At 36.5% G+C, this 57,671-nt stretch carries 58 protein-coding genes and 3 pseudogenes (2 of these 61 only partly in view); 32 read left to right on the top strand and 29 right to left on the bottom strand.

The features are described 5' to 3' along the window. The 4 genes in view from sirB1 to hemA are tightly spaced (at most 28 nt apart) and all read right to left on the bottom strand, a layout consistent with a single transcriptional unit that may run on beyond the window. On the bottom strand, positions 1 to 213 hold the beginning of the coding sequence (sirB1, locus tag CUB63_RS02585) for an invasion regulator SirB1 (protein WP_167426104.1). 597 nt of this gene lie to the left of the window's left edge; only the first 213 of its 810 coding nucleotides appear in the window; it begins with the start codon at positions 211 to 213; its stop codon lies off the left edge, out of view. After that, on the bottom strand, positions 197 to 1,045 hold the full coding sequence (gene prmC / locus CUB63_RS02580) for a peptide chain release factor N(5)-glutamine methyltransferase (protein WP_006536563.1): 849 nt from the start codon (positions 1,043 to 1,045) through the stop codon (positions 197 to 199). The genes sirB1 and prmC overlap by 17 nt, the downstream gene beginning before the upstream one ends. Continuing rightward, positions 1,045 to 2,127, bottom strand: coding sequence for a peptide chain release factor 1 (gene prfA / locus CUB63_RS02575; RefSeq protein WP_072064034.1), 1,083 nt, complete (start codon positions 2,125 to 2,127; stop codon positions 1,045 to 1,047). The genes prmC and prfA overlap by 1 nt, the downstream gene beginning before the upstream one ends. Before the next feature lie 28 nt (positions 2,128 to 2,155). Further along, positions 2,156 to 3,418: a glutamyl-tRNA reductase gene (gene hemA / locus CUB63_RS02570; protein ID WP_109847385.1), complete on the bottom strand. Its 1,263-nt coding sequence runs from the start codon at positions 3,416 to 3,418 to the stop codon at positions 2,156 to 2,158. A gap of 240 nt (positions 3,419 to 3,658) precedes the next feature. Between hemA and lolB the strand changes: the two genes are divergently transcribed. From lolB to prs, 3 genes are all read left to right on the top strand, one after another. After that, positions 3,659 to 4,297 carry a lipoprotein insertase outer membrane protein LolB gene (lolB, locus tag CUB63_RS02565; protein ID WP_006536558.1) on the top strand — a complete coding sequence of 213 codons (639 nt, stop codon included), beginning with the start codon at positions 3,659 to 3,661 and terminating at the stop codon, positions 4,295 to 4,297. Beyond that, entirely contained in the window at positions 4,294 to 5,169 is an 876-nt protein-coding gene (gene ispE, locus CUB63_RS02560) for a 4-(cytidine 5'-diphospho)-2-C-methyl-D-erythritol kinase (RefSeq protein ID WP_006536557.1), read from the top strand. Before lolB ends, ispE begins: the two co-directional genes overlap by 4 nt. Before the next feature lie 87 nt (positions 5,170 to 5,256). Further along, positions 5,257 to 6,204, top strand: coding sequence for a ribose-phosphate diphosphokinase (prs, locus tag CUB63_RS02555; RefSeq protein ID WP_036912921.1), 948 nt, complete (start codon positions 5,257 to 5,259; stop codon positions 6,202 to 6,204). A 237-nt stretch (positions 6,205 to 6,441) separates the two neighbouring features. Here prs and ychH read toward each other — a convergent pair whose 3' ends face one another. Beyond that, on the bottom strand, positions 6,442 to 6,720 hold the full coding sequence (gene ychH, locus CUB63_RS02550) for a stress-induced protein YchH (protein ID WP_006536555.1): 279 nt from the start codon (positions 6,718 to 6,720) through the stop codon (positions 6,442 to 6,444). Positions 6,721 to 7,064: 344 nt separating this feature from the next. Between ychH and pth the strand changes: the two genes are divergently transcribed. The 3 genes from pth to CUB63_RS02535 all read left to right on the top strand — a co-directional run bounded on the left by pth (position 7,065) and on the right by CUB63_RS02535 (position 9,957). After that, complete coding sequence (gene pth, locus CUB63_RS02545; RefSeq protein ID WP_109847384.1) at positions 7,065 to 7,649, top strand: aminoacyl-tRNA hydrolase; 585 nt, start codon at positions 7,065 to 7,067, stop codon at positions 7,647 to 7,649. Between the two features lie 183 nt (positions 7,650 to 7,832). Beyond that, positions 7,833 to 8,924, top strand: a complete 1,092-nt coding sequence (gene ychF / locus CUB63_RS02540; RefSeq protein WP_072064039.1) for a redox-regulated ATPase YchF — start codon at positions 7,833 to 7,835, stop codon at positions 8,922 to 8,924. Between the two features lie 415 nt (positions 8,925 to 9,339). Continuing rightward, positions 9,340 to 9,957 carry a Fic/DOC family protein gene (locus CUB63_RS02535; protein WP_006536549.1) on the top strand — a complete coding sequence of 206 codons (618 nt, stop codon included), beginning with the start codon at positions 9,340 to 9,342 and terminating at the stop codon, positions 9,955 to 9,957. Here the strand turns inward: CUB63_RS02535 and CUB63_RS17540 are convergent. The 3 genes from CUB63_RS17540 to CUB63_RS02520 all read right to left on the bottom strand — a co-directional run bounded on the left by CUB63_RS17540 (position 9,954) and on the right by CUB63_RS02520 (position 11,762). Continuing rightward, the gene (locus CUB63_RS17540; protein WP_006536548.1) at positions 9,954 to 10,118 is read right to left on the bottom strand and encodes a hypothetical protein; all 165 of its coding nucleotides are present in this window, start codon (positions 10,116 to 10,118) and stop codon (positions 9,954 to 9,956) included. The genes CUB63_RS02535 and CUB63_RS17540 overlap by 4 nt on opposite strands. 267 nt (positions 10,119 to 10,385) lie before the next feature. Then, positions 10,386 to 10,877 carry a hypothetical protein gene (locus CUB63_RS02530; RefSeq protein ID WP_109847383.1) on the bottom strand — a complete coding sequence of 164 codons (492 nt, stop codon included), beginning with the start codon at positions 10,875 to 10,877 and terminating at the stop codon, positions 10,386 to 10,388. Positions 10,878 to 11,243: 366 nt separating this feature from the next. Continuing rightward, a complete protein-coding gene (locus tag CUB63_RS02520) occupies positions 11,244 to 11,762 on the bottom strand; it encodes a hypothetical protein (RefSeq protein ID WP_109847381.1) in 519 nt (172 codons plus the stop codon). A 251-nt stretch (positions 11,763 to 12,013) separates the two neighbouring features. On the opposite strand from CUB63_RS02520, the gene CUB63_RS02515 reads away from it, so the two are divergent. Next, positions 12,014 to 12,187 carry a hypothetical protein gene (locus CUB63_RS02515; protein ID WP_006536543.1) on the top strand — a complete coding sequence of 58 codons (174 nt, stop codon included), beginning with the start codon at positions 12,014 to 12,016 and terminating at the stop codon, positions 12,185 to 12,187. A gap of 90 nt (positions 12,188 to 12,277) precedes the next feature. On the opposite strand, the gene CUB63_RS02510 is transcribed toward CUB63_RS02515, so the two are convergent. The 3 genes and pseudogenes from CUB63_RS02510 to CUB63_RS17930 all read right to left on the bottom strand — a co-directional run. Further along, the gene (locus tag CUB63_RS02510) at positions 12,278 to 13,981 is read right to left on the bottom strand and encodes a hypothetical protein (protein ID WP_109847380.1); all 1,704 of its coding nucleotides are present in this window, start codon (positions 13,979 to 13,981) and stop codon (positions 12,278 to 12,280) included. Next, on the bottom strand, positions 13,965 to 15,695 hold the full coding sequence (locus CUB63_RS02505; RefSeq protein WP_109847379.1) for a hypothetical protein: 1,731 nt from the start codon (positions 15,693 to 15,695) through the stop codon (positions 13,965 to 13,967). The genes CUB63_RS02510 and CUB63_RS02505 overlap by 17 nt, the downstream gene beginning before the upstream one ends. Positions 15,696 to 16,047: 352 nt before the next feature. Further along, a pseudogene (locus tag CUB63_RS17930) lies at positions 16,048 to 16,242 on the bottom strand (IS3 family transposase); the annotation flags it as partial. An 851-nt stretch (positions 16,243 to 17,093) separates the two neighbouring features. Here CUB63_RS17930 and budA point away from each other — a divergent pair. Together budA and alsS are read left to right on the top strand one after the other, a co-directional pair. Then, positions 17,094 to 17,921, top strand: coding sequence for an acetolactate decarboxylase (gene budA, locus CUB63_RS02500; protein ID WP_109847378.1), 828 nt, complete (start codon positions 17,094 to 17,096; stop codon positions 17,919 to 17,921). 67 nt (positions 17,922 to 17,988) lie between these two features. Continuing rightward, entirely contained in the window at positions 17,989 to 19,668 is a 1,680-nt protein-coding gene (gene alsS / locus CUB63_RS02495; RefSeq protein WP_109847377.1) for an acetolactate synthase AlsS, read from the top strand. Positions 19,669 to 19,900: 232 nt separating this feature from the next. Here alsS and CUB63_RS02490 read toward each other — a convergent pair whose 3' ends face one another. Continuing rightward, positions 19,901 to 20,974, bottom strand: coding sequence for a hypothetical protein (locus CUB63_RS02490; protein ID WP_109847376.1), 1,074 nt, complete (start codon positions 20,972 to 20,974; stop codon positions 19,901 to 19,903). Positions 20,975 to 21,430: 456 nt separating this feature from the next. Between CUB63_RS02490 and CUB63_RS02485 the strand changes: the two genes are divergently transcribed. The 10 genes and pseudogenes from CUB63_RS02485 (at position 21,431) to lhgO (ending at position 30,783) form a co-directional block, all read left to right on the top strand. Next, on the top strand, positions 21,431 to 21,856 hold the full coding sequence (locus CUB63_RS02485) for a PPC domain-containing DNA-binding protein (protein ID WP_109847375.1): 426 nt from the start codon (positions 21,431 to 21,433) through the stop codon (positions 21,854 to 21,856). A gap of 80 nt (positions 21,857 to 21,936) precedes the next feature. After that, positions 21,937 to 22,518: a hypothetical protein gene (locus CUB63_RS02480; protein ID WP_006536533.1), complete on the top strand. Its 582-nt coding sequence runs from the start codon at positions 21,937 to 21,939 to the stop codon at positions 22,516 to 22,518. Positions 22,519 to 22,520: 2 nt separating this feature from the next. Next, on the top strand, positions 22,521 to 23,225 hold the full coding sequence (locus CUB63_RS02475) for an energy-coupling factor transporter transmembrane component T (protein WP_109847374.1): 705 nt from the start codon (positions 22,521 to 22,523) through the stop codon (positions 23,223 to 23,225). Continuing rightward, complete coding sequence (locus CUB63_RS02470) at positions 23,216 to 24,058, top strand: energy-coupling factor ABC transporter ATP-binding protein (protein ID WP_109847373.1); 843 nt, start codon at positions 23,216 to 23,218, stop codon at positions 24,056 to 24,058. Before CUB63_RS02475 ends, CUB63_RS02470 begins: the two co-directional genes overlap by 10 nt. Further along, a pseudogene (locus tag CUB63_RS02465) lies at positions 24,045 to 24,686 on the top strand (energy-coupling factor ABC transporter ATP-binding protein); the annotation flags it as partial. The gene CUB63_RS02470 and the pseudogene CUB63_RS02465, both read left to right, overlap by 14 nt. A 248-nt stretch (positions 24,687 to 24,934) precedes the next feature. After that, a complete protein-coding gene (locus CUB63_RS02460; RefSeq protein ID WP_006536526.1) occupies positions 24,935 to 25,447 on the top strand; it encodes a DedA family protein in 513 nt (170 codons plus the stop codon). A gap of 389 nt (positions 25,448 to 25,836) precedes the next feature. After that, the gene (locus CUB63_RS02455) at positions 25,837 to 26,871 is read left to right on the top strand and encodes a TAXI family TRAP transporter solute-binding subunit (RefSeq protein WP_109847371.1); all 1,035 of its coding nucleotides are present in this window, start codon (positions 25,837 to 25,839) and stop codon (positions 26,869 to 26,871) included. Between the two features lie 12 nt (positions 26,872 to 26,883). Next, positions 26,884 to 28,851 (top strand): TRAP transporter permease, encoded by a 1,968-nt coding sequence (locus tag CUB63_RS02450; RefSeq protein WP_072064049.1) that lies wholly within the window; start codon positions 26,884 to 26,886, stop codon positions 28,849 to 28,851. After that, positions 28,852 to 29,565 (top strand): FadR/GntR family transcriptional regulator, encoded by a 714-nt coding sequence (locus CUB63_RS02445; RefSeq protein WP_109400536.1) that lies wholly within the window; start codon positions 28,852 to 28,854, stop codon positions 29,563 to 29,565. A 15-nt stretch (positions 29,566 to 29,580) separates the two neighbouring features. After that, complete coding sequence (lhgO, locus tag CUB63_RS02440; protein WP_109847370.1) at positions 29,581 to 30,783, top strand: L-2-hydroxyglutarate oxidase; 1,203 nt, start codon at positions 29,581 to 29,583, stop codon at positions 30,781 to 30,783. A 63-nt stretch (positions 30,784 to 30,846) separates the two neighbouring features. Here the strand turns inward: lhgO and CUB63_RS02435 are convergent, their stop codons facing one another. After that, positions 30,847 to 31,725 carry a LysR substrate-binding domain-containing protein gene (locus tag CUB63_RS02435; RefSeq protein ID WP_109847426.1) on the bottom strand — a complete coding sequence of 293 codons (879 nt, stop codon included), beginning with the start codon at positions 31,723 to 31,725 and terminating at the stop codon, positions 30,847 to 30,849. A 171-nt stretch (positions 31,726 to 31,896) separates the two neighbouring features. Between CUB63_RS02435 and bla the strand changes: the two genes are divergently transcribed. Further along, the gene (gene bla / locus CUB63_RS02430) at positions 31,897 to 32,787 is read left to right on the top strand and encodes a class A beta-lactamase (protein WP_109847369.1); all 891 of its coding nucleotides are present in this window, start codon (positions 31,897 to 31,899) and stop codon (positions 32,785 to 32,787) included. 205 nt (positions 32,788 to 32,992) lie between these two features. On the opposite strand, the gene CUB63_RS02425 is transcribed toward bla, so the two are convergent. Then, positions 32,993 to 33,457 carry an Lrp/AsnC family transcriptional regulator gene (locus CUB63_RS02425; protein ID WP_023582027.1) on the bottom strand — a complete coding sequence of 155 codons (465 nt, stop codon included), beginning with the start codon at positions 33,455 to 33,457 and terminating at the stop codon, positions 32,993 to 32,995. A gap of 161 nt (positions 33,458 to 33,618) precedes the next feature. Here CUB63_RS02425 and CUB63_RS02420 point away from each other — a divergent pair, with 161 nt between their 5' ends. Continuing rightward, on the top strand, positions 33,619 to 34,230 hold the full coding sequence (locus tag CUB63_RS02420; protein ID WP_072064053.1) for a LysE family translocator: 612 nt from the start codon (positions 33,619 to 33,621) through the stop codon (positions 34,228 to 34,230). 56 nt (positions 34,231 to 34,286) lie between these two features. On the opposite strand, the gene CUB63_RS02415 is transcribed toward CUB63_RS02420, so the two are convergent. Further along, positions 34,287 to 34,856 (bottom strand): HutD/Ves family protein, encoded by a 570-nt coding sequence (locus tag CUB63_RS02415; RefSeq protein WP_006536514.1) that lies wholly within the window; start codon positions 34,854 to 34,856, stop codon positions 34,287 to 34,289. Between the two features lie 114 nt (positions 34,857 to 34,970). Next, entirely contained in the window at positions 34,971 to 36,386 is a 1,416-nt protein-coding gene (locus CUB63_RS02410; protein WP_006536513.1) for an aminotransferase-like domain-containing protein, read from the bottom strand. 136 nt (positions 36,387 to 36,522) lie between these two features. Between CUB63_RS02410 and CUB63_RS02405 the strand changes: the two are divergent. The 5 genes and pseudogenes from CUB63_RS02405 to CUB63_RS02380 all read left to right on the top strand — a co-directional run bounded on the left by CUB63_RS02405 (position 36,523) and on the right by CUB63_RS02380 (position 41,275). After that, positions 36,523 to 37,857: pseudogene (locus CUB63_RS02405) on the top strand (cytochrome ubiquinol oxidase subunit I). After that, positions 37,847 to 38,854: a cytochrome d ubiquinol oxidase subunit II gene (gene cydB, locus CUB63_RS02400; RefSeq protein WP_006536509.1), complete on the top strand. Its 1,008-nt coding sequence runs from the start codon at positions 37,847 to 37,849 to the stop codon at positions 38,852 to 38,854. Before CUB63_RS02405 ends, cydB begins: the two are co-directional and overlap by 11 nt. After that, positions 38,835 to 38,996 (top strand): DUF2474 domain-containing protein, encoded by a 162-nt coding sequence (locus CUB63_RS02395; protein WP_006536508.1) that lies wholly within the window; start codon positions 38,835 to 38,837, stop codon positions 38,994 to 38,996. The genes cydB and CUB63_RS02395 overlap by 20 nt, the downstream gene beginning before the upstream one ends. A gap of 664 nt (positions 38,997 to 39,660) precedes the next feature. Continuing rightward, a complete protein-coding gene (locus CUB63_RS02385) occupies positions 39,661 to 40,044 on the top strand; it encodes a DUF805 domain-containing protein (RefSeq protein WP_006536506.1) in 384 nt (127 codons plus the stop codon). Between the two features lie 367 nt (positions 40,045 to 40,411). Beyond that, positions 40,412 to 41,275 (top strand): siderophore-interacting protein, encoded by an 864-nt coding sequence (locus tag CUB63_RS02380; protein WP_006536505.1) that lies wholly within the window; start codon positions 40,412 to 40,414, stop codon positions 41,273 to 41,275. 86 nt (positions 41,276 to 41,361) lie between these two features. On the opposite strand, the gene CUB63_RS02375 is transcribed toward CUB63_RS02380, so the two are convergent. The 6 genes from CUB63_RS02375 to phoH form a co-directional block, all read right to left on the bottom strand. Next, positions 41,362 to 42,069 (bottom strand): fimbrial biogenesis chaperone, encoded by a 708-nt coding sequence (locus CUB63_RS02375; protein ID WP_109847368.1) that lies wholly within the window; start codon positions 42,067 to 42,069, stop codon positions 41,362 to 41,364. A 12-nt stretch (positions 42,070 to 42,081) separates the two neighbouring features. Next, entirely contained in the window at positions 42,082 to 43,161 is a 1,080-nt protein-coding gene (locus CUB63_RS02370) for a fimbrial protein (protein WP_109400545.1), read from the bottom strand. Positions 43,162 to 43,172: 11 nt separating this feature from the next. After that, complete coding sequence (locus CUB63_RS02365; RefSeq protein ID WP_232240037.1) at positions 43,173 to 45,686, bottom strand: fimbria/pilus outer membrane usher protein; 2,514 nt, start codon at positions 45,684 to 45,686, stop codon at positions 43,173 to 43,175. A gap of 13 nt (positions 45,687 to 45,699) precedes the next feature. Continuing rightward, positions 45,700 to 46,392, bottom strand: a complete 693-nt coding sequence (locus CUB63_RS02360; RefSeq protein ID WP_109400546.1) for a fimbrial biogenesis chaperone — start codon at positions 46,390 to 46,392, stop codon at positions 45,700 to 45,702. Positions 46,393 to 46,438: 46 nt separating this feature from the next. Further along, on the bottom strand, positions 46,439 to 47,029 hold the full coding sequence (locus CUB63_RS02355) for a fimbrial protein (RefSeq protein WP_072064062.1): 591 nt from the start codon (positions 47,027 to 47,029) through the stop codon (positions 46,439 to 46,441). A gap of 456 nt (positions 47,030 to 47,485) precedes the next feature. Beyond that, on the bottom strand, positions 47,486 to 48,271 hold the full coding sequence (phoH, locus tag CUB63_RS02350; protein WP_006536497.1) for a phosphate starvation-inducible protein PhoH: 786 nt from the start codon (positions 48,269 to 48,271) through the stop codon (positions 47,486 to 47,488). Positions 48,272 to 48,622: 351 nt separating this feature from the next. Here phoH and CUB63_RS02345 point away from each other — a divergent pair, with 351 nt between their 5' ends. Next, entirely contained in the window at positions 48,623 to 49,066 is a 444-nt protein-coding gene (locus CUB63_RS02345; RefSeq protein ID WP_088495402.1) for a methyltransferase family protein, read from the top strand. A gap of 5 nt (positions 49,067 to 49,071) precedes the next feature. On the opposite strand, the gene CUB63_RS02340 is transcribed toward CUB63_RS02345, so the two are convergent. Then, on the bottom strand, positions 49,072 to 50,049 hold the full coding sequence (locus tag CUB63_RS02340) for an endonuclease (RefSeq protein ID WP_109847366.1): 978 nt from the start codon (positions 50,047 to 50,049) through the stop codon (positions 49,072 to 49,074). A 253-nt stretch (positions 50,050 to 50,302) separates the two neighbouring features. On the opposite strand from CUB63_RS02340, the gene CUB63_RS02335 reads away from it, so the two are divergent. Next, positions 50,303 to 50,485, top strand: a complete 183-nt coding sequence (locus CUB63_RS02335; protein WP_069369016.1) for a hypothetical protein — start codon at positions 50,303 to 50,305, stop codon at positions 50,483 to 50,485. A gap of 4 nt (positions 50,486 to 50,489) precedes the next feature. On the opposite strand, the gene CUB63_RS02330 is transcribed toward CUB63_RS02335, so the two are convergent. The 6 genes from CUB63_RS02330 to CUB63_RS02305 all read right to left on the bottom strand — a co-directional run bounded on the left by CUB63_RS02330 (position 50,490) and on the right by CUB63_RS02305 (position 54,560). Next, positions 50,490 to 50,963, bottom strand: coding sequence for a threonine/serine exporter (locus CUB63_RS02330; RefSeq protein ID WP_161669346.1), 474 nt, complete (start codon positions 50,961 to 50,963; stop codon positions 50,490 to 50,492). Next, positions 50,954 to 51,757, bottom strand: coding sequence for a threonine/serine exporter family protein (locus CUB63_RS02325; protein WP_006536489.1), 804 nt, complete (start codon positions 51,755 to 51,757; stop codon positions 50,954 to 50,956). The genes CUB63_RS02330 and CUB63_RS02325 overlap by 10 nt, the downstream gene beginning before the upstream one ends. Before the next feature lie 386 nt (positions 51,758 to 52,143). Further along, positions 52,144 to 52,581 (bottom strand): universal stress protein, encoded by a 438-nt coding sequence (locus tag CUB63_RS02320; protein ID WP_006536488.1) that lies wholly within the window; start codon positions 52,579 to 52,581, stop codon positions 52,144 to 52,146. Positions 52,582 to 52,647: 66 nt separating this feature from the next. Then, on the bottom strand, positions 52,648 to 52,986 hold the full coding sequence (locus CUB63_RS02315) for a hypothetical protein (protein WP_072064066.1): 339 nt from the start codon (positions 52,984 to 52,986) through the stop codon (positions 52,648 to 52,650). Between the two features lie 118 nt (positions 52,987 to 53,104). Next, positions 53,105 to 53,533: a universal stress protein gene (locus CUB63_RS02310; protein WP_006536486.1), complete on the bottom strand. Its 429-nt coding sequence runs from the start codon at positions 53,531 to 53,533 to the stop codon at positions 53,105 to 53,107. 142 nt (positions 53,534 to 53,675) lie between these two features. Next, complete coding sequence (locus CUB63_RS02305; protein ID WP_109847364.1) at positions 53,676 to 54,560, bottom strand: NAD(P)H-hydrate dehydratase; 885 nt, start codon at positions 54,558 to 54,560, stop codon at positions 53,676 to 53,678. A 274-nt stretch (positions 54,561 to 54,834) separates the two neighbouring features. On the opposite strand from CUB63_RS02305, the gene CUB63_RS02300 reads away from it, so the two are divergent. The 4 genes from CUB63_RS02300 to CUB63_RS02285 all read left to right on the top strand — a co-directional run. Further along, positions 54,835 to 55,056: a DUF2594 family protein gene (locus tag CUB63_RS02300; protein ID WP_006536484.1), complete on the top strand. Its 222-nt coding sequence runs from the start codon at positions 54,835 to 54,837 to the stop codon at positions 55,054 to 55,056. A 717-nt stretch (positions 55,057 to 55,773) separates the two neighbouring features. Beyond that, complete coding sequence (locus tag CUB63_RS02295; protein WP_006536483.1) at positions 55,774 to 56,136, top strand: hypothetical protein; 363 nt, start codon at positions 55,774 to 55,776, stop codon at positions 56,134 to 56,136. Between the two features lie 306 nt (positions 56,137 to 56,442). Then, positions 56,443 to 57,420, top strand: coding sequence for a porphobilinogen synthase (gene hemB / locus CUB63_RS02290; RefSeq protein ID WP_072064069.1), 978 nt, complete (start codon positions 56,443 to 56,445; stop codon positions 57,418 to 57,420). A gap of 212 nt (positions 57,421 to 57,632) precedes the next feature. Then, positions 57,633 to 57,671: the 5' portion of an HIT family protein gene (locus tag CUB63_RS02285; RefSeq protein ID WP_109847363.1), read on the top strand. 426 nt of this gene lie beyond the right edge of the window; only the first 39 of its 465 coding nucleotides appear in the window; the start codon lies at positions 57,633 to 57,635; its stop codon lies off the right edge, out of view.

Raw genomic sequence — 57,671 nt, 5'->3', positions numbered from 1 at the left:
GTGCCACTGCTTATAAAACAGTTTTAGTAATGCTTCTATTTGCTCTTTGATGTTTCCTTGCTTAGGAATTTCAGCTTCTGCTTGTTCAACAAGTTGTGCTAGTTGATAACCAACAGAAGTAGTCGGAAAATCAGGTCGAATAGCCTGAGAGATAAGGATCATGCCCTTAACTAAAGGGGCTTTATTAAATTCGTAATCAGCTATGGTTTCTATCATAATTCCAACGACCTACTGTCACTCGCTCATTACCGCCATAATCACGGAAAGTTTCCACACAGCAGTAACCCTTATCAGTAAAAATTTTGCGAACACCTTCACCTTGCTGCCAACCGTGCTCCAGTAATACCCAGCCTTTATCAGTTAAAAACTGACGGGCGGTTTCAATGATAATCTCGATATCAGCAAAACCGTTATTACCAGCAACTAATGCGGTTAAAGGTTCAAAACGAACATCCCCCTGATGAATATGCTCATCATTTTCATCTATGTAAGGAGGATTACTAATTATCATACCAAATTGATACCCAGAGAGTGAACTAAACCAGCAACTTTCCATAAATTCTGTGTTGTTTAATGCTAAGCGGGTCGCATTCTCTTGCGCTAACGCTACGGCTTCGGCTTGAAAATCCACACCAATAATATGGCAGTCAGGGCGCTCTGATGCCATAGCAAGCGCAATAGCCCCAGTTCCCGTTCCTAAATCAAGAATAGTTATTGGCTCTGTTGGTAGTTTTTCTAACGCTTGTTCAACAAGACATTCAGTATCAGGTCGAGGAATTAATGTTGCAGGTGAGACTTTTAAAGGCAGTGACCAAAATTCTCTTTCACCCACTAGATAAGCGATAGGTTCACCTTTAATGCGTCGAGTAAGTAGTTGCGATAATTGTGTTAATTCGTCTTGTGAAAGCAACGTTTCATTAAAAGCCATTAAGTACGTTCGAGCACGCTGTGTTACGTGCCCAAGTAAAATTTCAGCATCACGTTTAGGGCTGTCACTTTCAATTAATTGCAAGGCTGCTTGACGCAGCCATTGTTCATAATTCATTAATTTAACTCAGAAAGTGCAGAAAGCTGGTCCGCTTGATATTCAGTGACAATAGGCTGAATTAGAGGATCTAATTTCCCTTCCATCACTTCATCTAAACGATAAAATGTGAGGTTGATACGATGATCTGTCACTCGCCCTTGTGGGAAGTTATACGTTCTAATACGATCAGAACGATCGCCAGAACCTAATAAGTTACGACGTTCAGACGCTTCGGCTTCTTGACGTTTTTGCATTTCAGCAGCACGAATACGTGCGCCTAATACAGACATCGCTTTGGCTTTGTTTTTGTGCTGTGAACGCTCATCCTGACATTCCACTACAATCCCCGTTGGAATATGCGTAATACGGATAGCAGAGTCGGTGGTATTAACGTGCTGACCACCCGCACCTGACGAACGGAATGTATCAATACGTAAATCGCTTGGACTAATATCAGGTAATTCAGCTTCTGGCACTTCAGCTAATACTGCAACCGTACAAGCCGAGGTATGAATACGACCTTGAGATTCTGTTTCTGGTACACGTTGAACACGGTGACCGCCTGATTCAAATTTCAATACCCCATAAGCGCCATCACCCACTACTTTTGCAATGACTTCTTTATAGCCACCATGCTCACCTTCGTTAGCATTCATGACTTCAATACGCCAGCGACGTGATTCTGCATAGCGGCTATACATACGGAATAAATCACCAGCAAATAATGCAGCTTCATCCCCACCTGTTCCTGCCCGAATTTCAAGGAAACAGTTAAATTCATCATCAGGATCTTTAGGCAATAACAGCACTTGTAATTGTTGCTCTAAATCATCGTTTAGTGCTTGCGCTTCTTTCAGCTCTTCTTGCGCCATCTCTTTCATTTCAGGATCATCAAGCATCATTTCTGCTGCTTCGATGTCGTCTTGCACTTTCCGCCATTGACTAAAACAAGCCGTGACGTCGGTTAATTGAGAGTATTCTTTTGAAAGCGCACGAAAACGCTCCTGAGAGGCAATCACATCGGCTTCTGACAGAAGAGCCTGAATTTCTTCATAACGCTCTTGTAGAGCTTCCAACTTAGCGACAATAGAAGGCTTCATTCGTAGATTAAGATCCTGTTAGACAAAGTTAATTATGGGTAATACCCAAACTTTCGCGTAATAAATTCAGGCGTTCAATATCACCATCACTGGCAGCCTGTTGAAGAGATTTCGTAGGTGTGTGAATTAGACGATTCATCAATTGATGTGAGAGTTGCTGAATAACTTTTTCTGCATCTGCGCCATTTTGTATCAATGTGATGGCTTTTTCTGTCATTTCTGCACGTAGCATTTCAGCACTGTCCCGATATTCTCTAATCGCACCCACAGCACCTTGCGCTCGTAGCCAATCCATAAATTGTCCACTTTCTTGTTGAACAATATGTTCGGCTTGAATAGCAGCCGCTTGGCGTTGTTCGCGGTTATGTTGAATAATCGCTTCTAAATCATCGACACTATAAAGGTAGACATTATTGAGTTTTTCAACATCTTGTTCAATATCTCGCGGAACCGCAATATCCACCAGCAACATAGGTTGATTGCGACGCTTTTTAAGCGCCCTTTCAACCATCCCTTTGCCAATAATAGGCAAAGGACTTGCGGTAGAACTAATAACAATATCAGCTTGCGATAAACATTCATCAATCTCTGATAATGTAATAACATCCGCATCGACTTCATTAGCTAAACGCTGAGCACGCTCTTTAGTTCGGTTAGCAATAATGATTTTTTTAACTTGATGTTCACGAAGATGACGAGCAACTAATTCTATCGTCTCGCCTGCGCCCACTAATAAAATAGTCAAAGAGGATAACGATTCGAAGATTTGACGCGCTAATGTACAAGCAGCAAAAGCAACAGAAACGGCATTAGCACCGATCTGTGTCTCTGTTCTCACTCTTTTCGCAACTGAAAAAGACTTCTGAAACAAACGTTCCAGCTCTGAAGAGAGCGAGTCATAATTTTGGGAATCGGCAAAGGCTTTTTTAACTTGCCCTAAAATTTGAGGTTCACCTAATACGAGAGAATCTAAACCACTTGCCACTCGCATTAAATGGCTGACAGCTTGATTATCTTGATGCCAATAAACACTGTTTTTCAGCTCATTTGGCTCTATTTGGTGATATTGACATAACCAGCGAATAAGCTGTTCATGACTATTTTCTTTGTCTTCCATACTAAGATAAAGCTCAGTACGGTTACAAGTAGACAGCACAACACCACCTCTGACAGCAGGTTGCTGTAAAAGGTTATTTAAGGCATCACCCATGGTATCAGGAGAAAAAGAGACTTTCTCACGTAAAGCAACGGGGGCTGTTTTATGATTAATACCTAATGCTAATAACGTCATATCAACTATATCGAGTTATGAATAAATACCGCCTCGCGACTTGACTTAGTGTAAACCTAAAACAGCGCATTTAGTATGGACTCTTCATTCCCGCCATTCTACTTGATGAACAGATTCAATAAAAGAGCTTACTTGAGTGATAAGAGATTTCTATACACAATTTAACGAAATATCGTTATATCATGAGGTTTATGATACTCTTTTTTTCAACTAATAACGAATTAAAGGAATGTCTCAGCTATGCGTTCACGCTTTTTTTCAACCAAACAACTCCTGCGCCTTATCCCGCTAACGGCGTTGTTGCTGAGTGCCTGTAATCTAAATCAGATAAAGACACAAGGTTCAGCATCTGATAACGATATGCAATGGCAAGCTCGCCAACAAGCATTAAAGAAAATTTCACAATATGAAACTCGAGGCGCTTTTGCTTATATCGAAGATACAAACAAAACCTATGCCCGATTCTATTGGCAAGACAAAGCAGATGAGCGTTATCGTTTATTATTGACGAATCCGCTAGGTACCACTGAGCTTGATTTAAATGTTATGCCAGGTGTCATTGAAGTCACTGACAATAAAGGTAAAAAGTATTATAGCGATAACCCAGCAGAGATGATCTACCAACTTACTGGCATGGTTATTCCACTCAAAAATCTACGTGCTTGGCTTGTTGGTTTACCGGGTGATGCAACTCATTTTGAGTTAGATGCTAATCACTTATTAAAATCTGTCACATTACCAGCACCTGAAGGTGATTGGATCGTGACTTACCAAGCTTATGATTCAAGTACCACCCCCAACCTGCCACAGCGTCTTGAGTTAAAACAAGGCGAACGCATCATCAAATTAAAAATGGATAACTGGGATATACAGCAATGACTCTAAGTTGGCCTTCGCCTGCCAAATTAAATCTTTTTCTCTATATCACAGGGAAACGCTCGGATGGTTATCATAATCTACAAACATTATTCCAATTTTTAGATTATGGTGACACATTAACGATTACTCCTCGTGATGATACTCAGTTAACTATCTTAACGCCGATTGAAGGCGTAGAAGATAAAGATAATTTAATTATTAAAGCAGCTAAATTACTGCGTGATTATTGCCAACAACATCATATTCCTTTGAGGTATCAAGGCGCAGATATTAGTGTTGATAAAAAGCTACCAATGGGTGGTGGCTTAGGCGGAGGCTCTTCTAACGCCGCAACCACATTAATTGCACTTAATTACCACTGGCAAGCGGGTTTAAGTGATGAAACCTTAGCTGAATTAGGGGTAAATTTAGGGGCTGATGTCCCTGTTTTTGTAAAAGGTCATGCTGCGTTCGCCGAAGGCGTTGGTGAAATTTTGACCCCAGCAGAACCAAAAGAACAATGGTATTTGGTTGCACACCCTGGAATTTCCATTCCAACCCCGACAATCTTCACAGATCCAGAATTAAAACGTAATTCGCCTATTCGCTCTCTTGGCGCATTATTAAAGGCTCCGTTCGAGAATGACTGTGAAATGATCGCAAGAAAACGTTTTCGTGAGGTTGAATATCTGCTTTCGTGGCTGTTAGAATATGCACCGTCACGCTTAACTGGGACAGGTGCCTGTGTGTTCGGTGAGTTCGGATCACAAGTTGCCGCTAGTGAAGTGTTAATTAACGCCCCTGAGTGGGTGCATGGGTTTGTAGCGCAAGGCGTCAACATTTCTCCTCTGCATTTATTCCGCTCAAGGATACCTGTGTTATTGCACCCGTAAGATGATGTTTACAAACCCTATGTTCATAAACACGTTCTTTACAGGTCAACAATATCTCTCTCTGGACGCAAGCCTGAGGTTTTTCTCGTGCCCGATATGAAGCTTTTTGCTGGTAACGCAACCCCGGAACTGGCTCAACGTGTTGCCAACCGACTCTACACTAGCCTAGGAGACGCGGCTGTAGGTCGTTTTAGCGACGGTGAAGTCAGTGTGCAAATCAACGAAAACGTACGTGGTGGTGATGTATTTATCATTCAATCAACCTGTGCACCTACTAATGATAACTTAATGGAATTAGTGGTCATGGTTGACGCATTACGTCGAGCTTCCGCTGGTCGTATCACTGCTGTTATTCCTTACTTTGGTTATGCCCGTCAGGATCGCCGTGTTCGTTCAGCCCGTGTTCCTATTACGGCAAAAGTTGTTGCGGATTTCTTATCTAGTGTAGGCGTAGACCGTGTTTTAACCTGTGACTTACACGCAGAACAAATCCAAGGGTTCTTTGATGTACCGGTTGACAATGTCTTCGGCAGCCCAATTCTTTTAGAAGATATGCTTCAAAAAGATTTGGACAACCCTATTGTTGTTTCTCCAGATATTGGCGGTGTTGTTCGCGCTCGTGCTATCGCTAAACTGCTAAACGACACTGATATGGCTATTATTGATAAACGTCGCCCTCGTGCTAACGTTTCTCAAGTTATGCATATTATTGGTGATGTTGCTAACCGCGACTGTATCCTTGTTGACGATATGATCGACACAGGCGGTACATTGTGTAAAGCAGCTGAAGCGCTGAAAGAACGTGGTGCGAAACGCGTATTTGCTTACGCGACTCACCCAATCTTTTCTGGTAATGCTGTTGAGAACATCAAAAGCTCTGTTATTGATGAAGTGGTTGTCTGCGATACAATTCCGTTATCAGCAGAAATCAAAGCATTAAATAAAGTCCGTTCATTGACTCTTTCTGGTATGCTGGCTGAAGCAATTCGCCGTATTAGCAATGAAGAGTCAATCTCTGCGATGTTTGAACATTAATTTGTTATAACATTCATTGCAATTTGAGATAACTAAAAACCCGCTATAGCGTTTGTTATAGTGGGTTTTTTTGTTGTTTTTTCTAGATTAAAAATTTTAGGCAACAAAAAACCCGTTATTATTAAACGGGTCTATAGATGTGTATTACAACACATAATGACAACTTTCATTCACCTAATATCAGTTTTAGCTTATTTGTTTTTTTATCTGTCCTGATATTTATTTGTGATAACAACATTATGGATAACGGTGATTATCATGGCGACGATAACGTTCATCATGATTACGTAACCACCAATATCTTTCTGCTATTGTTTCTCTACCCCCGATACGGGCACCTGCTAGCCAAACCAGAGCACCAATAAAGATCCCCATTAAAGAGATATCGGCTAAAAATTCAGGCAATCCTAATGGGAAAATATGACTAAGAAGCGTATAACCAAGACTACCGAGCATTACTATCATCCCCGTAGCCATACATAAATTACCAACTGCAAATGCATGTTTATATTTCATGTTGCACCTCCAAGCGCGTCGTCAGACGATTCAACAACAAAATACATCGAATAACCTTTTATTCTTTGTAGTTATTATAGCCATAAATGCTAAGAAGTTATTGTCGAAGGGATCACATCGCTCCGAAATTTATTGATAATTCTTAACAAAAAATGTGTTTTTATCTTTCAAAAGAAGAAAATAGCGCCAAATTTGTCACTTTCGCTTTTTTTGTTAAGTCAAAGAAGTGATATTTCCTCTGACTATCATTTCAAAAAACATTCTATGCAATCAATTTTGTGCTTCTGTGCTTAGACGGGTAAACTATGGGCTTTCTTTTAAGACGATAACAGTGAAAGGCTATTGTGAGTAAAATTAAACTTATCGTCGGGTTAGCAAACCCCGGTGCAGATTATGCCCAGACTCGCCATAATGCGGGAGCTTGGTATGTAGATTTATTGGCTCAACGTCATCAGCAATCTCTAAAAGAAGAGAGCAAATTTTTTGGTTACACCGCACGCATTAATTTAAATGGTAATGATGTTCGTTTATTGGTTCCGACCACTTTTATGAATTTGAGTGGTAAAGCAGTACAAGCAATGGCGAATTTTTATCGTATTGAACTTGATGAAATTTTAGTTGCACATGATGAACTCGATTTACCGCCCGGTGTTGTCAAAATGAAATTAGGTGGTGGTAATGGCGGCCATAACGGATTAAAAGATATTCAAAGTAAGTTTAGCAATAATCCAAATTTCTATCGTTTGCGCATTGGTATTGGTCACCCTGGTGATAAAAATAAAGTTGTTGGCTTTGTATTAGGCAAGCCACCAATGAGTGAACAAAAATTAATTGATGACGCTATCAATGAAGCACTTTCGTGCACAGATATTTTAATGCGTGATGGTTATGAGAAAGCAATAAACCGCTTACATAGCTTTAAAGCATAATCATTGCATTGATAAATTAAGCAATTTCAATATTCAGAGGGTAAAATGCCCTCTTCTTTTGTGCGATTAATTCCTGATGATTTAATCAAACAGGGATTTGCTCTATAATAGCGCCAAATTTTTTTAACAGCACACAACAGGAATACTCCCTTCTGTTGTTTTTATGTGACAAGGTGAACGTTTATGGGATTTAAATGTGGTATCGTCGGTCTGCCTAACGTAGGGAAATCTACACTGTTTAATGCCTTAACTAAGGCAGGTATTGAGGCAGCCAACTTCCCATTCTGTACTATCGAGCCAAACACAGGTGTTGTTCCAATGCCTGATCCTCGCTTAGATAAACTCGCTGAAATTGTTAAGCCACAACGTATTTTACCTACAACAATGGAATTTGTTGATATTGCTGGCTTAGTAAAAGGCGCATCTAAAGGTGAAGGTTTAGGTAACCAATTCCTAACGAACATCCGTGAAACTGAAGCGATTGGTCATGTCGTTCGTTGTTTTGAAAATGACAATATCATTCACGTTGCGGGTAAAGTTGATCCTGCTGAAGATATCGAGACTATCAATACTGAATTAGCGCTTTCTGACTTAGATACCTGTGAACGTGCAATGCACCGTAATCAGAAAAAAGCAAAAGGTGGCGATAAAATTGCTAAAGCAGAAATGGAAGTGTTAGAAAAATGCTTACCGCATTTAGAAAACGCTGGCATGTTACGTGCTTTAGATTTAACGGAAGAAGAAAAAGCAACGATTCGTTATTTAAGCTTCTTAACGTTAAAACCAACAATGTATATTGCAAACGTTAATGAAGATGGTTTTGAAAATAACCCATATCTTGAAACTGTTCGCAAAATCGCAGAAGCAGAAGGCTCTGTGGTTGTTCCTGTTTGTGCCGCTATCGAAGCAGACATAGCTGAGTTAGAAGATGCAGAACGCGAAGAATTTATGCAAGATTTAGGCATTGAAGAGCCTGGTTTAAACCGTGTTATTCGCGCGGGTTACTCATTACTGAACTTACAAACTTACTTCACTGCTGGCGTTAAAGAAGTACGTGCATGGACAATCCCTGTAGGTGCAACCGCGCCACAAGCCGCAGGTAAAATCCACACTGACTTTGAAAAAGGTTTTATCCGTGCTCAAACTATCGCTTATAACGATTTTATCACTTACGGTGGTGAACAAGGCGCAAAAGAAGCTGGTAAAATGCGAGCAGAAGGTAAAGAGTATATCGTTCAAGACGGCGATGTAATGAACTTCTTATTTAATGTGTAAACTTACACTCTAGTCTCATACTGTTTCATAAAGTATCATTTCATAATAAAAAAGCATAAAATTCATAACATTAACTGGGCTTTATGCTTTTTTTTATGTCTCATTAAGTTTCATAAAAGCTCGCGATTAAATGAGTTAGGATATCGACCTGATGCTATCGAAGCACAATTAGCCCATATGGACTTAAATAGCGTTAGACGTTCATATAATCATGCAACTTATCTTGAAGAGCGCAAAATCATGATGCATGGGCGTGTTGGCGTTGAAATATAACGATATTTATTATTTTTCAGCAAAACCTACAATTCAACCTACACTTAATTAATCCGTTGATTTATAGGTAGTTATTATTTATCTGATGTTTTTAGCATTATAACGTACAAAATTCATACCCACACCACAAGAACACGCTTATATGAATAAATACGATGTGTTTAACAGCGAAGGAAAATTTGCTGATGGTTCTGATGAAGAAGTGCTAGCTAATAAGCTAGGGCTTTCAAACGTTGATGATATCAATGATGCTGAGCTTGTCCTGTTAGAAAAACTGTATCAAGTCATTTTTGAAGAACAATTTTCCACTGAGCAAATTACCGTATCACTTATTCAGCGTTGGCACCGCCAATGGTTAGGGAATGTTTACGAGTGGGCTGGTCAGTTACGTACAGTGAATATTAGCAAGGGTGGCTTTATGTTTGCCCCTGCGAGTCGAGTTGCAAAGTTACTTGCTCAATTTGAAAAAGAGTTTCTAGCGAAGTACACACCCTGCACCAATATGAGCCGAGAACAAGTCATAGAAGCTATAGCCACAGTGCATGTGGAGTTAATTCTGATACATCCGTTTAGGGAGGGGAATGGGCGCTTATCGCGCTTACTTGCTGATGTGATGGCAGTACAAGCAGGCTACCAGCCGTTAGACTATGAACGTTGGACTCAACACCCCGAGCAGTATATTGCAGCAATCCACGCAGGGTTAAACCTTAACTATGAACCCATGAAATATTGGGTTAACGAAGCCTTGAAAACGAACTAAATCGCGAGTTTCAAGTGCCCAAACTTCTCACGCTTCGCTTTCATCTCTTCTTCAAGACGACGAGACTCCTGCCCTGTTTCAATCGCCGTAGAGGTTGCTACCGAACGAATAAGTTGAGTACGAGTTGGTCTTGTTGCTTGAATTAATTCATTCTTTTTCATGGTAGTCTCACTTCAAACTGAAGATAGTGCATTTTATCAGCTTTGTTTTATATGGCAATATAGATCACTTTTCTAGTTAAAAATTTTACAGCACAATGTCACTTCATTTCCATCTGCTTTGAGCGAACTGAGGAAGTTAGAAGTTACTCTTACATCTTATGTGAGAGCTACGTTAGTTCCAAATCAAAAACCGACATCAAGGAGGTTATATGATTTGGGCAAATGTAACCTTAACGCAGCTCATAAAAAACATCTATATTCAATTAACTAAGCGCACCAAGATAATGCTTTAGTGACAAAATCATCCGAATCATCGCATATGACCACTTCAAAACTTCTATCTTTGGCTTGGTACTTAAACATCTCTATTTCACCGTCAATACTCTTCCTGAGCGAGTTTGATAAACGGGTCATCCCTTGGGGTTTTAACACAAAAGCACTTTTTGAATTAGTTTTTCCCTTGGAGGCCATATTTACTAAAGAAAGATCTCTCATTGCTTCATAAAAACGAGTGGACCTTCGCTCAACATCTAAATAATCTGCAGATATTACTGTCGCAACATCACTTAATCCATTTTTTCTCATCGGAATATATGCGGACAAATCTTGTTTAACTTCTAAATATGGATTGTCTGGAATATAACCTTTATAAATATCCGGAATTTTATCTTTTAACGTTGTTAATAGCCTTTTGGCTGTCAACGGTGAGTATCTAGATTTTCTCTCTTTAGCTTTATATGCAGTTACTACTTGGCCCATTAATTGCTCGGTCAGTAAAATAGCACTATTAGAAAAAGCAATACCTTGATCTCTAATTTTAACTTGGGGAGTATCAATATCACCTGATATCGTGTTACTGCTAACCCTTGAATCATGTGAGCAAGTAACTTACGTCGCATCACATCACGATGCCACTTTTTCCATTCCCCATTTTTTGTTTTTCGCTTTGTCGTATTAAATGGTTGCTCAACCTCATTCACGACAGAAAGCCCATGCCTATTTTTCTTTCCTATTTTTAGATACTCGTCAATGAGTTGATTTATGCTTTCGCGTAGCTCTGTTGTCTCTAATTTCCAATGTTCCAGTATTTCTGATACATAATCGTTGGAATAGAGCTTTTTAACATCAATTCATACAGTGTTTCGGGTTTCTTACGCTTATCAAAATATTCGTCAAATAGGTATAGCGATCTGTACGTTTAAGATAATCCTTTCGTTTACCGGGAAATAAAGCTTTAAGGACACTTTTAGATAAAGCAAATTCTCGGCACTTATGGGTTCCATAGCTATGTTGGATAATTTTAATGATTTTAGCTTGTTCCAAAAACTCTAAACCGCGTTCTAAGCCTAAATCGCGACTTTGCTTAAAAATCATAGGAAATTTCTCTTTTCCCAGTTCAGCGGAAAATGGTACTGAATACGTCCACTCTTTATCTCCTTTAAACCTCGATTTTTTCTTCGTATTTTTGCTAACCGTCGCACTACAGATAATATGCTGTAAGAACAAGCCAATTTCACTGTAATATTGAGGTTTATGACGTTGATCGACGGTATTATCAAAGGGAACGCTCAGAACAATTGCTTTATAGGCTTCTACTGTAGCTTCTGTAACAAGAATGTTATCTTTGGTGATATATGCTGTCATTTCAATTTACCATGTTGTTAATAGTAAATTGAATTACGCAAATACCTTTTTTAGTGGAGTTACCGCTAACCCCATTTTTTAGTAGGTAATTAGAAAAACCAAGAAAGCGTCAAACACCCGTGCCAGCTACTCAAAGCGATCAGTTAAGAGCAACAACTCGTGGTCTAGGCGAAAATAGCAAATCCCAATATCCCCATACTATAGCCATATATAGATAACGTATAGCACAGGAAGAGTGGCAAGGTTTATGGGTGCCGAATGAGGCTGGCTGGGAAAGCCTCGGTGAGGAAAACATTCATCAAACAAGAGGAATTGGTGAGTGGCCTGACTTCCCCAATAAAAGCATGAAACCGTTGGTGCATGGTCTGCAAGAGGATGGAGGGGATTATTTGCGATATTTGATTTATTGGAAAAGCCAAATTTAGCCTCACATTATTCAGAATTGTGCTAACAGGTTAACTGTTAGCACAATTAAATCTGACAATCTGGTTTGAGCGAGAAGCGGACGTTGTTTACTATAGGGGATCTAGCAGCCAATCTTCAATATAATGGAAAGGCACTGGATATCGGTAACAGCGACAGGCTGTCAGTACCAATGGAGCCTTCCCTTCAGTAACGGCTGACAATCTTTTGAACGAATCGGAATTGCCGCACTCTTGAACTATATGCCCTATTGCTAATTTTCCATTCATTGGAAAGTGAGTTGATGCTGAACCATGTATATCTGAGTTCGAGTACATACTTTGTTCGCTGTCTTGATTTGGATACCAGTATTGTAACGTACAATGTTTTAGTTTATCTGCGGCAAATTTTTCTAGTTTTTGGCTTATTGAATCTAATTTATACAGAGAACAAAATACTGCTAGCAACGGGTATAAAATACTGGCTTCCGTAACTTTATTCTTATAACTATTGTCAGCCCTGTCTTTTTTCCTATGTTCAAGCAGATTTTCGTAAGACTCATGCACAACTGGATACATGCCATTACTCTCAAAAGAGAATATGCACCTATTGACCATTTCTGAGAGCCAGCTCCGCACAAATTCGTCGAGTTCTGAATTATTTGAAAGCAGCGTTAGAGCCAAACCAATATCAATGGCTTGCGAATCTTTGTATGGTGACAATAGTATTGGGTTATTAACAACCAACAGGCTAATTGACTTTGTTATTTCTCTAAGGCGCAGACATAATTTTTCTTGTTCTTCACTATCTCCGCGCACTGGTGGATTCTCAACGTAACTATTTGATAGTAAATCTAAAATCCAGTGACCTTTGACTGATAAGCGCCCTAACACATCAAAGAGCCTAATATTTACATCAATAGAACAAGGTGAGTGAACAGCATGCGAAAGCGCATATCTAAATTCAACATACGGAATTAAACATCGATCCACATAACAATCAGTAACTTGTTGGTAAGTATCTAAAATACTATCAAATGATTTTGAGAATTTGTTCCTTCCTGTATAGTGGCCTTTAACTTTATCCCAAGCCAATAGTAATGCTCGCTCAGATGAAAGATAGGCGGCTTCTAAATTTCCACCATCACGGCACCATGAAAATAGAACCCATAAGCAGACGTTTATCCGTGTTATGGACGATGCAACAGAATCAGTATCGGTGGCGTTTGACAGCACCTTATCGATCAATAGAGAAAAGTATTTGCTTGAACTCTCCGGCTCTTCGAGTAAGGCTAAGGATTTTCTTAACAAAGCCTGACTTGAGCTAGGTAGCAACTCTTCTTTCAACAAATATCGTTGAATAAACTCTGATAATTTATCGCCATTCCACTCTTCAAAAGAGATATTGTCTCGTGTATTTCGTTGCTCGTAACCAGATACATCTTGCCTAATTCCTGAATTAACATCTCCACCAAAACATAAGCAAATAACTATTTTCTTATTTCTATGTTCAGATGGTATACGGCTAGGAATAAATGAGTTTTGAATTTCATCTAACGAAGGCATAAGAGCTTGGGCTGTTGCCCCATTCCAAGTCTCACGAGTAAGGTTCCCAGATTTAACTGAGAACAAATAAACTTTTTCTTCCTCACCATTGACTCGCCCTACGGCTGCTATATCAACACCATACTCTTTAACCCCACGCGTCGGTGAGATAAACACATTCAGACCCATACTACTCAACAAGTCTGGCAGTACAGCATCTAATTCTGCTCGTTCTTTTAGTGAAGCCAAATATTGTTTAAGAATTAGCTTCATTTTTCATTCTCCCGTAGCGATACATGCGCAAAACGTAATCTAGCGACTCAGGATCTAAAACGTTCAATCTTGGCATTTCAGTCGAATGGGAAAAAGAGTGCATTTGCGTCTCCTGTCGTACAGGGTCCCCATCTCCTTGATGTATATAATAAATCGAACTGTTGCCGTACAATAATCTCTGCTTCGTCGCAATTATCTGAAGAATAGAAGATTTTGATGCGTTTTCGTGGGCTTCTTGCATACTTTTATCAAAGTCTTTCCAATAGGCTCTTACATTTTCACTGGGAGCCATTAACTCATTCAATTCAGACACTTTCTCAATATCAGCGTGATAGGTCTGAAGTTTTCCAAGCAAGCGCTCACACAGTTGTCCTTGAACATCTTTATCAATGCATGATAGGAAGAATCGTTCAAGCTCTCCCGGGTAACTTAGGAGCAAAGGATCGTACAAAACCTGTTCAAGGTTGTGAAGTGTAGTTGTTGAAGCTGTTTCGCAAATAGACAGTATGAAACTTGCTGCCGCGATAGGTCGTGTAAACAGCCAACCGATCGCCTTGTGGCTAACAAATGCTTGCCACTTATCATCCCCTAGCAATGCCATATCTGCCTTTAGCTCTATGTCCTTACCCGTTACATCATGAAGCAGATCTGAGATCGCATGACAAAGTGATGATTCTCCAGATAAAAACCACTTTGTGGTGATATGATTGCGTAATTCTTGATGCTTATCCAATAGCTCGTTGGAGAAATAGTCTAGTGATGTAAATTCCACACCCACAGCCAAAATCGATTCCAATAATTCGACAGCAAGAGAGCATGAATTACCTTCAACCAACTTGACTAGTAAATGATCAATGTTATCTACGGTACCTGTGTGCTCTGGGGAGATATTGGTTAACTGTTTTACCAGAAGACGCAGAACACTCTCTGGAAGATCGCCACTTTGAAATGCCATAATATTCGATATTGCATAGAGTATCTCAGGAGGAGCTACACCAACAAACGGAATTAGAAGCTCTTCTATTTGCGACCAGTAAGTTGGAAATTTTTCCCCGAAGTGAAGTATTGCCCTCAGTATCGAAGCACGACAATCGCTGTCATCCTCACTCACGGCACTAGCGCTAAGTAGCCCCCAGATGATACTTGCCTGAGTTTCATCGACATTGAGCCTCCCCAAAATAAAATAGGCTTGGTTTCTGACAGTCTGATTACTGTTAGTAATCAGATTTTCTGTCGTTTGGATAGCCTCAACCATACGATTTGAGTCATATGCGAGGATTGAACTGGAAAGAAAAGTGGCATACGAACTAAGCTCACTTTGTTTCAGGATAAATTCAACACTATCTTTGGAACGTTGTGCATCCACATTACAGAAATGCTGAAAGGCCCCATAGATTCCACCACTATCGGCTTGTTGCTTAAGATGAGCCAGACAATGTAGGACATCTTCAACTTTTGAGTTTAGTAAAGGTAGTGTGTTTTCAAAGGAATTCAAAATCCTAAAAAAATCGTTTTTGCAGGAACTTTTATCAACTCCTTTTACTATTTTGACGAAGTCAATCTCCCCTGAGTTGTGCAACTCAGATAGTGCTTCTGTCAAAATGTTCTCTTCAAAACGTCGTTCCTGGGCGTAAAAATCGCTAACTTGAGCAAGCAGACTCTCCGCCGTTTTATTTGCAGCCAGTAAGCAGGTTTTTATTTCTTCTAATGACATTTCCCTGTGCCTCGCTATACCGCCACTCAAGCAGTGAATGTTTTTAATATAAGGAGAGGTAGGGTAAATGGTAATCTCTCCCCATTTTTAAATGGTAATAAGTAGAATCAGTTTATGTGATGTGTATGTTGCATTGGTATAAAGCTATTCTACGCCATATTCGGTTGCTCATGATTATAAAATCATTGCTACTTTGTAGAATATCCCAGCCTCTCGTTTATTGAGCTAGAGATTCTGACTAAGTCAGCCATAGCAAGCTGCTCATTATAACGTTTAATACAAGCATTTTGCTAGGATCTACCCTATAGGATAAAGTTTATTCTGATACCTTGTTGCTTAGCCCATGCTATTACTTAGCCCATGCTATTAGAGTATTACCTACATATTCTGGAATATTGTCATAGCGAATCGATATCCCACTAAATCCTAACGACACAAATAGCGGATAGAGGCAAATCAGCTTTTAGTACTAGGCTTGACGATTAAAGTCATTGATAATATTCAGTAAGCGGACTGAGCGACCATCTGACAGTTGAACATGCCGAAATTTTGTTTCTAAATTAGCCTTACGGCAATTGTTGAATGGTTACAGCCTTGATAGCTGCCATAAACATTATCGATCCCTATTCTGTATTTCCATTACTTAACACATGGTGTAGCTTTCAACGTCCGCTTCTAGCACCAAGCGGCCTGTCAGATTATGTTATACTCTATGCAATAGATTAGTGTTTTATACTGATGTAATTTTACTTTGATAATCTTATAAGTACTATTTTAGCAGACACCTTGTTCTAAATGAGTACACCGCTGAGTGCAAAATAAACAACTTAAAATTAAATCATTATAAATCAAAATGATACACAATAAATTTAGGTTTAATGTGCAATAGCTATTTATATTAAACATCATATCTAAACCCACGAATCATTCGTGGGTTTTTTATCGATATTTCATTTTAATTTAAATCTTGTCATTAAAAAATTTCCTTCCATTAACTAATAATTACAAATAGAAACTACAATACTCACTATTACATTCACGTCTTTTCCTGAACCTATTCGCATACACTTTCGTCACCCAAAGCACATATTTTAGATATCAAAAGATAATTTATCTTTCTAGTAACTCACCTATAAAACTATTAATCTAACTCTTTTTAGCTAGCTCTTTCACTTATCATATATTATAACTCTATCTTATTAATAAAATCCCACTGATTAATTTCTTTTAAAAAATAATTAATTATAAAAATTAAGTTATATTTAATTTACACAATCATAACTATCACTTCTTATTTAATTACAATAAAAAACATTTGAAATATTTATGAACAAGGCTAATACTTAATTCATAATCAGTTAATGATTATTGTTTCTTAAATAAAGGAATGACTTTACCATGAATAATAATTTTCAATCTAATGTGCGAGATAATAGTGATATAGAAAATAATAAAAATAATTATTGTCAATGTGGACGAGAAATAATTACAAACTTAAATAATTATATTAATAAACATCCTGAGTGTACTGTTTATCAAAACTCATTAATGAGCAGTTTGATTGCAGGTGTTTATGATAGTGATATCACAATTGCTGAATTATTAAAGCATGGTGATTTTGGTTTAGGCACATTTGAACAACTTGATGGCGAACTCGTTGCATTCGACAATAATGTTTTTCAATTACGCTCTGATGGTAGTGCTCGTGAAGCTTTGCATTCTCAAAAATCTCCTTTTGCTGTAATGACATTTTTTAATTGTGATATTGAACATCACTTTTCTTATGGTGCATCACAAAAAGAGATACACAATATCATTAATCAGTATGTTCCTTCTGACAATCTATTTTGTGCGATCAAAATTGAAGGCGAATTTGAATTAGTCAAAACACGTACCGTCCCCCGTCAAACACCACCCTATCTTCCGATGTTAGAGGCTATCGAAAATCAACCTATTTTTACATTTCACAATGAGACCGGAATTATTGCTGGATTTCGCTCACCACAATTTACTCAAGGAATAAATATTGCAGGGTTTCATGAACATTATATTAATCAACAACGCCAAGGCGGTGGTCACGTCCTTGATTATTATTTAAAACAAGGTACCTTACAAATCGGTGTTATTTCCCGCCTTACTATTGACTTACCCTGTCATTCAACTTTCCTCCAAGCGAACTTAATGCCAGATAATCTTCACCAGGCAATAGAGCAAGCCGAAAATTAATTTAAAAGCCGCTTCATTTTATTCTCAATCTAATTTTTTATTCACTTGCAAAATTAAAGAAGGCTATATGAATACTTCTCATTGGAAATGTGGTGCAGATTTAGTTGTCAAACAATTAGAACAACATGGCATTAAACAAGTATTTGGTATTCCGGGTGCAAAAATAGATCGTGTATTTGATTCTCTTGTTGATTCAACTATTGAAACAGTGGTGGTCCGTCATGAAGCTAACGCTGCCTTTATGGCAGCCGCAGTTGGACGTTTAACAGGCAAAGCGGGAGTCGCTATCGCAACATCGGGACCTGGATGCTCTAATCTTGCGACAGGCATCGCCACAGCCACATCAGAAGGCGATCCATTAGTTGCATTGGGAGGAGCAGTAAAGTCCTCAGATAGATTAAAACTAGTTCATCAAAGCATGGATACCGTTACCATGTTTAATCCTATCACTAAATTCTGTGCAGAAATTGATTCTTCAAAATCTATTTCTGAAACCATGGCTAATGCCTTTCGCCATGCAGAATCAGGAAGACCAGGTTCGGCTTTTTTAACTTTTCCAATGGATATTTTAAATAATGAAGTTGATAGCCCAATATTAGTACCAAAATCAAAATCTAATATGGGGAGCGCTAATAATGATGCTATCCAAGAAGCCGTTAAATTACTACTGAATGCTAAAAGCCCCGTTATTTTATTAGGACTACAAGTTAGTTACCCTGAAAATGCATTAGCATTACAATCACTACTCGATATTTGCCCGCTCCCGATTGTAGGCACTTATCAATCAGCAGGTGCGATCGCTCAACGCCATTTTCCTTTGTTTGCTGGCCGTATTGGCTTATTTAATAATCAACCGGGTGATGAGTTATTATCTCATGCCGATTTAGTGATTACTTTGGGTTATAGCCCTATAGAATATGAACCGTCATTATGGAACCACAATAATGCCAATATTATTCATATAGACGAGATCCCTGCTGAAATTGATTTAGCTTACTGTCCTGATTTAGAATTAACAGGTAATATCAAATTAACAATTAATAATTTAACTCAGTATTTTGCTAAACAATCTACATCTCAAATTACACTCTCAAATAATACTCGTCAGATTTTAGAGAAAATTCGTCACCAAAGAGAAATTTTACAACAAAATAGTTATTTTCGACATGGTTCCCCTATTCACCCTTTAACCATCATCCATGAGATGCAAAATATTATTGATAACGATGTAACACTCTGTATTGATATGGGAAGTTTTCATATATGGCTTGCACGTTATCTTTATAGCTTTAGAGCAAGACAAATGTTAATTTCTAATGGACAACAAACTATGGGAGTTGCATTACCTTGGGGAATTGGTGCTTCTTTTGTTCGACCTTCTGATAAAATTATTTCTGTTTCTGGTGATGGTGGCTTTATGCAATCGTCCATGGAATTAGAAACTGCGGTTCGTTTAAATACAAATATCTTGCATATTATCTGGGTAGATAACGCTTATAATATGGTAGAAATGCAAGAGCAAGAAAAATATGGTCGTTATTCTGGCGTAAAATTTGGTGCAATTGATTTTAAACGTTATGCTGAATCCTTCGGAGCTAAAGGATTTTCTGTTGAATGTGCTTCTCAATTACGTACCGTCTTGCATGAAGCAATGACTGTTAATGGCCCTGCTGTTCTTGCTATTCCCGTCGATTACTGTGATAACGCTAAATTAATGGAACATATAAATTATAATTTGATTATTTAGCATGATACAGAACTAATCACAAAGAAGCTACCAAGAAGAATTAAATCAAAACACAAAGCCCACTACAAATGAGCTTTGTGTTTTTTAAACGAAAACGTCTCATATTGGGCTTCCAAGCCATATTCTCAATTTAAAAATATTTTTTATTTAAATCGTGTCCAATATATTGTTATATGTCGATTAAACATTATATCTACTTCTAAGTTTAATAACCGTAATAACTTATCTAACTTTACTTTTTGTGGAGTGCATTATAACTATCTTTAAACATCTCAAAGTCTTTATTAAATAAGTCATAATAATTAGTTTGTTCAATAAGTTTTCTTTTACCTTTGATATAAAGAGAAAACTTACTCCAACTTGCATTCATCCCTATCTCATCAGGAAATAACATATTTACTAGGTCTTCATGGCTAACAACTATCGTTTTATCACCACTTACAATAATATAATTTTTATTTTTCTTATCGCTCCAGTCAACTGTTTTATTATTCCAAAGATTTTCTTCTTTAGCAAAGTCTTTTATTTCTTCTATTTCAAGATAACTATTGTATAAAGACCTTCCTTTTTCCTGAATAGCTAAGTCATCATGATAAACAGTCAATGCCATCAATTTAATAAAACATCCATTTTTTTTCATCATGTATTCTTTGACTTTTTCATTATCAAGTTCACTGATTAGATCTAAATTAAAGGATAAAATACCAGAAGAGAGCTTATCAGAATACATGTTAACCTTCTCTTTTAAATACTTAGTATTTAATAAATTTTCAGCAAAATCTTTAATAACACCATCTTCTAAATAATATTTCTTAGACGTTATATTATCAATTATTGAATCAATAGGAAATGATTCCAACTTCACCTCACCACTATTATTTATTGATTCTATAATCTGTTTTACAAGTTTTATTTTTATTTCTTTGTATTTATCATCTATTGTATTTATTGTGTTTAATTTATTTAATGTATTACCACTTAACTTTCCGTTTAAGAGATAAGCACTTTCAGTTTTATTAAAAGATTTCGTTTTAGAATTAAGTTCGACACCATCGAGATTTTCATTTGTAAAATTAACATTACTTAGATTAGAAGCTAAAAAATCAAATTTAATATCTTTAAACTTTTCATTTTCAAAATCTTTATTTCTATTACTCAATGTGATGTCCTTATTTTTTATTTCACAACTTAGTAAGTTACCTGGGAGAGAAGTATTATTTAAAGATAGATTGTTATGTGTCAAATCAGGCGCAGATAATGCTCTATTAGATAAATATGATTTTAAATTTTGCAATACGTTAATCATGATGCTCCCCTATGTAATTATATCGAAATAGATTAAATAGTTTTAATCTGTTTTATATTCATGTCATAAACACTATAAAAATCATTAATCAAATACGCTATAATAAAAGGAACAACATTAAGATTTAAAAATATTATAAAATCATTGTCGTTTATAGTTACCACACTAACCATCTGCTTATCAACAGAACAGGTAGCAAATCCACTTTGCCAAAATTCCGTACAATACAATAGTAAATATGAAATGTTGGAATGCTACAGCTTTAGTCAGTAATACTGGTAACGATTATAAAGAGTAATACTGCAAAATCGAGTTTAAAGATAAATTAGGTTATATGCCCTTTTCTATCTTATAAACAGAATAAATTGTATTTACTCTTATCTCGCCTAATAATAACAACCTTTAGAATTAGCTAACTTCACTAATGCGGTGCAATTAATCATAAGGTAAATCATCATGTCTCAAACACAGTGTCCCTCTTCTCATGTCCGCTTTATTGCGGTTCGCCTTATTCCAGGTGAAGATGTGATTGTGGCATTACGACAGATAATCGCCGATAATCAACTGCAATCGTCTTACATTGCAGGTTGTGTAGGTAGCCTAACCGATGTTGCATTGCGCTTTGCAGGACGCGAAGAAAATCGCTATCTTACTGGTAAATTCGAAGTTGTCTCACTGATTGGCACATTAGATGCCACCGGCGAGCATCTTCATTTAGCCGTATCAGATGAAAATGGAATTATGTGTGGTGGACATATGATGCCAGGTTGTATAGTGCGCACGACGCTAGAGCTCGTTATTGGTGAGTTAGAGCAAGTGACTTTTAGCCGTCAGCCTTGTGAATACTCTGGTTATGAGGAGTTGGTCATCACACCGCGTTAATCGTCTTTTTTGCAGAGAACCTTATTGACGCAAAATAATAAAACCAATAATAACTATCCTTTGTAAAGGCTTTTTAAACTATGTCTACAACTCCTCAAATTTCGAGCCGCACTCTTGTGCTCATTGTCGTTTCTATTGCAATAAATATGATCGGTGGTCAAATCACCTCAATGGTCAAACTTCCTATCTTTTTAGACTCTATCGGTACACTTATTTGTGCCTTATTAGGTGGCCCATGGGTTGCATTATTTACTGGATTATTAACCAACTTATTATGGGGATTAATTAGTGGTCCAATAGCGGCTGCATTTGCACCCGTTGCCATGATGATAGGATTAAGTGCAGGTTTATTAGCGCGTGCAGGCGGTTTTCGTTCATTAATTCGAGTTATTGGCTCAGGCACTATTATTACTTTAGCGTTAATGATCGTTGCCGTTCCAATTCGTACTTATTTATTTGGTGGTGCCACAGGCAGTGGTGCAGATTTCTTTGTCGCTTATTTCCATGCGGTTGGTGAAGGGCTGATTGAATCCGTTGCAATCACTGTATTAGGTGCCAATCTCGCCGATAAAATATTATCAGCGATTATTGCTTGGTTATTAGTACGTCAATTACCTCAAAGAACACAACGTAATTTTCCTGCAATGGCTAAGGTTCGCTAATAATGCATCCCTTTACCTCACTGGCATTATGGCTTTGGCTAAGTGCTAGTGTGCTTTTCTTATCATTAAGCTTACCACTGTTGATTATCAGCAGTGGTACTTTTATTGGCTTATTACTTTGGAAAGCCTCTCGCTGGCGTTGGCGTCTTATTGCATGGCTGATGATCCCCATGGCGATAGGTTTATGGTTAGTTCATAGCGGTTGGCTTGCTTATTGGTTAACAGGTGGCATTTTAGATACCAGTAAACAAACCATGGCAATAACGCTATGGCTAAGATTATTAGCAATAATAAGTGGTGCTCAATTGTGGTTGCAGTACACTACAACTGAACAATTTATTAGAGCCTTATTTGCTAGCCGCCTACCTATAAGCCTTTCCTATTTATTTGCAGGTCCTTTGTTACTTGTAGAACAGCTACGCCAACAATTACACAATATAAGAGAAGCACAATTAGCACGAGGTGTACCTCTTGATGGTTCATTTTGGCAACGCCTAATAACATTACCTGCCATTATCCTACCACTGATTAGTCATGTATTAAGTGATTTGACTATTCGTAGTGCTGCATTAGATATGCGAGGATTTCGTATTATTGCAAAACGTACCACGCTTTCTCCTCCTGTCGATACACCACTACAAGAGATGTTACGCTATTTTATTTTACTGCTTATCTTTGTTGAAGGAGTTATTTGGCTATGGTATTAAATCTTCAGCAATTTAGTTTTACCCCCAAAGGCGACGAAAAACCTATTCTTGGCCCTATTGATCTGCAACTAAAACAAGGGGAATGGCTTGTTGTTTTGGGAGGAAATGGCAGTGGAAAAAGTCTTCTTGCCCAGCTATTAGCAGGTTGGTATCCCGATTTATTAACAGGCTCTGTACAAGGCTTGGGTATTGTACAAAACATTGCTCTAGATAAGGGTCGGTTAGTATCACTCGCCCCAGGAAGACAACTTGTTCAACAATCCCCTCAATTACAACTTTCAGGTTGTGCTTTTACAGTAGAGCAAGAGATTGCTTTTGGCCCTGAAAATTTAGGGCTAAGTGATAATGAAGTTCGATTTCGTATAAAAGAAGCAATGAAGTTAACACAATGTGACAACCTTCGTTTTCGCCCCCCTTCTACTCTTTCTGGTGGAGAGGCACAGCGTGTTGTGATTGCAAGCGCTCTTGCTATGCATCCCAAATTATTATTACTTGATGAAGCATTTAGTCGTTTAACACCGAATGCAACACAACAATTGCAACAACGCATTAAACAGTATGCACAAGAGCACAAATGTAGTGTGATTATTTTTGAACGTAACTTATTGCCAGCAATAACACTGAGTGAACAATTTTTATTATTAGAAGCCGGAAAAACAAAAGTAGCAGGCGCCTTAGAAGATATATTTCCTTTTTTATTTACAACAATTAATGCACCTGATGCTTGGCTAGCTTTAAATTGGTTAATTGAAAATCATCATTGGAATAAAAATATTGTACATAACGATAAAGCTTTACTTAAAGCTTTTAAGGAATTCTATGTTACAGCTTAATAAAGTGACTTATCGTTGGAGTGAGGATGTTCCCCCCTGTATTTCTCAATTATCTTTAACGTTAAATCAAGGTGAATGGATAACACTCGTTGGTGATAATGGTGCGGGTAAATCAACCTTATTACGTTTAATTGCAGGATTGTTAACGCCAAATGAAGGTGAAGTAACACTCAACCATCAGTCATTATCTCAAATGAAAGCTGAGCAACGTGCTCAATATATTGGTGTATTATTCCAAGAACCTGAACGACAAATATTTCATAATACAGTAGAAAAAGAAGTCTCTTTTGGCCTAAAGCAACGCAAGTTTTCTAAAGAAGAGATTAAAAAACGTTTAGATGAAACATTGATGCTTTGCGGTTTAAGTGATGTTGCTGATGTTCATCCTTTAGATTTACACGCAGGTCAACGCAGAATGGTTGCTGTCGCTAGTTTGAGTATTTTATCTCCTCAAATATTACTGCTTGATGAACCGACTCGCGATTTCGATGCATATTGGCTAACATGCTTTGAGAACTGGCTTCAGGTACAAAAAACATTAGGCACATCTGTTCTTGCTATAAGCCATGATCTTGATTTTACGGCGCGTCATTTTCAGCGGATTATCCATTTATCTTCAGGAAAACTAATTGCTGATGGCACCCCTGAAAGCGTATTAATGAGTTCAACACTGCAATCCCTTTCAGATATACCTGCACCTACGCTATACTCATTAAGCCAAAAGTTAAAATTACCGATTAAAAATTCTCCCATTGAATGGGCTACAATGCTAGTTGAAATGAATAAAAATCGTCAAATTAACGCATAATACTCTTAAGGTTTATTTATCTATTATTAGTCTTCGTTGTTGTTTATTTTCTTGTTGGAGACAATAAAATGGAACTTATTCACTCTCTATTAAATTCATTGGGTCATTTATCTCCTATTACACTTTTTCTTTCCATTATATTAATCACAGCAGGAAAATCGACTATTGGTATTTCTTCATTCTTGCCTCCTGCATCTTTAATGTTAATCTTTATTTTCAGTGCCTGCTTACCTTTTTATTCACCCGTTTTTCTTTGGTTAGCAACCAGTTGTGGCGCACTTTTAGGCTCAATTATTAGTTATGAATTAGGTCGTTCTATTTATCGATTTCCTCGACTTAAAGCATGGGTTAAGCGTTATCAGGCAAAAATTAATCGTGTTCAGCAACTACTGAAAAATAAAACTCACTACATTTTATTTATTTCTCGATTCCTTGCAGTATTTCGTTATTTAACCCCTTTCAGTGCCGGTTTGCTAAAACTACCTACATACGGTATTTACATTACCAGTGCTATTTCTGCATTAATTTGGTCAGCGATGTTTGTGCTGATTGCGACAGGTGTACTTTCCATTGCGCTATAAGGTCTGTAATTATTACTAAACTTTACTTATTTTCTTAACACTAAAATAGCCTATTTTTCTCCTTTCTTTATCAGATGATTTAACGATTTTCTGATCCGTCTATTTTTTCATTTTATTTTTTATTATCGATTAATAGGCTATTTTTTAGCTAATTTTATCGTTTCGCTAGCAAGTTATTAATATTTTCTTTTGTGTTTTATGATTATCACCATAATTATGATTAAAAATTGCATAATTACTATATTGATCACAAAGTGTTATTTTTTTGTTTCAATTTAATTAACCTACCTCACAATTTCTTAACGTTCCTTATTTCTATAAAAGTTGTCATGTTGTATACAAGTTGGTGTGAAACATTCACCTGCGTTTTTATGTACAGGAACAACATCATGAGAATAAGAAAAACAAAGCTTGCCATCGGTATTGTTGCTGTTATTGCTGTTGTCTCATTAGCAGTAATCGGCAAAAAAGAGAATGCGAATAAACAATTTCTCTCTGTAGCAACCGCTTCAACAGGAGGAACGTATTATCCGATGGGAGTGGGTTTAGCAAACGTATGGAGTACACATCTTAAGGATAGAGGTGTTCAAGTCACAGGACAATCTTCTGCAGGCTCAATAGAAAATATCTATTTAATGCAGAAAAATGAAGCTCAACTTTCAATACTACAAAGCCTTTTAGCCGTAGAAGCTTATGAAGGCGTGCGTAATTTTGAAGGCAAACCAGAAAAAGATCTGCGCTCAATTTCTATGCTATGGCCTAATGTTGAACACTTTGTTTTAATGGATAACAAAGTAAAAACTGGCACGTTAGACGATATTCGCGCGACTAGCTTTTCTGTAGGCCCTCAAGCTAGTGGTACTGAACAATCCACGATTATTATTCTTCAAGGCGTTAATTTAACTAAAAAAGATATTACCCCTGAATATCTGGGATATGGCGATACCGTTTCTGCCATGCGAGATGGTCGCCTTGATGGAGGTGCATTACCTGCTGGAGTGCCCGCTTCTGCGGTAACTGATATGTACGCAAGTGGTGTCAGTGCAAAATTACTCGAAGTCACAGATAAGCAACTTGATGATATCAATCATGTGGCGAATTCATGGTTCCGTTTTGAAATCCCCGCCAATACCTACCCTCGTCAAACTGAAATGGTTAATACGATTGCTCAACCTAATATCTTAATGACCACAACCAGTATTGATGACGAACTGGTTTATGAGTTGACAAAAACCATGTTTGAGAACCTTCCTGAGGTTCACCAAGTTCATAGTGCAGCTAAGTACATCACCACAGAAAATGCATTAAAAGGTGTTTCTGTACCATTACATCTAGGGGCTTACCGCTACTACAAAGAAATCGGGTTAGAGATCCCTGATTACCTTATTCCACCAGAAGCTCAAACGCAGACTAATAATAAATAACAGGAGTGAGTTATGACTAACAATGACCACCTAACTCCGGTAGAGCCACCTGCATTAGATAAAGAAGCAAGCTCCGGCAATCGCCAACTTGCAGGTATTTACCTGAAAATTACCACGACTCTTGCAATATTAATTTCGCTTTACGCTATTTATTCCAACGCATTATCAAATACTCAAGAATTTTACCGTAATACGATTTTTCTTAGCGGTATTTTAATTTTAGGCTTTATTTTGTTTCCATTTTCCAAGCGTTTTTCAACGCCTAAATTTAATGGATGGGATTATCTTTTTATTGCTTTAACATTAATCAGTTATGGCTACTTTTTCTTTAATTACGTTGATCTTCACGTTGTGAGAAAAAGTATTCCAAATACTACCGATTATGTCATGGCTATATTAGGAATTATTGTACTGTTTGAAGCAGCAAGAAGAACTACTGGGTATTTCATTCCAGGACTTGCAACTTTTGCCATTATCTATGCTTTATTTGGTCAGTATTTTATGGGTATTTTCGGTCATGCAGGATTTTCTGTAGAAAGATTGTTATACCGTTTATTTATGACCAGTGAAGGGATTTTTGGTATTACACTTTCAACGGCCTCCACCGCTATTGTGGTCTTTATTCTCTTTGGTTCATTCTTGAGTGTCAGTGGTGCTACTGCTTTATTTAATGATTTAGCATTGGCTATGGCTGGTCGTCGTCGTGGAGGGCCTGCCCAAGTTGCCGTTATTTCATCCGCATTAACCGGTTCATTAAGTGGTAGTGCTGTCGCCAACGTCGCAACAACGGGTACTTTTACCATTCCTTTAATGAAAAACATTGGATTAACGCCTCGTTTTGCCGGTGCCGTAGAAGCGACAGCATCAACAGGCGGTATGATAATGCCACCTATTATGGGGGCTGCTGCATTTATTATGGCGGGATTTTTAGGTATTTCTTATACCACCATTGTTATTGCAGCAATTATTCCAGCCTTGTTGTATTACGCAGCCTTAATTATGGCCATTGATATTGAAGCTAAAAAACAAGGATTAAAAGGTTTAAGTAAAGAGAATATTCCACAAGTTAAAGCCGTATTGAAAGCGCGAGGTTTATTATTACTACCTTTAATTATTGTTATTGGCACCTTATTAGTGGGGAAAACACCTATTTATGCCGGTTTCTTAGGTATTCTAACCATTATTGTTGCAAGTTGGATAACGCCTGATAAATCAGTCCGTATGACATTAACTAAAGTGGCTGACGCCTTAGCTGAAGCAGCTCGTGGTTCTGTTCAAGTGACTGTTGCTTGTGCGGCCATTGGCGTCATTATCTGTGTTGTTACGATGACAGGTATTGGTGCAACACTCGCCTTTAATATTGTTTCAATGACGGATAACACCTTATGGATGATCTTGTTAGTCGTTATGCTGGTGTGTATCGTATTAAGTATGGGCTTGCCTTCAACAGCGTTATATATTGTCGTAGCAGTTACAGTGTCACCTATTTTAATTAAAGCGGGTGTAATGCCTTTAGCGGCTCACTTCTTTGTTTTCTGGTTTGGTGCTTTATCCAATATTACCCCACCAGTAGCATTAGCAAGTTATACCGCAGCGAGTATTGCAAGAGCTGATCCAATGCAAACATCATGGGATGCGGTTCGCTTAGCACTTCCCGGTTTTATTATTCCGTTTATTTTAGTCTATAACCCAGCTTTACTGATGCAAGGTGATAATTTAGGTGTACTTTCCATTGGATTAATGATTATTACTGCATTAGTCGGAATTTATGCACTCAGTATCGCAACAGCAAACTTTTGGATGATTAAAACAACGTGGTTTGAGCGTATTGCATTTGCAGCAGCGGCAATTCTAATGATTAAACCAGGCTTATATACCGACCTTTTAGGTGTCGCCTTGATCCTATTAACCGGTACATTCCATTTATTACGGTCTAAAAAACAGTTAACCAATATGGGGCATGTATCTGGAGAAAACTAGATGATACAAAAGATCTCACGCCAAAAAGCGTCGCATCAAATTCTTGAGCAGATAAAGCAAAATATTAGCAACGGAACTTACCCTATTGGTGAAAAGTTACCTTCTGAAAATGTACTTGCTGACGCCTTTGGCGTCAGTCGAGTCCCTATCAGAGAAGCATTAGGTGTCTTAGAAGCGAGTGGAATTATTACCTCTCGTCAAGGTGGAGGACGACGTGTTATAGACCATTCTATCTTGAGTAAATATGAACCTATTGTAATGGAAATTGCACGTCCTCAAGAGATAGATTCTTTGCTTGAAATGCGTGAGGTCATTGAACATGAAGCGGCAGCTATTGCCGCTTTACGTCGGACACCTGAAGAATTACTTACTATTGAAAACGCGCATCAAGCCTTTATTTTGGCAACTAAGCAAAATAAAAACATTGGTCATGAAGAAGATTATCAATTTCATCGATCTATTATGGTCGCTTCCCATAATCCTTTTTTTGTTCGGATTTTAGATAACATGCATGAGCTTTATCTTGGGGTATTAATGTATTCATTAAGCCAAAATAAAGGTCGAGAAATGGAAACAGAACGTGTTATTGCAGAACATGAAGCAATTGTTGAATCTATACGCCAACAAGATCACGATGAAACAAGCCATAGAATGCGTCTTCATTTAACCAACGTACGTGGCAAATTAAAGCGTTTACAACAAAAAATCAGTTAATTCACTCTTTGTAAAATGGATAATATTATGACTTATGACGTTATTATCATCGGTGCAGGATTAGTCGGATTAGGCGTTGCCAGTGCATTACAAGAAAGCCAACCTGAACTTAAATTACTGGTGATTGATAAAGAATCAGGCCCTGCTGTTCACCAAAGTGGGCATAACAGTAATGTTGTTCATTCAGGTATTTATTACACACCAGGAAGCCTTAAAGCAAGGTTAGCAAAACAAGGCAATATTACGACATATGCGTTTTGCCAACAACATAATCTCTATTATGACCGTTGTGGCAAAGTTATTGTTGCTACCAATGAAGCAGAGTTAAAAGCATTAGAAAATATCTATCAACGTGGTATCGAAAACGGGCTTGAAGTGATCAAAATGACGGAAGCTGAGCTTAAAGTCAGAGAGCCTTATGTCAATGGTATTGCAGCTCTATTAGTTCCGGATGCAGGTATTGTGAATTACCCTGAAATTGCGGCGAAACATGTTGAAATTATTCAATCACGAGGTGGGAAATTTGCGTTTGGACAAGCGGTTACAGCCATTAATGAAACCGATGATACTGTCACCATCACAACATCCAATAATCAATTTACAAGCAAATGGTTGATTAATTGCGCCGGTTTATTTAGCGATCGTATTGCTAAAATGGCAGGCTATGACACAGGTATGAAAATAGTCCCATTCCGTGGTGAATACTTTATGCTTAATACTAATAAAAACTACTTAGTAAACCATCTTATCTATCCCGTTCCTAACCCTGACTTTCCCTTCTTAGGTGTACATTTTACGCGTATGTATAACGGACATCGCGATGTTGGGCCTAATGCAGTATTGGCATTTAAACGTGAAGGTTATAAAAAAAGCGATATTAACTTAAAAGATCTTGCTGAAGTGCTCACTTATAAAGGATTTTGGAAAATTGCTGGAAATTATTTAGGTGAAGGAATGGCGGAGCTTCGTCGCTCATATTCACGAAAACTATTTACGGCAAATGCACAAAAACTCATTCCTGATTTACGTGAAGCAGATATTCATCCTGGTCCTGCGGGAGTTCGAGCTCAAGCATTAACTCGCGAAGGGAAATTAGTAGATGATTTCCATTTTGTGAAAGGTAAACGTTCATTACATGTGTGTAATGCCCCATCACCTGCTGCAACAGCGTCTATTGAGATAGGACGAGAAATAGTAAAAGAGCATTTTTCTTTGTAATTGAAAGACGATACTGCGAGTAAAAATAATAAATAGCACTGAAACTCATCAGTGCTTTTTATATCACTCACAACACTCTTTTAGTGCTTCATTTATTAGCCACTGCTGAAATATTTCCATTGAGGCGGTCATTGGTTTTGACTTTAAATACGTTAACCAATACTTACCCATTTCAACTTCTATTTTAAAGGGCTGTACTAACTGTCCATTCTTAATTTCTCTTGAAAACATTTTTGCTGGAGCTAATGCAACTCCCCCTTCATAAATTGCACTTTCAATCATTAAACGTGAGGAGTCAAAAATAGAACCCGTTATTTTTATCGGTGATATTTCTGCTTTTTCAAACCATTTTAACCACTCATCTTCTCGATATGAGCGATATAAATTTTCATTTATTAAGTCAGTTGGATAATGTAGTCGTTTTGCTGTTGTTGGTGAGCACAAGACCGTTAATGGTGCAGAGAATAAGGCTTTATTATGAGTTAAAGGCCATAACCCTTCACCAAATCGAATAGCAAAATCCAATCCTTCGGTAGCCAAATTAACCACATTATTATTGGTTCTCAAATTTACTTCTATTCTTGGATAGAGTTGCCTGAATTCAGCCAATCTGGGTAATAACCATCCCACAGCGAATGTGCCGACAGCCGCAATGGAAACCACATCTCGATATTCACCACATTCAAATTGTTTAAATACACGCTCAATATCACTAAAAGCTGTTGTTAATACTGAAAATAAGATCTGCGCGTCATCAGTCATTTCTAAGCCTCGAGGTAGTCGCTTAAAAAGAGTAACACCAAGTCGATCTTCTAACATCCTCACTTGTTGGCTAACAGCCCCTTGAGTGACATACAGTTCTAATGCCGCTTTGGTAAAATTAAGATGTCTTGCTGAAGCTTCAAATGCACGTAATGCATTTAGGGGGAGATGAGTTCGCATAGTACGTTTAGCCATTAGATTTTCTATAAGCTAAGGTGATTTATTATCGATTGTCAATAAATCAATTAAATAGGATATTGCACCGTATAAATAAACGGCTCTATATCTACGCAATAACTGTCTATTTATATTGATATTTTCTTCATTAAATTAATATGAGCAACAATAACTATGTTTAAAAAAACATTTCGCCAAACTGCTGCGATCGCAGTTTCATTAATATCTCTATTGGCATCCGCCACTCTATGGGCTAACACCAATAATACAATTGAAGCGCAATTAAGTGAGCTTGAAAAATACAATCAAGGTCGTTTAGGAGTGGCTTTAATCAACACGGAAGATAACTCACAAATAACATACCGTGGTGAAGAACGTTTTGCGATGGCAAGTACAAGTAAAGTTATGGCTGTTGCGGCTGTTTTAAAAGAGAGTGAAAAACAAGCGGGATTATTAGATAAGAACATTGCGATTAAAAAATCTGACTTGGTTGCTTACAGTCCTATTACAGAAAAGCATTTAGTAACAGGAATGTCTTTAGCTCAATTAAGTGCAGCCACCTTGCAATATAGTGATAATACGGCAATGAATAAAATTCTAGATTATTTAGGAGGACCTTCCAGCGTTACTCAATTTGCACGTTCAATTAATGATGTAACTTATCGCCTAGATCGCAAAGAGCCTGAATTAAATACAGCCATTCATGGTGATCCTCGTGATACCACCTCTCCAATTGCGATGGCTAAAAGCCTTCAAGCATTAACATTAGGTGACGCATTAGGTCAATCTCAACGCCAACAACTTGTTACTTGGTTAAAAGGTAATACAACAGGTGATCACAGTATTAAAGCGGGTTTACCAAAACACTGGATTGTTGGCGATAAAACCGGTAGTGGTGATTATGGTACAACTAACGATATTGCCGTTATTTGGCCAGAAAACCATGCACCATTAATTTTAGTCGTTTATTTTACACAACAAGAAAAAGATGCAAAATACCGTAAAGATATTATTGCTAAAGCTACTGAAATTGTCACAAAAGAGTTTGCCAATTCATCTCAATAAAAATAAATTTCTTTATTGATAATCTAAACAAGAAATTAAATATAATAAAGCTATTTATTAGCTCCATTATTAAAGCGGGATTATTTAACTTATAGTTACAAAAAGTAGTTATAAAAAAGCCTCAGTTCAATTTTGAACTAGAGGCTTTCTCTACTCACATATTATGTGATGATTAAAAATCAACTAAATCTAGATGATTAGAAAATTAAAGTGGTAAAGCAAAACTCACTTTTACCGTTTCCATTGGTACTTCTGTTTTTATACTTTGGATGCTTGGAATTTGCGTTAAATAATCGGCATGAAAGCGACGATATGTTGCTAAATCTTTCGTCACTATTCGAATAAGAGCATCGCATTCACCCGCCATTAAATGGCACTCAACCACTTCAGGTAATACTTTGATCGCCTTTACAAATTCTTCAATAGTTTCAGCATCTTGTGCTCTAAACCAAATTCTTGCAAATAAAGATAATCCCGCATCAACCTTACTACCATCTAATACAGCAACATAACGAGTGATCACACCCGATTCTTCAAGTAAACGCACACGACGAAGACAAGGAGAAGGTGAGAGTCCAACCTCTTTTGCTAGCTCAATGTTCTGGATTTTGCCATCACGCTGAAGCACCTGCAAAATATGTTTATCTATTTTATCTAATTTTATTGACATCAAAGATTAACCTTAATTCTATTTGTGGAATTTTATTGCCAATTAATTCTTTTTGTTAGCAACAAAGCAACCCGATTTTTTCGAAAACATCATATAATCTTTCCGCTAAATTTCACAGCAAAAACGATCTTTCTCTTAAACTATCTCTGTCAGGTGAAAAGATGGAATTTAACACTTTATTATTATTTGCACTGACTGTTCTACCGCTGATATGTACACCTGGGCCCGATATTCTTTTTATCTCATCCCAAGGACTATCCGGAGGTATGAAATCAGCATGGATTGCCAACACTGGCGTTATATCAGGCTATTTAACTCATGCATTATTGAGTGCATTAGGGCTTGCCGCCTTAGTATCAGCATCCCCCATTTTATTTCATTTACTTAAATGGGTTGGTGTGTTTTATATCAGTTATCTTGCAGTCAAAATGTTGATATCCGCCTGCAAAAAAGGCCAATTAGCTCTCGATGCCTCAAAAACCTCACACTTATTTCGTAAAGGTTTTTTAACTAGTTTTCTTAATCCTAAAGGGCTATTAGTTTATCTCGCTATTTTACCAAACTTTATTGATCATCATAATGATATAGCAACACAATCATTGCTGTTATCTGGGATATTTATCACGACTTGTTTAATTATTTATGGTCTACTCGGCACCTTTTTTGCTTATATTGGCTTAAAAGGCGGTTTAAGTGAAAAACGTCGTCGCTATAACGATGGTATTGCAGGTGGATTACTCACTTTTGCGGCAATTAATTTGGCTTTAAATTAACCTTAATCCTAAGCACTATTTATTATTCTAGTCAGTATTTGACCACAAGAATGCCTCTATTTAAGTGGTCGAATATCTGACCATAATAATTGGCAATTTGCGGTTAACGGTCTTATTTCACCTTCTCGAATATCAGGTAGCCACCAAGCCCCCTGTCCTTTTGATAAACTTTGGCAAGTCGCGCCTAGTAAAGTCCATTCACCTTGAGTGACATAAATTAACCCCGCATGAGAGCTAGGCAAAATAAGCGGTTGTGTTACTAAAGTCGTCTCTGCTTTCCAGCATGTTCTTCGCACCATAATATTTAGGCATTTTACGCTGCCTTTAATAAGTTCAGATTTAACATAGGTATCACCTGAAAAATTAAAAGACTGATAAGCGTCTGTAACGGAATGACTAAGAAAATCTGGACTAATTAAATTGATACCATTACCTTCTAATAACACTATTTGCCGTTCAATATCAGGAAATTGACCTAATGAGCTATTTTCTTCGATAGAGGTTAAACACGCTCGCCATGAAAAATCATTATTAACTGGCCAGCACACAATTTCTTGCGTTGTGCCTTTTTGATTATTCCATGATATAAACGGTAACTCTTGTTGATCAAAACAACGTAGCTTCATTGTATCCTCCTGCAATATCTGGCTATCAGTCTGATAATGAGGTTAAGGATTAATCACTGGAGATTACCGCCAATAAATCAATAGGTAACTTTTAAAAGTGTGCACTGACGTCAGCTATTTACGTCGTAAGTTCTTGCACCCTGCACCTATTATTTCCATTCCTTTTTCAGTACGACTATTCCATTGAAAAGAAGAATTTAAACGAAATGCATGATCAAATTGGGAGCTAGTGGAAAACATTGAACCAGGCGCAATACTGACACCTCTTTCTAGTGCAAAATGATAGAGTTTATTCGCATCAAATGTTGATTCAAACTCTAACCAAAGAAAATATCCTCCTGATGGAATATTTACTTTTACATCTTCTGGTAAATACGTTTGTATCGCCTGTAACATACGATAACGTCTTTGTTCTAATACTAATCTTAATCGACGAAGATGCGTATCATAACCACCTTGTGACAAATAATCGGCAATAGCTTGTTGTGTTGGCATACTCGCAGATACTGTACTCATCATTTGCAACTGCTGTATTTTTGTTGCGTGTTTTCCAGCGGCAACCCAACCTACACGAAATCCTGGCGCAAGACATTTAGAAAAAGAAGCACAATGTAAAACGCTATTTGTTTTATCAAACCCTTTTACTGGCATAGGTGCTTTCTGGCTGTTATAGAGTTCACCATAAACATCATCTTCGATTAGCGTTATCTGTTTCTTCGCTAATATGCCCACCAGCCTTATTTTATTTTCATCAGGCATTGTTCCACCTAATGGATTTTGACAATGACTCATCAACCAACAAGCTTTAATATCGTATTGCTCAACCACTTTTTCGAGTTCATCTAAACAAATTCCTGTTACTGGATCTGTTCTAATGGCAATCGCTTTTAATCGCAAACGCTCTATTGCTTGTAATGCACCATAAAATGCAGGTGATTCAATCACAACCCAATCACCCGGTTCAGTAACGGCTTGCAAACTAAAACTTAGTGATTCCATTGCGCCGGCAGTAATCACAATTTCATCTGGAGAGACATGAATTCCTTGTAATGCATAACGTTGTGCAATGTTACGGCGTAACTTTTCATTTCCCGGAGGTAGATTGATCACTGAACTTTGCGGCGCTAAATGTCTTGCAGCAGAAGCTAACGCCCTACTTAATTTAGGCTGAATAAATAAACTGGGATCGGGGAAAGCGGAACCAAAAGGAATAATGTCAGGATCTTTACACGCTTGAAGTACATTGAAAATAGAGGTGCTTATTTCAACATTTTCACTCATGTGTAACCCTTTGCTGGCTGTCACTTGACCGAAACGGTTATTACGATGTGCAACGTAATAACCTGATTGTGGTCGCGCTGCTATCCATCCTTGACTTTCTAATAACTGATACGATTGTAAAACCGTCATTAAACTTAAACCAGATTGTTTCACCGTATCCCGTAATGAAGGTAAACGGTCGCCAGATTGCCAGATATTATCTTCAATTTGTTGACGTATTTGCGCTGCAAGCTGTTCATATCGAGTCATATAAAACTGTTTACCTCAAAACTGTTATAGTTATTTTTAAACTTATTGTCACTATTATAGCTTACTGTCATATGGTCTACTAATCCACACGATTTACCTGCGATTTACATTTTTATATCAATAAAACGAGGTTTTTATGCTTGGGTTAAGTGCCTTTGATTTGGCGCGTATCCAGTTTGCGTTCACAGTTTCTTTTCATATTATCTTCCCCGCAATTACTATTGGACTGGCTAGTTTTTTAGCCGTACTGGAAGGTTTATGGTTAAAAACGCGCAATAAGGATTATTTAGCGCTATTTCATTTTTGGTCAAAAATATTCGCTGTTAACTTTGCGATGGGCGTTGTCTCTGGTTTGGTCATGGCCTATCAATTTGGAACCAACTGGAGTTTTTTCTCTGATTTTGCGGGCTCAATTACAGGCCCTCTACTTACTTATGAAGTACTTACCGCTTTCTTCTTAGAAGCAGGTTTCTTAGGCGTGATGCTGTTTGGTTGGAATAAAGTAGGTGAAAAACTTCACTTTTTCGCCACTTGTATGGTGGCATTAGGCACATTAATGTCTACGTTTTGGATCTTGGCTTCAAATAGCTGGATGCAAACACCGCAAGGGTTTGAAATTATAAATAACCAAGTCGTTCCAGTAGATTGGATCGCCGTTATTTTCAATCCATCGTTCCCTTATCGTCTTGCTCATATGGGGGTTGCCGCTTTCCTTGCCTCTGCCTTCTTTATTGCGGCATCTGCCTCATGGCATCTACTCAAAGGCCATAAAACATCAGCCATGAAAAAGATGCTTTCAATGTCTTTATGGATGATTTTAATTTTAGCACCAATTCAAGCACTCATTGGTGATGTTCATGGTTTAAACACCTTAAAACATCAGCCCGCTAAAATTGCCGCTATTGAAGGTCATTGGAAGAATGAACCGGGAGAAGCGACACCGTTAATTCTCTTTGGTGTACCTGATATGGATGCCGAAGAAACGAAATATAAAATAGAAATTCCTTATCTTGGTAGCATGATCTTAACTCATAGCTTAGAGAAACAAGTTCCAGCATTAAAAGAGTTTCCTAAAGAAGATCGACCTAACTCACTTATCGTTTTCTGGTCTTTCCGCATTATGGTTGGCCTTGGCATATTAATGATTTTCGTCGGTGTTTGGGGAACTTGACTGCGATATAAAAAGAAACTTTATGAATCTAAGACCTTCTTACGCTTAACGTTTTTAATGGCGCCTTCGGGACTTATCGCTATTCTTGCTGGTTGGTTTACAACGGAAGTAGGTCGTCAACCTTGGGTTGTTTATGGCATACAGCGAACACGAGATGCTGTATCTGCACATGGTGAAATGCATATGAGTATAAGCCTGCTGATCTTCTTAGTCGTTTATAGCTCTGTATTCGGTGTTGGATATGCCTATATGTTAAAACTGATCCGCAAAGGTACACCGGAGGTTCATCATGGGAATTGATTTACCAGTTATTTGGTTCATCATTATTGTATTTAGTACGCTAATGTATATCGTGATGGATGGTTTCGATCTTGGTATCGGTATGCTTTATCCATTGATTAAAAGTGACCAAGATCGTGACGTAATGATGAATACTGTTGCCCCTGTATGGGATGGTAACGAAACATGGTTAGTTCTAGGAGGAGCAGCATTATTTGGCGCCTTCCCATTAGCTTATGCGGTTATTCTTGATGCTTTGGCAATGCCTTTAACATTAATGCTTGTCGCACTAATTTTCCGTGGTGTTGCCTTTGAATTTCGTTTTAAAGCCGATAATAATCACAAAGGTTTTTGGGATAAATCATTTATCTTTGGCTCTATCTTAGCCACTTTTATGCAAGGTGTTGTCGTTGGTAGCGTTGTTCAAGGTCTACCGGTTGTTAATCGCGCCTTTGCAGGTAGCTATTTTGATTGGCTGTCGCCTTTTGCACTTTTCTGTGGTTTTGGTTTAGTTGTCGCCTACTCCTTATTAGGATGTGGCTGGTTGATTATGAAAACCGAAGATCATTTACAACAAAATCTATATAAGGTTGCTAAACCTCTTGCTCTCATTATGCTTGCCGTTATTGTGGTCGTCAGTGTATGGACACCATTAGCGCAACCTGCAATTGCTGAACGTTGGTTCACATTGCCTAACCTTTTCTTCTTTTTACCTGTTCCTCTTTTAGTGTTGTACAGTACTTGGTTAATTTTGCGCTCAGTGAAAAGACAAGGGCATTACCTTCCTTTTTTTGGCGCGCTCGCTTTAATTTTCTTGGGTTTTGCTGGGTTAGGGATAAGCATTTGGCCTAACATTATTCCACCTGCAATTAGTTTTGTAGATGCATCGGCTCCACCAGAAAGCCAAGGATTTATGTTAGTTGGCGCGCTGTTTATCATCCCTATTATTCTCGTTTACACATTCTGGAGTTATTACGTTTTCAGAGGAAAAACAAATTATGAAGAAGGTTATCACTGATCCACAAATACAAAGTAAACCCTCATTATTAAAAAAATGGGGATGGTTAATTACTATTTGGTTTTGTAGTGTTTTAGCCTTATTCACTGTTTCTTCCCTCTTTCGCTTTTTAATGACGTTAGCCGGAATGAAAGTCAAATAAAGGTAAAGTATATACAGCAATATAATTAACACCAAATACGATAAACTATAAAATAAAATTAAAGAAAGGGCTGAAGTTATCTTCGGCCCTTTTATCTTTATTTAAGATAGTGGATTGCTCTTTCATGTCATTAAAACTTAACCTATTCTTATTAAATATTCTTTTAGTAACTAATTTTATATAAAGTTTTTTGTTATAAAAATAAGGCACAAAAGTAAATATTTTCATTTATCCATAATTAACTAAATTTAAATCAAATTATTTGATAAAATCACTTTAATTACATCATTTTTGATTAATAATAAGAGATAAAATCTTTTTTATGTATTCATTTTCGATAAATAAAGATGTAGAAAATCCTGTAAAAACTATCTTTTCTAAAAATAAGCTGGAATGAATGTTGAATTAAGTTTTCAAAGTAATTATGATATCGCCGCCTAGCAGGTTCATATCTGTATTATTCTATAAAGGCACAAAAAATGTGTCATTTAGATATGCCTTATGACTAATTCAAGAATTAAATCCACTCCCTATTAAAAAGGATGGATAATAGATGATCTCTGTTCAAAATACATATTTTGATAATTTAGATTTATCTTAATTGCTAAGAAAGATCACTTACACTAGGCTTACTCATTGTTGCTACTAAATTAAGGATGAAATCATGAATTGGTATTTGGAAGTCATTAAAAATAATTATGCTAACTTTTCAGGACGTGCTCGTAGAAAAGAATATTGGATGTTTACTCTAGTAAATACCATTATTATTACCATCCTATATGCTATTGTGATTTCATCAATAGACATGAATACGGGTGAAATGAGTGGGTTAGGTTCAATTGTTGGTATCATTTTAGGTATTTACTCTTTAGCTATTATCATCCCTAGCCTTGCCGTGACTATTCGTCGTTTCCACGACCAAGATAAATCAGGTTGGATGTTCTTACTTGCATTTATTCCTGCTGTTGGTGGATTAATTGTTTTTGTCTTTATGTGCCTTGAAGGTACTAAAGGTGACAACCGATTCGGCCCAGATCCTAAAGCTTAATCTATTACTAAATTAATATAACAATACAGTGAGTGTGCCTACTAATAAGTTTACTCACTGTATTCATTTATTCTCCCGCCTTTATTACGACCATCTGAAAACATCTTTTCTTTAAAGAAAATAACACCAACTCATCTTATCCCACATTGCGCTTCGTATTTTTATTTACCTTTGACTTCTTTAGCTAATGCCTCAACGTTATCAAATCATACTTATCACATTGATTATTATCTTCTTATTTTTAATTTGAACCTAATCACACTATATAAATAAAAAATACGCATTCCTTTACTAAATCAATATTAATATTGATAATGACTATCATTATTAATTGAAAATGATAATATCTACATCAATAAAAAATTAAATGAGTCAGGTAAAAAAAGTGAGTAACCAAAAAATATCTCAAGAAAAAAACATTTATAAACCCGCTCCTCCTCGCCTAGTTCAAGTAAAACATATTACTGATGTTACACCGGGAATGCGCTGCATCACCTTTACGAGTGATGATTTAGATACTTACCCAGCAGATACTGCGGGGGCACATTTAAAAATATTCTTACCTTTAGAAGGCCAAGTTAAACCAACAGTACCAGGCTTTTCTGAGAAAGGCCCTACATGGCCTGAAGGCGAACCAAAATCGATTGTACGTACTTACAGTGTTCGTGCTATTCGCCCCGAACAAAAAGAGTTAGATATTGAATTTGCAATACATGACGATGCTGGCCCTGCTATTCATTTTGCACTAAATGCTAAGCAAGGAGACTATATTGGGATCACTAATCCGGGTGGACCTGCTCCTTTATTAGCACCAGCGTCGCATTACTATATGGCAGCTGATCCAAGTTCATTACCTGCTTTAATGGCTTTGATAGAAACCATGCAACCTAATGTTCAAGGGAAAGTCATTATACGAGTAGAGGACGAAGCGCATCGCCAAGAAATTAAACGTCCTAAAGGCTTAGAGATAATCTGGTTAATCGGTTCTGTTGAAGAACAAACTCAAAACTTGATTAATGAATTTACGTCGTGGAAATTACCAACTGAAGATGTGGCATTTTGGATTGCTGGTGAAGACAAAATCATTCGTGCATTAAGACGTCATATTCGCCGTGATAACGGTTTCGATCGCAGCTTAATTTATGCTATTCCTTATTGGCGTTTTGGTTATGACGAAGAAGGCTATCACGCTGAACGTCACCATGTTATGGATAACGAAGACGTAAGCTAAGCGATAATTAAAGACTAAGCGTTGGCTGTACGGACTGCATATTAACTTCTTCAGTAATATGCAGTCTTTTTTATTATAAAATATAACTAATGTATATTCTTCTTATCTTGCTGATAATTTCCATCATCATCTATATAGATGACTGTAATAACTTGGTTAGTATTAATTCGTCCTTTATATTCGACTTCCTGTTTTGAGAAAGGCGCTATCATGGTGGGCTCAATTAAAGATTGCTCTATATTCTCTTGTGTATACATTTTTGAAATCGTAAAAAAATATGCTGAAGGATTATTAATCTCTAAATTCTGCTGTTTCTTTATAATTTCAATCTGTTTAAAAATAGTGCTACTGGTTAATTCAAGTTGTTTAGGACGATAGAAAAGCTTGATGCGAGTTTGTAATGCTAATTGTAACGTATTGGCATTTTCGCTGCTGTTAGGTCTAGGTGGAATATCAAGCACATTAAGATAAAAAATAGATTCTCTATCTTGAGGCAATTTATTTTCTAATTGTTGTATTTTTAATTGTGCTCCCCCATTAGCAGAGACTTTCATTATAGGAGGAATTACAATGAAAGGCGCTGTTGTCGTCTCAGGCGTTGATGCAATATCACCATCATCTATCCAAGATTGAACTAATGTTGGCTGTTCACTGCGATTAAAAATTTGCAATGATAGTGTTGATTTGTCCATGGGGAAAATTAAACGTGTACGTTCAAGTACCACACTTGCCTTTGCTATGGATGTTATAAGCGTAAATAATAAAATAAAACTAACATTTATTATTTTTTTCATTAGATACACTCTTTAGTCATAAGACATCACTAATGTCGCAGTGCTTGTTATTTTCCCTTGAGTAACTGAATTAACACTATAAGGATAATAATAAGCCCCCATATTTATCGAAAATGCAGAGGATAAGTTGCCACCTTGATTAACACTGAAAATACTGGTCGCACTGCCTTGAGAATTAATATTGTCAGAAAAAATAACGGGGCTATTGATATTATCACTTTTTACTACACGGAATCCGATCCCCCCCGCACCTTGCGCTGTTGTATTAGTTAATATAGTTTTGTCTGTCGCCAATAAATTTTGGCTCGATAAAAACATCTTAATATTTCTAGACGCTTTTGAACCACTTAAAAAGTCTTGGCACGTAAAATTTAATGTAAAAGGCGTGTATCCTGCTTTATCTACCGTTTTTGCATCTTTTACACTGATTAATGGCAATGAAACAACTAAACCCGCATTAGAAAAATTACAGGTTGTCATGACAGGATTATAAGTAATTAGCATTGGTTGTAAGAAAATATCATTTTGATCAACTGGCCATTGCCACGTTAATAAGAATTGCACAAGTTTAATAACAATATTAAGTAACCACTGAACTAACCCAACACTCGATGCATCTGACGCTAAAATAACAGGATTAACAACCGCTGTATTTCCACTCACCTCTTTATAATTGGTCGAGGGTTTACTACTCAATAACGTAAATTTTAAGGTGAAATTAGTATCTAAATCTGATGCAGGGTGTGTTCCCGCTGAAATATTCGTTACATTATCTTTTTCTAATGCCGTTAATGTAATAGAGACAAACTGCTTCCCACCATTAAAACCAATTGTTCCCGTTCGACCATCATTAAAAGGTGAGGCAATACCCACAGTATTAGGAAATAATACTCCTCTTGCATTACATTTAAAGGTACCCGGAAATGTTGTTCTACTCGTTTTTGTTACAGTTGTTGAAGCTGCATTTAAATCTGCAGATAAATCAAAGTTAATATTGGGTGCCGTAATAGTTTCCTCAGGTTTACAATTAGCAATTGCCTGTTGGCTTATCGCACCTAATAAAATTATAAATATAAAAGCTGGTGATTTCATAGCGCTTTCCTTTATCGACAAATATTACTATTTTTATCCATCGTATTTATTAAATGCTCCACAACACATTCCATCTTTTCAGCTTTATTTAATTTTATAAAGAGTGAAGAAGGTAACTCATCACTTTTTAAATAAAGCACACTTGATTGTCCGACATAACCAATACTCTCTTTTTTACTATTTAAAACTTCCGTACCGAAAGGTAAACTTTCATTATTTTCTAAAGATGCTTTAATAATAAATGTCTTACGTTTATCCGTTGTTAATGTGAGGTAATTAACTGCGCCTAAATACGGAGCCACCTGAGTTGTATTTCCAACAAGCTCGGCATTTGAAGGCATTTCGGTATTTGTCAAAGTATAATTATTTGTACGATAAGGGATACTATTAGGCACTAATACTATTCCTTGATTATTGGTTAATGTGGCTTTATTTCCATTAACCATCATATTATTGGCCATAGGTGCTTCGATAAGAGTATAGGTATTCCCTGTATTACCTGAAAAAACAATATGATTAGGTACGGCAACAACTGTTCCTCGAGCACCTAATCCCCCCTGGCGATAATTATTTGCTTCCGTATAAGATGCAGATAATGTGCTATATGGATGACGATAACTGACATTTGCACCGACTAAATTATTTCCACCCGTTTGATTTGAACCTGTTAAAGTATAATTAACTAGGTCATCTTTACCTGCTGTTCCACTCATACTAATTGTAGATTGCTGGTAACGTGAATCAGCCGCATAAATTGAATTATTAATATTGGCTCTTTTATCAAAAAATGAAATCGGCACACTAATATTAAAATAATAACGAGTCTCGTCTTTATTATCGTAATTTCTTAACTTTGAGACAGAAAGATTATACGCAATATCCTTATAATTATTTGAATAGCCTAACTGATACTCGCGATTACTCTCATCTGTATTCCAATAGTTTCGATGTGTCCCTGAAAGAAAAATAACACCACGTTGTCCACCCAAATATTGATTAAGATTTATAGTAAACGTATTTTTTGCTCTAGAACCTCGTAGTGCATCAAACGTTGATAAATCAAGATCAGATATTGCATTATTATTATTTTGTTGTTGAGCAATATCATTTTGATAATCTTTCCAAGCTTTATAGTTGTCATGGGCATAAATTGAATCTACAAAGCTATAATAATCACGAGTAGAATAACGATAAGCAGCCAATGTTAAATTGGTTAATGTTGCATCCATATATTTACTATAAGCGAGACGAAAGCTTTGTCCGGTTTTTTTACCCGTCTGTAAATCTGCACTTGCATGTGTTATATCTGCTGAAATTGCCCCGAATCTAAAATTCCAGCCACTACCTATCAATGCAGAGTAATAATCTTCACTGGCAATGCCTCCAGCATAAAGTGTAACAAGGTTACTTAAGCCATAATGAAACTCACCTTGTGCAAATTTAGGTCGGTAATCAGTATTATTAATCCGTGATTCCCCCAGTATCACGTTATAGCGATATACACCTTCTTTTAGCATGTCGGGCACGGCTGAAAATGGCACCGTAAATGACTCTCTTCTACCATCAGCTTCTTGAACAACCACTAATAGATCACCACCACCAGCTGTGGGTTGAATATCTCGAAAAGAAAACTCCCCAGGAGGTACATTTTCTTGAAAAACTAAATTTTCATTTTGATAAACACTAACTAATGCGTTTGTTTGTGCAACACCTCGAATAATAGGAGCAAAACCTTGACTTGAGTTAGGTAGCATTCCCATTTCTGTTGCCAACGATGCTCCTCTAAATGCAATGCTGGTAAAAAGTGTTGCTGGTGTATAAAAATCACCAATTGTTAATCCCGAAGTTATCTGACTAAACGCCTTATAAACATAGCGTGTATTGTTTTTCCATTGGCTGTTACCATGAGAATAATAAGAGTAGTTAGATTCATCTCTAAACTGCCACGCACCTAAATTAATACCTGAATGAATATTGGCAAAAAAATTTTCGTTATTGCTTTTACTTCCTTTTTTTTCTTTATAGTTATAGTAATTCAAATTATAAGACAAAATCAGTGCAGAAATACCTTGTTGCCAATAACTCGGATCAACATACCCAACTTCTGATTTTTTCACCGAAATTTGGGGAGCATTAATATCAAGCCTTAATTTATTTATATCTAATACCGATGTCACACCTTTTGCCAATTCATTTGATAATATTGTTTTTTGTTGCACAAGTTTTTGTTTTGCGGATAAAGATAAATTTAAGCCCAGTTTATTTACATCTACTGGCTCAAAACTAACCTCTGCATGTTCACCCGTTACATTTATTTCAAATTGCCCTTTCCATTCTTGATTAACATAAACATCAACAAGTTGTTTTCCTTCAGGGATTTTATCGTCGATATAAAATCGTGAAATATCTCCATTCTTTGAATTCCCAACAAGCAAAGATGTGTCAAATCCCTCTGCGTACAGATTTTGAGTGTAATGTTGTATTCCTAAAAAAATAAGGATTGAGAGATATCTTGGATTATTCACGATGTTATCTCGATTAGAGTTTAATATTTTGTGATTTATAAACACCAAAATCATCAACATAAATAACAACAACGGAATTACTTTTTAATGTATTAATTAATGGCAACTCACGAGAAGATAACGGAGGGATCATTTCAGAATCAACAAGCGTAATACGAGGTGTCTCTTGTGTAGAAATAGATGCTATTGTGAAATGATACTGTGAGTTATTTTTTACTAGAACTTTATTGCCATTTAATTGGTAAGTAATTTTTTCATTAACAGTCTCTGGGTTATCAGTAAGTCCTTTGGGGCGATAAAAAACTTTAATTCTTGTTTTCATTGCTAATTGAAGATAACTCTTTCCTTTTAATGCTTCCACATTTTCTGGAATATCTAATACATTTAAATAATATACTTTTTCAAGATTTTCCGATGGTATCTTATCGGAATTTTTTATTCTTAATGTTTGCCCTTGCATTCCTGCAATTTTTACAATAGGTGGATATAAATAAAAAGGAGAGTTCGCATCTTCAGGCGTTGAGTTTATATCTCCATCATCAATCCAACTTTGTACCAAAGAAGCTAAATTACCATTATTTGTCAATTCGATATTAACACTATCAACACCTTCATAGTAAAGAACGCGGGTACCATTAATAATAATGTTTGCTAATACGGCTGAAGGTAATATCAAGATAATTAAAAGTAATATTAATTTTTTCATTATAAGCACCCAAAAAAGCCAGACCCATTGAGTCTGGCTTTTTATATTATAAATAAGATACTGTATAAATAACGTTAGAGTGTACAGGTCCTGTTTTAGCTGCTGTTGCATTTGTTTTATAGTAACTGGCAATTAAGCGTAGAGTATCTGAATCTGGCGCTGTTTTATCGCCTTTAATACCTGTATCAAAAGTTGCATTTAGAGGTATAGCAACTGTTGGCGCAGCAGGTGTTGATAAACTAAAACCAACATTCTTTGCAACTAATGGATCATTTTCATTCGCAGTATCATTGACTAAATATAATCCACTTGTTGAAATAGTATTTGCAGATGAGAAATGTATCTTTAAATTACTGCCACTTGGTGTAGATGCTGGAGCACAATCAGAGAATGTCAAAGCAAACTCTTTTTGATTTTTGGCAATAACAGTATTTGCTGTTGTTCCTGCATCCGTTACGGTAATAGGATCTAATAGAATAGAAAAGTCCGCACTATTTCCTCCATTAATAGTACAAGTGGTATCACTAATAGCACCAGAGAAAGAAATTATTCCTCCTGCGCTATTTGTTGCAGCAAATGCCGACGACGACAATATAGCCACTGATAATAATGACAGTGGGAGTTTATTTTTAAACATATATAACTCCAGAATAGATAAATATTTAATTAGCAAAAATAAGATTCTATTATTGCCATCATTAACTAAAGGTGTGAAAGGATACCCTAGTCAATTTGATATTAGCCATACTTTAAAAACTCAACAAATAAAATTTTTTTATTTTTTAAAAATTGTGATTTAAGTCAAATATAATTAGCAACCACTCTTTACCAACATATAGAACATTAAAATTTAATTTCATTACAAAATTCATAGATAATAAACACAAAAAACAATAAATATAAAAACAATAACAGTTAATTTATTAATAACAAATCTAAAAAAATACTAAAAAACATCATTGGAATTATTTATTTGAATTAATTATTCCTTGATTAATAAAAAAATAGATAAAAATAAAATCTAAAAAATCAATAAAAAAGACCACATATTAATGTGGCCTTTTTCACTCAATATAAAATTCTTCTGTTCTATTTAATTATTATAAGCAGCTAATACATGCTGGCATAATGTAGAACGTACACAATCTTCTTGCATAAATTTAATCACACCTACTCGACTATTAGCCTCAAATCGAATAAGAGCATCCGCTAATCCAGACGATACACCAGAAGGTAAATCACACTGTGTAATATCTCCATTGACCACAACAGTGACATTTTCACCCATTCTGGTTAAGAATAGCTTCATTTGATTAACAGTAACATTCTGTGCTTCATCTAAAATAACAAATGCATTTTCAAAAGTACGGCCTCGCATATAAGCAAAAGGTGCAATTTCAACTTTTCCAATTTCAGGACGTAAACAATATTGTAAGAATGAAGCACCTAAACGTTTCACTAATACGTCGTAGACAGGACGAAAATAGGGTGCAAACTTTTCAGCAATATCACCAGGCAAGAAACCGAGATCTTCATCAGCCTGCAACACAGGTCGAGTAACAATGATACGTTCTATTTCTTTATGAATTAAAGCATCGGCAGCCATTGCAGCACTGAGGAACGTTTTACCACAGCCGGCTTCCCCTGTAGCAAAAATAAGATTCTGATGCTTTATTGCATTCATATATTGGCGTTGCACTTCATTGCGAGGAGATAACACACGTTCATCACGTTTTTCTCTCGCCATGCCAATAGTATCAATATCCCCAAATCCCGGTAAAACCATAACATTATCTCGGTATGCCCCATTACGTTGTTCTTTACGTGAAGTGCGTTTATTTTCTCGGCGTAAACGTGTTGCTGCTTTTTGTCTACTCATAGTGGTATTTACCCTTGTTAGTCTTCAAAAAGTCATCGACATCTCTGTTTGTATTCCATTCACTTACCGATGAGTCCCCTTCAGACTCTGTCTAGTCGCAGAAAACAAAAAAACCGGTCACAATCCTGAACATTAAACATCAATGAACGGTTGTTGCCGGTTTTCTGTGAGTAACGAGATATTTCCATTGCTTCTGTCATTCATATTCCCCATCATGGAGTTAGAGTGAAAATTAACGAAGCTTTATGACAGTATAATGACAAAAGAAAAATATTTTCAATACTAAGATGATTTATAACGAGATGGACTTAACATAAAAATAACAATAAGTGTTATTTTTGGGGGGAGTAAATGAATTTCTTGCGATTACCTTTTATTTATTGGTTACTACTTAACCTAATTCCATTTATTGGTTTTGAACTTCACTCTGGTTCTCTCAAAATGGGCTTCTTTTTTTACCTCGGTTTACTCACCATTACGACTTCTGGGATCTGGCTTTTTTATTGCCTTTCATTTTTTATTAAACAAAAAACGTCTCCTAATCCCAATCACACACCTCGACAATTAGTCACAAGTGGTCCTTATAAAATAAGTCGCAATCCTATGTATCTCGGCTTTTTAGACATTAGTATTGGGTTGTTTTTTATTTTTGGTAATTGGGGATTTTTGGGTGCAGCAATTGCGTTTTACTTTATTACTGATCGCTATACGATAGTACGTGAAGAGAAAATCTTAAGTGAGTTATTTCCGCAAGCGTGGCAACAATATTGTCGCCACGTTCGTCGTTGGATGTAATACGATTAGGGTTGTTTACAGTTATTAGCTAAACGGTAACCAGCCTTAATTGCTTCACTCTCCGTTTTAAACAAAACCGCATTTTTATCTGACATTGTTTTATAACCGGAGCAATGTGCAAAATGGTAGATCTTGCTATTTATATTACCTTTAATACTTTCAGATTGTGATGCATTTACTTGTTTAGATGTTTCAATTTTAGTGGTCTGCGTACTATTTGTTGCAACTAATCCGATACCACTATTTTTATGCCCTAATTGCCATTTCATTTCACCTGTCACAAAGGGATTGTGATATCCAACAATACGAGCAATACGATTATCACGCTCTTTTTCCCATGCTGTTGGTGGATAAGCTTTATCCCAAGCCATTAATAACTGTTGTTGCTGACGTGACATAGAAAGGTTATAGCGATCATGTAAGTAGAAATAAACCCTTGCTACTTGGCCTTTAACTTCATTACGAGGTTCAAAGGTTCGTGAAGCAAAATCAACGCGACTATGGCATTGACCATAATAGTAAGGCGCTTGTACAGGTAATTGCCCAAAACTAAAATTGCTACGATCGCCATTAACTTCACCTATAGATGGCGCCAAATTGTGTAAATCTGCTTCAATCTTGCCAAATATAGGATCGTTTTTCACACAATTAGTTCGGCCTCCATTTTGCCAACATTGACGTTGATGACCAAAAACCCATGCAGGTACAATGTGCTCCCACTCTATACGTTCCGCTCTTGTTTGCTGGGTTCTGACTTTATAGCCACAACTAGCTAAATCAACACGCCCTCCAGATTTACCTACCCATTTCCAATCACAACCACAATAAATAGTACCTTGTGACTTTTGATTTTGATCATAATAAATACGTTCTTTTGCTATCTCTTTCGCTTTTGTAAAATTTTCAGGTGCCTGTGCTTGAATATTTAGCGTAATAAAAAACAAACCCAACACAATCGCGGTATAGTGTAATATTTTTCTCAAAGTGGTATCTGCCTTACTCTTTGTTTTATTAAACCCAATAAGAATTATCTTTAATAACCAACTGATAATCTTATTTTTATTTCGCCTAATCTTACCTTTTTTTTATTTATTTTTGGCAATCTTTCTTGCTATTTTTTATATAAAAAATAAAACAATAAGCGTGAATGGTGATAGAAAAAGCCGTTATTCTCGACATTAACGTAAAGGGGATTTGCTATGGTTTAATCCATCAATGATTTGGAGAAACTTAAAAATGAATGAGAATATGCTGAATTTGATGGATGAATTAGTCGAAATAACAAAAAAGCATGCGAATAACGAAGATGTTAAAGCACATGCCAGTTTAGAATCTGAAAATAAATTACGAATTCAAATTATTATTTCCGATAAAAATGAATTGGATATTACATTAAACTCTCTGCAACACGCAATATAAGTCATTATACACTCGGACGCTTGCGATATAACCATAATCCCGGCAAAGATAGCCCGATAGAAAGCGCACCGACAATAAATGAAGCTTTAAGGAAATTAGTAACTAAAGCTTCAAAAATTTCTGCGCTATAACCAATTTGCGTTAACTTCACCACTGAGATCATCGCTATATATGCATTTATTCCGGGAAACATCGGAATAACAGCAGCAACAGTAAAGACTTTTGGATGTGCAAGCCACCAGCGTGACCACTGAATACCAATGCACCCCACTAAAATAGCAGCACAAAAACTTGCCCATTCAATATTCATACCACTCATTACTAATACAGTACGAGAGCCATGGCCTATTGCTCCTAATAGTGCACAATATTTTAATGCTCTTATAGGCACATTAAATACCATCGCAAAACCCACAGCAGGAATAGCTGCTAAAATCATATCTTCAATCAAGGTAAGGATTATCGTTATTATGCCCAATCTCTTAACCCCCATACTGCCATAGCTAAAATAACCCCTAAACAGGTTGCCAATGTTAACATTGTTGCCATTGCCCAACGCGCTAAGCCAGTATTAACGTGCCCTTTAAACATATCAGCAACAGCATTAATTAAAGGAAATCCGGGAACTAATAATAAGACGCTGGCAGCCATTGAAATAGTCGCCGTAGTTTGAAAATAAGAGAGTTTTAATAATAGACCTGAGACTGAAGTCGCTACAAATGCCGTAATACAGAAATTAATTAATGGATTCATTTGACGATGTGTTAATACTTGGCGGACAAACATACCAAGGCCACCGCCAATAGCAGAAACTAAAAAGCCATCCCAATTACCACCATTTAGTTTAGAGAAACAACCACACGATAAGGCAACCATAAAAATAATCGCCCAACGTGGATAACGTAATGGTTTTATATGCTCAAATCGTTTTCTTGCTTCATAAATATCTGCTAGGTGATGTTCGACCAAAATAACAATATGCTGAACTTCTGTCACAACATGCATATTAATGCCACGGTCGACTATCTTTCGTGTTGATGTTTGGCAATGCCCGTTAACAATAGTGGTTAATACAACCGCATTAGCAGAAATTGCACTTTCGACTTGATGTACACCTAAAGCTAAACCTAGACGAGTTGAAAGCTGTTCAACCAGCATACTTTCTGCACCATGTTGCAATAGCAACAGCGCAGTTTGAATACATAACTTAGTAATTTCACGCTGTTTATCTTGTGAAATGGCAGTGCACTCCGCCATTATCTCATTATCCATACTATGCCTTAGTTTTAATCAAAACGAGCTATTACGACTATAAACTTTATCGCATAGTCCGCTCCTCGCTCTATCATCTTTCACTACTATTATGAACAAATAAAATATTTTAGGCAGTAAGCAGATCAATTTTATAGATGGATGGTTATAAATATTGACATAAGAAGTACGGTGTAATGATAAAATACCTTCTCTTATTTTTAACTTGCTCAATCAAATAGCTATTACTGGTTTAATAAAAAACACTCATACAAAGTGCTTTATAAACTAATTTAAGCAATTACATTCACAAATCAATCTAAAATTAACCATGCTTGTATGCAAAAATAAAAACCCCTAAATAGGGATTTAGGGGTTGCGTACTAATTTCTAATTTTATAAAAATGTTAGCGAACGACTAACACGGATTGTTTAGCATAAGCGACAATACCTGATGCATTCGATCCCAATAGGTGTGTTGAAATACTTGGCCGACGAGAGCCTATTACAATCAAATCAGCATGAATTTTTTCAGCGAGTTCTAAAACCTTATCTCTTACAGAACCAAATACAGCTGAAAATTCAACTTGTTCATTTGGTAAATCAATACTATTAGCTAATTCTTGCAGTTGTTCTTGTACTCGCTCAAGTGCTTTATTTGCAAAAGAACTGAGCATGTCATAATGGTAACTATAACTAATAGAGAAACGTGAAATATCAGGAATAGCATGGAAAAGATGCAGTTTCGCACCTTCTAATTTGGCAATATAAACAGCATGTTGTAAGGCTTTAGTCGTTAACTCATCTTCTGAAATATCAACAGGTACTAGAATTGTCTTGTACATAGCAACTCCTCATTATCAGATTATTGTCTGTTTATTATTGTAGCGTTAACCCCTCAGCTTGCTTATTTAATCTTCTTCAAGATGCCATTTATGCAATTGTCGATGAATAAAAGGTGTCACTACAAGCCCAATTGATAAAATAAAAACACACTGAAGAAATAAACCATAGATTGCAATAAAAAAGCGTCCTGTTGGGGTTGCAGGTGCTGGCTCTACGGGTTGGCCACTTAACATAGAGATTGCATTTAATGAAGATTCCATAAAGGTATGCCCTTCAATTAAATAAAATCCTAATACGCCTGGTAATAATCCTAAAAAAAAGAAAATAGAGCCTATTACATAATAGCGTAAGATGCGTAGAATAAAATGATCGAGCCTTAAAAGTTCTTCGGTAAATTTTTCCATTCTTATCCACTTTCTAGACTGTTTATTCAATAAACTGCTGATGAAATAAATAAGATAAGCTACGCAAAAAAACTAAAAAATATGCTATGAGGGATGCTCATAGCATATTAGTAATATATTAACGAACAACTAAAACTGAAATTTCAGCATAGCGAACAACTCCCGCAGCTGTAGAGCCTAATAAATGAGTGCTAATATTAGGTCTACGTGAGCCAATCACAATTAAGTCTGCTTGAATATCTTTTGCTGTGACTAAAATTTCATCACGAGGCGAGCCAAAAGTAACCGTATAAGCGACCTTTTCAGCAGGCAAATCCACCGAATCTACCAATATTTGCATATCATTTTCTGCTTTTACTGTTGCTTTATCTTTAATTTCTGGATAACCCAATGAATAAGCATTAATGATTGCTGAAGAGATAGGAAGAACATGAATTAAATGTAAGTTAGCTCCTGTTTCTTTTGCTAAATACACAGCATGTCGTACCGCTTTACTGGTTAACTCTTCTTCCACAATATCAATAGGCACTAAAATCGTTTTATACATAATAACTCCTCTCAACTCTCCATTTACCTTAATCCTATCGCAATAACCCAAAGATTACTGTGAGTGAATTAACTAAAAACAACCTAATCTTAATATAAACCTACTTTAATTATTAATATGTTAAGCTAAAAAATAAAAGTGATTATTCAAAATAATTTGCATTATGTTGCTGTGTTAACGTCCATATTTGATTGCGAATATTGCGGATCGAATCAATCAATTCTGATGCAGTTAATCCTATTGGACCAATACCTTTTTTAACTAAGATATCCGCCGACATTCCATGTATCCAAACTGCACTTCTTACCGCATCAGACATTGTCATCCCTTGTGCTAAAAAACTTCCCATCACGCCTGTTAGCACATCACCACTCCCTGCTGTTGATAATCCACTGTTACCTGTTCTATTAATTATTATCTCCCCTGCAGGAGAAGTAATAACTGTATTTTGACCTTTAATAATGGCCCAACAATGATAAGTTTTCGCAATTTCTTTTGCCGCTTCTTCTCTATTATTTTGAATATCATTGAGTGTGCAATTAAGCAAAATAGACGCTTCTTTAGGATGTGGGGTTAAAACACAGTGCTGATTAAGTGAGAGTGCTGATTTAAATTTAGCCATTAACACTAATGCATCCGCATCAAAAACATAAGGTCTATCTTCATTACGCTGTGCTAAAGCTATTGATAAGATCTTTTCAGAATTTGCAGATAATCCCAATCCACAGCCAATCGCCCAAGCAGAAATATCTTGCCGATTTATTAATTCTTGTGCTGTTTTAAGCATAAGTTCTGGCGCACTATCAATAAAAGGGAGAGGAAGTTGTGGCTGAGCAAAACCGAGAAATACTTTTCCACATCCTGCTTTTAATGCACTTTTACCTGCTAACACAATAGCACCGCTCATTCCTTCCGCACTACCTACAATGCCTAATGTGCCAAATGTCCCTTTATGTGTATTTCCTGATTTACGCTGATAAAGTGCGGGATAATGAGTGATCGCCTGTAATAGTTGTTCTTCATTCATATTATTCTCCCTGTTTTTCTGCATTTCTTCTGATTTCTTGCAATGATTGCTTTACCACATTCGGCTTGTATTAACGTTCAAAACATAACGTTCAAAGTATAGCGTGATTTCAACAAATAAATGGGGGCACTAGCTATTTTATCTCTTTATCATGCTAACCATTTCAATATGATAAAATGCTTTCATTATCACTATTCATACCTTGCTGAGACTTTGCTATTCTAATGATCTCGCTTGATATGATTTATAAATTGAAAACAAAGGAACGTAAATAATGAACGAGAAGTTTAAAACACAAGCAGATGTGGAAACATTAGCAGAAGAAGTGGCTTGCTTAAAAACACTAGTCACCTATATGTTAAAAGCATTAGGTCAAGCAGATGCTGGGCGTGTTATTTTAAATATTGAACGTGCTATTGCTGAAGTTGATGACGAAAAACAAGCAGAGACTTTCCGCAATACGATTAGCCAAATTAAAACAGCCTATCGTCAATAATACGTTTATTTTCAAATAGAGTACTTGCACATATTTTTATTCCATTTTCTAAACTTTTTGTGCTGCACAAATAAACAAAAGTTGGTTTAAAACTTCCTATATACTCAATCTCGAAATAAACCATTCTTTATTCATTTAGCTACCCCTCTATCTTTGTAGAGGGGATTTTTTCTCTTTTATTCCTTCAATTTTTCTATTCAAATGATAATGAGTTTGTTTTCTTTTTGATGTTTTTTTATCTAATAGTCACCGTCATAGCTTCTTTTTTATTTAATACTATTTAGATTAAAGAGTAGAATTAGAAACTTTTCTATTATTGCCAATGTGAGCATAAACTAACCTTTGAAATACAATACATTAAAGTTACCTTTATGATAGCTGATGTTCACTTAACTCTTTTTTATTCTGATTTTTGTATTTAAAGCGCAGATTTTTTATTTTTAACATAAATAAAAAATAGCTGTGTGAGATGTAAATAAAGATAAATCCTAATATTATTATATTTTGAGTTAATTTATTTATTGTAAATAATTAAATTTTATTAAGTAAAAATTGCTAGCTTATTGTCCCTAAACACAATTATAACCAAAATAGCTAAAATCAATAGGATTAAAAATATTAATTATTCATATTTTTACACTTATTCTGATTTATCGTCACTCCTATTTATATGTTACACTCAATGAGTACGTACCAAAAAATAAACATGAGGCTAAAATGAAACCACTTCTCTTATCTCTGCTATTATTGCCCGCAGTTGCTTTTGCTAACCCAACCAAAATGGCTGATGATTACTGCGATACCTTTAAAGATATCTCAATTAAAGCTTATGATACAAAAGAACCAGCAGAGAAAATTGCCAAAGATGCAGTAGCCTCTTTAAATGCAAAGAAATTTGATTTCGCAAAATTAGAAGCAACTGAAGCTCAATTTACTGAAGGCACTATCGAAGTTGTTAACTCTTTACGTGACGCAAAAGCTGAAATTGGCTCTCGAGCAGAATTCCAAGAAGGCCTAACTCAAATTGTTGCCGCTTGTAAAATTCAAATGATCTCTGCATTAGAAGAGCAAAAAAAATAATCTTCTCAATAAAGAATCGGTAGAAATCAATTTAAAGAGTAGAAATTATCCTGCTCTTTTTTATTTCGCCTTCTCCATCACTTATTTTTCTTCCCTTTTATTTTTCCTTTCTCTTTTTTCTCTATAACTAACTTTCCATATTCTAGATAATTCAAGGTATAGCTAGGCGGCAAGTGAATAAGAATAATCATAACACTACAACTTGAAGTATAACGATTATCAATTATGCAGTATCTATCTATCAATATTAAGGTTTATAATACCTCGGTAAATACTTGTTAGTACTGGCCATAAAAAGGAGATATTGTGAGCAACGAACAATCCATCCAGCGTTTAAGAAGACTACGCCAGTCAGAAAACCTGCGCGCTCTCTTTCAAGAAACAACCTTAACTAAAAATGATCTCGCTTTGCCTATTTTTGTTGAAGAAGGGCTTGATGATTATCAGCCTATTAAAAGTATGCCGGGAGTGGTTCGTATTCCTGAAAAGCGTCTTGCTTATGAAATTGAACGCATTGCCAAAGCTGGCATTAAAACTGTCATGACTTTTGGGGTATCCCATCATCTTGATGAAACTGGGAGTGATGCTTGGAAAAGTGATGGCTTAGTTTCTCGCATGTCTCGTATTTGTAAAGATGCAGTACCAGAAATGATTGTCATGTCTGATACCTGTTTTTGTGAATACACTTCACATGGTCACTGTGGCGTTTTACATGGTGAACATGTTGATAATGATGAAACTATCTATAATTTAGGTCTTCAAGCTGTTGCAGCAGCACAAGCTGGTGCCGATTTTATCGCGCCATCTGCGGCAATGGATGGCCAAGTCGCAGCCATTCGCGCAGCGCTTGATAAAGCAGGATTTAGCGACACAGGCATTGTCTCTTATTCGACTAAATTTGCCTCCGCATTATATGGCCCTTTCCGTGATGCAGCAGGCTCGCGCTTAATAGGTGATCGTAAAACTTACCAAATGAATCCAATGAACCGCCGTGAAGCGATCCGTGAATCATTAATTGATGAGCAAGAAGGCGCTGATATGCTGATGGTAAAACCAGCGGGTGCTTATTTAGATATTATTCGCGATGTGCGTGAACGTACTTTGTTACCTTTAGCCGCTTATCAAATCAGCGGTGAATATGCGCAAATTAAATTTGCGGCATTAGCGGGTGCAATCGATGAAGATCGTGTGGTAATGGAAACTTTAGGTTCAATTAAACGTGCAGGAGCAGATTTAATTCTGTCTTACTTTGCACTTGATTTAGCTGAAAGAAACCTACTGTAATTCGCCAAGTATGACAAACCCTTAGTAAGTTAAATGACTCGCTAAGGGTTTTCCTTTGTAATATCCTCTTTCTTTTGCCTATTGCCTTTATTCTTATCATTTTGATTTTCTTGTCATTATTTAGTTTAATTTTGAAATAAATTACACATAGGGCTATCTTTTCAACATTAATTTTGCTGAGATATCAGCTCATTTTTGGCTATGAGGTTACTATGGATAATTGTATTTTCTGTCAAATCGTTGCTGGAAAG

The organism is Proteus penneri (assembly GCF_003144535.1).
GTDB classification, from domain to species: Bacteria; Pseudomonadota; Gammaproteobacteria; order Enterobacterales; family Enterobacteriaceae; genus Proteus; species Proteus penneri.
Note: the sequence above shows the minus strand (reverse complement) of the source record. Positions and strands in the feature narration are given on the sequence as shown.

What these genes read in the sequence shown, in the direction of transcription:
- CUB63_RS02520 (WP_109847381.1), bottom strand. Translation starts at nt 11,762, where the DNA reads ATGACAGCATATATCACCAAAGATAACATTCTTGTTACAGAAGCTACA.
- CUB63_RS02535 (WP_006536549.1), top strand. Translation starts at nt 9,340, where the DNA reads ATGAATAAATACGATGTGTTTAACAGCGAAGGAAAATTTGCTGATGGT.
- CUB63_RS02305 (WP_109847364.1), bottom strand. Translation starts at nt 54,560, where the DNA reads ATGAATGAAGAACAACTATTACAGGCGATCACTCATTATCCCGCACTT.
- CUB63_RS02345 (WP_088495402.1), top strand. Translation starts at nt 48,623, where the DNA reads ATGAATTTCTTGCGATTACCTTTTATTTATTGGTTACTACTTAACCTA.
- CUB63_RS02420 (WP_072064053.1), top strand. Translation starts at nt 33,619, where the DNA reads ATGGAATTTAACACTTTATTATTATTTGCACTGACTGTTCTACCGCTG.
- CUB63_RS02435 (WP_109847426.1), bottom strand. Translation starts at nt 31,725, where the DNA reads ATGCGAACTCATCTCCCCCTAAATGCATTACGTGCATTTGAAGCTTCA.
- ychF (WP_072064039.1), top strand. Translation starts at nt 7,833, where the DNA reads ATGGGATTTAAATGTGGTATCGTCGGTCTGCCTAACGTAGGGAAATCT.
- CUB63_RS17540 (WP_006536548.1), bottom strand. Translation starts at nt 10,118, where the DNA reads ATGAAAAAGAATGAATTAATTCAAGCAACAAGACCAACTCGTACTCAA.
- CUB63_RS02295 (WP_006536483.1), top strand. Translation starts at nt 55,774, where the DNA reads ATGAAACCACTTCTCTTATCTCTGCTATTATTGCCCGCAGTTGCTTTT.
- CUB63_RS02455 (WP_109847371.1), top strand. Translation starts at nt 25,837, where the DNA reads ATGAGAATAAGAAAAACAAAGCTTGCCATCGGTATTGTTGCTGTTATT.
- alsS (WP_109847377.1), top strand. Translation starts at nt 17,989, where the DNA reads ATGAATACTTCTCATTGGAAATGTGGTGCAGATTTAGTTGTCAAACAA.
- CUB63_RS02470 (WP_109847373.1), top strand. Translation starts at nt 23,216, where the DNA reads ATGGTATTAAATCTTCAGCAATTTAGTTTTACCCCCAAAGGCGACGAA.
- CUB63_RS02320 (WP_006536488.1), bottom strand. Translation starts at nt 52,581, where the DNA reads ATGTACAAGACAATTCTAGTACCTGTTGATATTTCAGAAGATGAGTTA.
- CUB63_RS02300 (WP_006536484.1), top strand. Translation starts at nt 54,835, where the DNA reads ATGAACGAGAAGTTTAAAACACAAGCAGATGTGGAAACATTAGCAGAA.
- lolB (WP_006536558.1), top strand. Translation starts at nt 3,659, where the DNA reads ATGCGTTCACGCTTTTTTTCAACCAAACAACTCCTGCGCCTTATCCCG.
- CUB63_RS02395 (WP_006536508.1), top strand. Translation starts at nt 38,835, where the DNA reads ATGAAGAAGGTTATCACTGATCCACAAATACAAAGTAAACCCTCATTA.
- prmC (WP_006536563.1), bottom strand. Translation starts at nt 1,045, where the DNA reads ATGAATTATGAACAATGGCTGCGTCAAGCAGCCTTGCAATTAATTGAA.
- CUB63_RS02355 (WP_072064062.1), bottom strand. Translation starts at nt 47,029, where the DNA reads ATGTTTAAAAATAAACTCCCACTGTCATTATTATCAGTGGCTATATTG.
- CUB63_RS02450 (WP_072064049.1), top strand. Translation starts at nt 26,884, where the DNA reads ATGACTAACAATGACCACCTAACTCCGGTAGAGCCACCTGCATTAGAT.
- CUB63_RS02505 (WP_109847379.1), bottom strand. Translation starts at nt 15,695, where the DNA reads ATGTCATTAGAAGAAATAAAAACCTGCTTACTGGCTGCAAATAAAACG.
- CUB63_RS02325 (WP_006536489.1), bottom strand. Translation starts at nt 51,757, where the DNA reads ATGGATAATGAGATAATGGCGGAGTGCACTGCCATTTCACAAGATAAA.
- CUB63_RS02460 (WP_006536526.1), top strand. Translation starts at nt 24,935, where the DNA reads ATGGAACTTATTCACTCTCTATTAAATTCATTGGGTCATTTATCTCCT.
- CUB63_RS02410 (WP_006536513.1), bottom strand. Translation starts at nt 36,386, where the DNA reads ATGACTCGATATGAACAGCTTGCAGCGCAAATACGTCAACAAATTGAA.
- CUB63_RS02425 (WP_023582027.1), bottom strand. Translation starts at nt 33,457, where the DNA reads ATGTCAATAAAATTAGATAAAATAGATAAACATATTTTGCAGGTGCTT.
- CUB63_RS02375 (WP_109847368.1), bottom strand. Translation starts at nt 42,069, where the DNA reads ATGAAAAAAATAATAAATGTTAGTTTTATTTTATTATTTACGCTTATA.
- lhgO (WP_109847370.1), top strand. Translation starts at nt 29,581, where the DNA reads ATGGATAATATTATGACTTATGACGTTATTATCATCGGTGCAGGATTA.
- CUB63_RS02485 (WP_109847375.1), top strand. Translation starts at nt 21,431, where the DNA reads ATGTCTCAAACACAGTGTCCCTCTTCTCATGTCCGCTTTATTGCGGTT.
- CUB63_RS02335 (WP_069369016.1), top strand. Translation starts at nt 50,303, where the DNA reads ATGAATGAGAATATGCTGAATTTGATGGATGAATTAGTCGAAATAACA.
- CUB63_RS02380 (WP_006536505.1), top strand. Translation starts at nt 40,412, where the DNA reads ATGAGTCAGGTAAAAAAAGTGAGTAACCAAAAAATATCTCAAGAAAAA.
- CUB63_RS02510 (WP_109847380.1), bottom strand. Translation starts at nt 13,981, where the DNA reads ATGAAGCTAATTCTTAAACAATATTTGGCTTCACTAAAAGAACGAGCA.
- CUB63_RS02490 (WP_109847376.1), bottom strand. Translation starts at nt 20,974, where the DNA reads ATGATTAACGTATTGCAAAATTTAAAATCATATTTATCTAATAGAGCA.
- CUB63_RS02445 (WP_109400536.1), top strand. Translation starts at nt 28,852, where the DNA reads ATGATACAAAAGATCTCACGCCAAAAAGCGTCGCATCAAATTCTTGAG.
- CUB63_RS02415 (WP_006536514.1), bottom strand. Translation starts at nt 34,856, where the DNA reads ATGAAGCTACGTTGTTTTGATCAACAAGAGTTACCGTTTATATCATGG.
- CUB63_RS02370 (WP_109400545.1), bottom strand. Translation starts at nt 43,161, where the DNA reads ATGAAATCACCAGCTTTTATATTTATAATTTTATTAGGTGCGATAAGC.
- CUB63_RS02385 (WP_006536506.1), top strand. Translation starts at nt 39,661, where the DNA reads ATGAATTGGTATTTGGAAGTCATTAAAAATAATTATGCTAACTTTTCA.
- CUB63_RS02475 (WP_109847374.1), top strand. Translation starts at nt 22,521, where the DNA reads ATGCATCCCTTTACCTCACTGGCATTATGGCTTTGGCTAAGTGCTAGT.
- CUB63_RS02315 (WP_072064066.1), bottom strand. Translation starts at nt 52,986, where the DNA reads ATGGAAAAATTTACCGAAGAACTTTTAAGGCTCGATCATTTTATTCTA.
- hemA (WP_109847385.1), bottom strand. Translation starts at nt 3,418, where the DNA reads ATGACGTTATTAGCATTAGGTATTAATCATAAAACAGCCCCCGTTGCT.
- ispE (WP_006536557.1), top strand. Translation starts at nt 4,294, where the DNA reads ATGACTCTAAGTTGGCCTTCGCCTGCCAAATTAAATCTTTTTCTCTAT.
- prfA (WP_072064034.1), bottom strand. Translation starts at nt 2,127, where the DNA reads ATGAAGCCTTCTATTGTCGCTAAGTTGGAAGCTCTACAAGAGCGTTAT.
- budA (WP_109847378.1), top strand. Translation starts at nt 17,094, where the DNA reads ATGAATAATAATTTTCAATCTAATGTGCGAGATAATAGTGATATAGAA.
- CUB63_RS02530 (WP_109847383.1), bottom strand. Translation starts at nt 10,877, where the DNA reads ATGGGCCAAGTAGTAACTGCATATAAAGCTAAAGAGAGAAAATCTAGA.
- CUB63_RS02310 (WP_006536486.1), bottom strand. Translation starts at nt 53,533, where the DNA reads ATGTATAAAACGATTTTAGTGCCTATTGATATTGTGGAAGAAGAGTTA.
- cydB (WP_006536509.1), top strand. Translation starts at nt 37,847, where the DNA reads ATGGGAATTGATTTACCAGTTATTTGGTTCATCATTATTGTATTTAGT.
- phoH (WP_006536497.1), bottom strand. Translation starts at nt 48,271, where the DNA reads ATGAGTAGACAAAAAGCAGCAACACGTTTACGCCGAGAAAATAAACGC.
- ychH (WP_006536555.1), bottom strand. Translation starts at nt 6,720, where the DNA reads ATGAAATATAAACATGCATTTGCAGTTGGTAATTTATGTATGGCTACG.
- CUB63_RS02480 (WP_006536533.1), top strand. Translation starts at nt 21,937, where the DNA reads ATGTCTACAACTCCTCAAATTTCGAGCCGCACTCTTGTGCTCATTGTC.
- CUB63_RS02360 (WP_109400546.1), bottom strand. Translation starts at nt 46,392, where the DNA reads ATGAAAAAATTAATATTACTTTTAATTATCTTGATATTACCTTCAGCC.
- bla (WP_109847369.1), top strand. Translation starts at nt 31,897, where the DNA reads ATGTTTAAAAAAACATTTCGCCAAACTGCTGCGATCGCAGTTTCATTA.